Below are 55,575 nucleotides of genomic sequence, written 5' to 3'. Positions count from 1 at the left end.
GCCCGCGAAATAAACCCTGACGAGACCGATGTGAAGACAATTGGTATATATTCGAGTGAAGAGAAAGCCAAAGAAGCGATTGCGAGAATTTCCAAGCTTGTTGGATTTCGAGATCACATCGAAGGATTTACAGCAGACAAATATCAGATTGACGAGGATCATTGGGAGGAGGGGTTTCATACGGCATATACCCCGGCATAAAACCGACCGCAATGTAGGCTCCCTGTCCAGTGATTGTGGAAAACCGCTTTTGCGCCTGCAAGCGGACGGGCCACATTCCACCCCATTCGGCCATTCCTGTCCTACAGACCCTTGCCAGTGCTAGACTGCAGGCTGCGCGTTCGAACCACCTACCCGCATAATAAAATTTCCAACTCGCGCATTAAAATGTCGAAGCAAGAGGGAAATATGCGAAGTTAACCTCCGCAAATCCTGTTCAGGGCAACGGCGCCTCCACTCGGTCGCCATGGCTTTTGGGCGTCGATGTCACCAATATCTCCACCGGCGCGGGGCTCCGGTTCTGTGCCTGATGCGGCACACCCGGCGCGATCTCGATCCCCTGTCCGGCGGTCAGCCGATGCGTCTGCCCCGCCGTTTCCATCGTCAATTCCCCCGCCAGCACATAGAAGAATTGCCGCGCCTTCTGATGATAATGCCGCACTTCGGCCGCGCCCGGCTGGATGCGTTCTTCTATAACCGACAGGTCGTCGCGCTTCACCAGATGCCAGCCGTCATTCACGCCGCCCCAGACATAATGTTCGGCCCCCTCCTTCTGGACGGGGGAGGGCGAGGGCGCGCTCGCGGCAGCGGCGATCAGGAGCAGGGCGTTCATGCCCACTCCAACGAAGCGCTACCGCCGCCCCGCCATAGCGCTGGTATCGCCGCCGCCGCATCCCTATAGCTGGTTCATGGCATCGACCCCCAAAAGCAAAACACCCGCCCGCACCAAAGTCCGTCCCGCCGGTTTCCCGACCCGCGATCAGGTGGTGGAATTCATCACGACGTCGGACCAGCCCGCCGGCAAGCGCGAAATCGCCAAGGCGTTCGGCCTGAAAGGGCAGGAGAAGATCGCGCTCAAGGCGTTGTTGAAGGACATGGCGGACGAGGGGGTGATCGACCTTGGCCCGGCCCGCGCCTTCCACAAGATGGGCGGCGTGCCCAAGGTCACGGTGCTGCGCATCGTCGATGTGGACGACACGACCCTGATCGCAACGCCCGAACGGTGGGAAGCCGAAGGCCAGCCCGCGCCCCGCCTGCGCGTGGTGGAGCGTGGCAAGCGCGGTGCGCTGACCATCGGCGACCGTATCCTTGCCCGCACGGAAGAGGCCGGTCGCGGCTGGGTTGCGCATCCGATGAAGAAACTTGCCAAGGCCAGCGAGGAATTGCTGGGCGTGGTGGAGGTAATGGCCGACGGCAAGCTGTGGCTGCGTCCGGTCGACAAGCGCATCCGCAAGGATACGTTGATCAGCGACGTCGGCACCGCCAAGCCCGGCGATCTGGTGCTGGCCGAACCTCATGGCCGCCCGCCGCGCATCTCGGCCCGCGTCACCGACATTCTGGGCGACCCCTTCGCCCCGCGCAGCTTCAGCCTGATCGCCATCCACAAACATGGCATTCCCCATGTTTTCCCGGATCGCGTGGAGGAGGAGGCGACCAAGGCGTCGGCCCTGCCGCTGCATGAGGACAAGCGCGAGGATCTGCGCCATTTGCCGATCGTCGCGATCGACCCGTCCGACGCGCGCGACCATGACGACGCCGTCTGGGCGACGCCTGACGAGGATGAAGGCAATGCCGGCGGTTATAAGGCGATCGTCGCCATCGCCGACGTCAGCTACTATGTCCGGCCCGGCAGCGCGCTCGACAAGGAAGCCCGCAAGCGCGGCAACAGCGTCTATTTCCCCGATCAGGTCGTGCCGATGCTGCCGCACGAATTGTCGTCCGATATGTGTTCGCTGCGCGCGGGGCAGGACCGGGCGGCCATGGCCTGTCACCTCACCATCAATGCGAACGGCAAGGTCACGGCCTGGCGCTTCACGCGCGCGGTGATCCGGGTTGCTGCGGTGCTGGCCTATGAAGATGCGCAGGCGGCGATTGACGGCACGAAGGATAATGATCTCCTCGAACCTGCGCTCAAGCCCCTCTGGGCTTGCTGGGCGCTGCTGCGCAAGGCGCGCGACGCGCGCGATCCTTTGGCGCTGGACCTGCCAGAACGGCGCGTGGTGCTGGACGAATTTGGCAAGATCGTCAGCGTCGCCGTGCGCGAACGGCTGGACGCGCATATGCTGATCGAGGATTATATGATCGCGGCCAATGTCGCGGCGGCCAAGGCGCTGGAGGCGAAGAAGGCGCCTGTCATGTATCGTGTCCATGAAACGCCGGGTCGCGAAAAGCTCGTTGCGCTCAAGGAATATCTGGCGACCTTCGACATCGATTTCGCGTTGGGGCAGGTGATCCGGCCTGCTACCTTCAACGCCCTGATCCGCAAGGTCGGGGAGTCGGAGGAGAAGGAGCAGATCATGACCCAGATCCTGCGCAGCCAGACCCAGGCCTATTACAGTCCGCAGAATATGGGGCATTTCGGCCTTGCGCTGGGCAGCTACGCCCATTTTACCTCGCCCATCCGCCGCTATGCCGACCTTCTGGTCCACCGCGCGCTTGTGGGCGCCTATGGCCTGGATCTTCCGGCGCCCAAGGACAAGGTGATCCCGGACCGCTCCTCCCTCAGCCAGGAGGATTATGAGAATATGGGCCGGGTCGGCGAAATGATTTCCGGCCATGAACGCCGCGCGATGGAGGCGGAGCGGGAGACGGTCGACCGCTATGTCGCCGCGTTCCTGTCCGCCCATGTCGGCGAAGTGGTGAAGGCACGCATCACCGGGGTTCAGAATTTCGGTTTCTTCGCCACGGTCGATGGGCTGGGTGGCGACGGGCTGGTCCCGGTGTCGACTATGGGCGCCGAGCATTTCTACTATGACGAAGCGGGCAAGGCGTTGCAGGGCGTGGACAGCGGCGATCGCTACACGGTCGGCCAGCGGCTGGAGTTGCGACTGGCGGAGGCGGACCCGATCAACGGATCGCTCCGTTTCGAACTACCCGACAATCCCGCGCCGCGCGGCGGCCCGATGAAGCGCGACCGCACCCGGCCGGGTGTCGTGCATCGCGGTCGCCCGAAGAATATCCGCCACATCGGCGCGAAACGGGGCAAGCATAAACGCTGACAAGATCCTCCCCTGTAAGGGGAGGTAGCGCGCGCGAAGCGCGTGACGGTGGGGTAGCTCGCTATTGAGAGGGTGATACCCCTCCGTCTGGTCTTCGACCAGCCAGCTCCCCTTGAAGGGGAGGATTGTCAGGGCGCGGGCGCTTTAACTCAACCGGTCGATCGCGTCGCTATCCAGCCCGCCCGGAATGATCATCAGCGGGCAGGGCAGCTTGCCGGCATCCGCGCCGGCAAAGTGCGTCACCAGCTTGCCCGGATTGCCGCTGGCCGCCGCGCCCAGCACCAGCGCGGCCACATCGTCCATTTCCTCCAGCGTGCCGCGCACCACGGCGACGGCATCGCCCTGACGCACGGTGATGCTGGGGCGGATGCCGGATTCGTCTGTCAGCGTGCCGGCCGCGCTCGTCACCAGCGCTTCGGCCCGTTGCAGCGCCTCATCCTCCATCGTCGCCTGCACGCCGCCCCACTGGACGAACTCGGCCGGCGGGATCAGTGCCAGGATGCGGACGGCGCCGCCCGTCTTGGCGGCGCGGCGCGCGGCGAAACGCAGCGCGGTTTCGGCTTCGGGCGATTCGTCCACGACGACCAGATATGTCCGCACTTCTTATCGTCCCCGCATGATATTTATGGCGCGATGTTTCCGTAAAACATCTCAACGAACCATAGCGGTAAAATGAAAGCCATAAAAGAGGGTCTGCCACGGCGTCACTTGACCAAAGCGGCGAATGGGTGAAAACACGGCGCCAACGACCAAAGCCGTAAAGCCAAGAAGAGGCCCGAAAGCATGAGCAAGACGATCCAGATGCCCGCTTTGTCCCCGACGATGGAGGAAGGGACGCTGGCCAAATGGCTGGTCAAGGAAGGCGACACCGTGTCGTCGGGCGACCTGCTCGCCGAAATCGAAACCGACAAGGCGACGATGGAATTCGAAGCCGTCGATGAAGGCGTGATCGCCAAGATCCTGGTGTCGGAAGGCAGCGAAGGCGTGAAGGTCGGCACCGTGATCGCCATCATCGCCGAAGAGGGCGAAGATGTCGCGACCGCCGCAGCCGGTGGTGGCAAGGCTGACGCTGCAGCGCCCAAGGCCGATCCGGCACCTGAAAAGGCCGAAAGCCCAGCACCCAAGGCCGACCCCGTTCCTGCCAAGGCCGCCGCAGCGCCCAGCGTCGCGTCGGGCGACCGCGTGAAGGCCAGCCCGCTCGCTCGCCGCCTCGCCGAAGCCAAGGGCATCGACCTTGCCAGCGTCAACGGCACCGGCACCAACGGCCGCATCGTGAAGGCGGACATCGAAGGCGCCAAGGCCGGCGCACCCGCCGCCGCGCCGACGGCCGCCACGCCCGCCGCAGCCGCCGCCCCGGCCGCCGCAGCCCCCGCACCGGTTGCTGCCGCCGCGCAGGATTTCGGCATCCCGCACGAGGTCGTCAAGCTCAGCGGCATGCGCAAGACGATCGCGCGCCGCCTGACCGAATCCAAGCAGCAGGTGCCGCACATCTACCTGACCGTCGACATTCAGCTCGACAAGCTGCTGAAACTGCGCGGCGAGCTCAATGCCGGCCTTGAAAGCCGCAAGGTCAAGCTGTCGGTCAACGACCTGCTGATCAAGGCGCTGGGCGTCGCGCTGGAGCAGGTGCCCGAGTGCAACGTGCAGTTCGCCGGCGACCAGATGCTGCAATTCAAGCGCGCCGATATCAGCGTCGCCGTGTCGATCCCCGGCGGTCTGATCACCCCGATCGTCACCGACGCCGCCGGCAAGGGCGTCGCCTCCATCTCGACCGCGATGAAGGATCTGGCCAGCCGCGCCAAGGACGGCAAGCTGAAGCCGGAAGAATATCAGGGCGGCACCGCCTCGCTCTCCAACATGGGCATGTTCGGCATCAAGCAGTTCGAAGCCGTCATCAACCCGCCCCAGGCCATGATCATGGCGATTGGTGCGGGTGAGAAGCGTCCGTATATCGTCGATGATGCGGTCCAGATCGCGACCGTCATGTCGGCCACCGGCAGCTTCGACCATCGTGCCATCGACGGCGCGGATGGCGCCCGCCTGATGCAGGCGTTCAAGCAGCTGATCGAAAACCCGATCGGCCTGCTCGCCTGATGGCTTATGTCGACGAAACCCCGCCGGATATCAGTCCGGCGGTGCGGGTCATCGCCATGCCGACCGATACCAATCCCTATGGGGATATTTTCGGCGGCTGGTTGATGAGCGTCATGGACTCCGCGGCTGGCTCCGTCGCCGCCCGACACAGCCATGGCCGCGCCGTGACCATCGCGGTGGAAGGGATGACCTTCCTCCGCCCGGTCGTGGTCGGCGATGAGCTGTCGGTCTTTGCGACGCTCAAGTCGGTCGGTCGCACGTCGATGAAAATCTATGTCGAGGCATGGCGTCGCGCGCGTCATGACGACCGTTCCTACCGCGTCACCCACGCGACCTTCAGCTTCGTGGCGATCGGAGAGGATCGCCAGCCCCGTTCCGTTCCGCCCCTGCCGACTGAAACCGGCGCGGCGAAGTAAGATTAGAGAGACTGATCATGGCTGATACTTATGATGTCATCGTTCTGGGCTCCGGCCCCGGCGGCTATGTGGCTGCCATCCGCGCCGCCCAACTGGGTCTGAAGACCGCGATCGTCGAGCGCGAAAATCTGGGCGGCATCTGCCTCAACTGGGGTTGTATCCCGACCAAGGCGCTGCTGCGTTCCGCGGAAATCTTCCACTATATGAGCCACGCTGGCGACTATGGCCTGAAGGCTGAAAAGATCAGCGCCGACATCGAAGCCGTCGTGAAGCGTTCGCGCGGCGTCGCAAAGCAGCTTAATCAGGGCGTCACGCACCTGATGAAGAAGAACAAGATCACCGTCCATATGGGCGACGGCAAGCTGACCGGCAAAGGCAAGTTGACCGTTACCAAGGACGGCAAGACCGAAGAGCTGACGGCGAAGAACATCATCGTCGCGACCGGCGCCCGCGCCCGCGACCTGCCCTTTGAGAAGGCGGACGGCAAGCGCGTGTGGACCTATCGCCACGCCATGACCCCGTCGGAAATGCCCAGCAAGTTGCTGGTCATCGGTTCGGGTGCGATCGGCATCGAATTTGCCAGCTTCTATAATGACATGGGCGCTGATGTCACCGTCGTCGAAATGATGGACCGCGTCGTCCCCGTCGAGGATAAGGACGTGTCCGCCTTCCTTGAAAAAGCGCTCAAGAAGCAGGGCATGACCATCCTGACCGGCGCTGGCGTCGATAAGCTGGAAGTCGGCGCGAATGGCGTGAAGGCCGCGATCAAGGACAAGGACGGCAAAGTCGTCAACGGCGAATATAGCCATGTCATCGTCGCGATCGGCATCGTCCCCAACACCGAAAATATCGGTCTGGAAGAATTGGGCATCAAGACGGAACGGGGCCATATCGTCACCGATCCGACCTGCAAGACCAATGTGGACGGCATCTGGGCGATCGGTGACGTCACCGCGCCGCCATGGCTGGCGCACAAGGCGAGCCATGAAGGCGTGATCGTGGCCGAAGCGATTGCCGGCAAGCACCCGCATGCCATGGACGTCCGCAACATTCCGGGCTGCACCTATTGCCATCCGCAGATCGCCAGCGTGGGCCTCACCGAAGCCAAGGCGAAGGAAGCGGGCTATGACGTGAAGGTCGGCATGTTCCCCTTCATCGGCAATGGCAAGGCGATCGCGCTGGGCGAGGCCGAAGGCTTCACCAAGACGGTGTTCGACGCCAAGACCGGCGAGCTGCTGGGCGCGCATATGATCGGCGCGGAAGTCACGGAAATGATCCAGGGCTATACCATCGGAAAGACGCTGGAGACGACCGAGGCGGAACTGATGCACACCGTGTTCCCGCATCCGACCATTTCGGAATCGATGCATGAAAGCGTGCTCGCGGCTTATGGGCGTGCGATCCATATCTGACCGGCGGCCAGGAGCGATTTCAAGTCAGATGGAACATCTGACGGCTCGGAAATCGCGGCAAACGAGGATAATGAAAGGCGCGGGGGCTTTGGCTCTCGCGCTTTTTTGCGTTCTGGCGATCGCGCTGATGCAGCGGGCGGGGTGGCTGGACGAGCTGAATGTCGGGCTGATGGAGCGGGCAGGGGCCGCGCGGGACAGCGCCGTGGGGCAGCATGTCACGCCGTGGATGCGCAGCGCCTCTGCCATCGGTGGAACGGCGGGTCGCCTGATATTGCTAGCCCTGTCGCTGGGCACTTTATTCTGGGTCGGACGGCGAAAGGGCGCTTATTGGCTGGCCGTTATGATGGCCGGCGGTACGGCGCTGAACCTGATCCTCAAGCAGATTTTCGTCGCCCCGCGGCCCGACCTGCTGCCGCATCTGGACAATGTGCACAGCTACAGCTTCCCCAGCGGCCATGCGGCGGGCAACATGATGTTCTTCGGCGCGCTGGCGATGCTGGTTGCGCACCGGAGCGCTTATGTCGCGGCCGCAGCGATGATCGCACTCATCGGCATCAGCCGCGTCTGGCTCGGCGTCCATTGGCCGAGCGACGTCACCGCCGGCTGGATCGAAGGGCTGGGCTGGCTGGCCTTCTGCCGACTCTGGCTACCAGCGCGGCGAGGGTAGCAGGAGCGCGCGGCCGATGCTGCCATGTGGGGGCATGCCGTCGCTGGTGACGAAGCCGTGGATCCAGAAACTGTCGAACACGGTCGCCGCCGCGATGGTGGCCAGCAGGATCGCGGTGATGGCGAACAGCTTCTGCGCCCCGCGCACCGGCCCGGCGGGCGATAGGGCGATCAGCACCAGCGGCAGGATCGGCAGGAAATAGCGCCCCTGCGTCCCCTGAATATAGTCGGCGCCCAGCGGCGTCCCGGTCAGATACATGGCCGTTTCGATCAACAGTGCGATACCCGCCGCCACCGCCAGCCACCATAGCCTCTGACCCATGCCGAAACGCGCGCCGATCCCGTTGGCGACGCCGGCCCCCAGCATCAGCGCAGCCAGCTGATAGGCGACCAATGGCAACAGGATCGCATTCCAGCCAAACCGCCCGACGATCTGCAACGCATAGACCGGCGCCCGCTCGGTCACACTGCTGACAAGGATACGGATATAGTTGATCGGATCATGCAGCACGATCTTGAGCTGCTCGCCGAGCGGCGCGGTCATCATCGTCTCGCCGGTCCGGCGCGACTGGATATGATAGAGCGCCTGGCTGCCACCCGAATAATGCATCCAGCCGACGAAGGCGAACGCGCCCAGCGCCATCGCGCCCAGGATCAGGCCCGGCCGCAGATCGCGGCGATGCTGTTGCCAGCGCAGCCCGGCGGCCATCAGCGGCAGGTAAACGCCCTTGCACAGCGCCAGCAACGGCCCGGTCACCAGCAGGGCAGCCGATCGCGCGGGCGTGGCGGTCATGAAGCCGGTGCGCAACGTCAGCGCCAGCCCCAGAAAGCCCAACCCGTTGATTACGGCATCGGGCGACAGCGAACCGGTTTGATAGGCGAAGGTCGGCAACAGCGCGGTCGCCAGCAACGCATTGCGCCCGAAGGGCAGCAGGCGCAGCGCCGTGATTAGCAACAGCAGGCCGCTCAGCGCATTGACCAGCCGCCCGACATAGAAGGCGTTGATCCAGGGCAGGCCCATCGCCTTGCCCAGCATCAATCCCAAAGCGCCCGGCGCATAAAGGCTGGGCGCATAGCTGGCGACGTTGGGGAAATCGGCAAAGGCGGTCCCGCTACGCCCGGCGTCCGCCTGCGCACTGGCGGCGATCTGTGTGCGATCGAACCGGCGCAGGATAGGGGGCACATCGGTCGGGAAATCGACGGCGTGAATGTCCAGCGCCGCGCGGGGCAAGTCGATGCCGGTCGCCTCCCCCTGCTGACGGGTCAGAACATCGCCCTGCGCCAGCGCCAGCGCTTTCATATAATGCTGGTTTTCGTCCGGCGCCTGGAAGGGCGGGGTGATGACCGTAAAGAACAGGGTCGCGGCGCATAGCAGCGCCAGCAGCAATGTCTCGATCGGCGACCATGGCGCAGCGAAACTCATGTCCGCACTGCCACCGCTCTGAAATCTGCTACGCTCGTTTCGCATTGCCTACCATATTCGTCGAAGGACGATGACGCCTGATGTCCCTATGGCAGGCTATGAGCGCGCAGGCTTAACATTTCGTCGGTATCGAAAATTTGCCGACGGAAATTTCAGGTGGAGGCGTTTATTCCTCCACCTCTTCCAACGCGACCGGTGGATGCAGGCGCAGCCGCGTAACCCGGCGACCATCACTGGCGACGATCTCCAGCTTCCACCCGCTGGGACCATGATCGAGTATCTCGCCCGGCTCGGGCACGCGCCCGGCCAGTACGAAGGCCAGGCCGCCCAGCGTGTCGACATCTTCCTCGACTTCGCCCAGCTTTTCGTCGATTTCGTCCGCGACATCGTCCAGTTCCGCGCGGGCGTCGGCGTCCCACAGGCCGCCATCGAGCGGCACCAGCATCGCTTCGGGCGCGTCGTCATGCTCATCTTCGACGTCGCCGACGATTTCCTCGACCAGATCTTCGAAGGTCAAAAGCCCTTCCGTGCCCGAATATTCGTCCAGCACGATGGCCAGATGCGTCCGCTTGGCGCGCATTTCCGCGAGCAGGTCGAGCGCGCCCATGCTTTCAGGCACATAGAGCGGCTGACGGATCAGCGGTTCCAGCGTGTCGGGCACCGGCGATTTGCCGGCCAATATGGCGAAGGCATCGCGAATGTGAATCATGCCGACAATGGTATCGAGCGTCCCGCGATAGACCGGCACGCGGCTATGCCCGGCCTCGGCGAACAGGGCGGCGAGGTCGGCGAAACTCGCCTTCTCCTCGATCGCGATGATGTCCGCGCGGGGCACGGCGACGTCATCGACCGTATGTTCGGAAAAATGGAGCAGGTTGCGCACCATCTGCCGCTCGATCGCGGACAGGTCGCCCTTGGCCGGGGGGGCGCTATTTTCGTCCTGCTCGTCTTCATCATATTCGTCGAGCGCTTCTTCCAGTTCCTTGCGGAGACTGGTTTCTTCACCCTCGCCGAACAGGAGCGACTTGATGCCGCTCCATAAGCCGCCCTCGTTGCTACTGTCCCCTTCTTTCGAAGCGGTGCCGTCCTTCGGACTGCCGTCAGCCATAATTTCGATCAATCCCCTGTCAGTGCGTGTCGAAACGGACAACGCGATATCAAACGCCCTCTCGATCCCCATAGGGATCGGCAAGACCTATGCTCAGAAGCGCCGCAATCTCCAGCGCTTCCATCGCTTCGGCCTCATTGTCGTCCATATGGTCATATCCAAGCAAATGAAAAGTCCCGTGAACAATCAAATGCGTGGCATGATCAGCGACGGAAATGCCCTTTTCCGCCGCTTCGGCGACGCAAACGCCCTCCGCCAGTACGATATCGCCCAACAATACTTCGCCATCGTCGGTATTGGCGGTGGCCTGAAGCAAATCATCCTGCACCATCGGAAAGGACAGGACGTTGGTGGGCTTGTCCTTGTCGCGATAGGCGCGGTTGAGGCTATGGACCTCCTCATCGGACGTCAGCTTGACTGCCACCTCATACAGCGTCTGGTCGGCCGCGAAGGCCGCATAGGGGCTGTGCGCGATGGCGGTGGCCACGGCGCGCTGGGCCAGAAATTCCCAGTCGATACCGGGCCAGCCTTCTTCATGGAGGACGGCGACTTCAATCATGATATTTCTTTCCGTGGAATTCAGGCATCCGGCCCCTCATAAGCCTGCACGATCCGCCCGACGACCGGATGGCGCACGACGTCCGAGATGCCGAAGGGCACCATGGCGATGCCTTCGACCCCGTCCAGTCGCGCCACCGCATCGGCCAGACCCGATGTGCCCGGCTGCGGCAGATCGACCTGCTTGGGGTCGCCGCAAATGACCATGCGGCTGCCTTCGCCGAAACGGGTGAGGAACATCTTCATCTGGGCGATGGTGGTGTTCTGCGCTTCGTCCAGCACGATGAAGGCATTGGCCAGCGTCCGCCCGCGCATGAAGGCCAGCGGCGCGATCTCGATCTCGCCGCTGGCGATCCGCCGTTCGACCTGTTCGGCCGGGAGCGTGTCGTGCAGCGCATCGTAGATTGGGCGGAGATAGGGATCGACCTTCTCCTTCATGTCGCCGGGCAGGAAGCCCAGCTTCTCGCCCGCTTCGACGGCCGGGCGCGACAGGATAAGCCGGTCGACACTGCCGGTGATGAGCTGGCTGACCGCCTGCGCGACTGCCAGATAGGTCTTGCCGGTACCTGCCGGGCCAAGCGCGAAGATGATGTCGTTGCGGTTCAGCGCCTCCATATAGGTGACCTGGGTCGCACTGCGCGGCACGATCGTCTTCTTGCGCGTGCGGATCATCACCTTGGGCGGTTCGGCGACATCGCTGCGGATAATGCCGTCCAGCGTCGGTTCGGACGACATGGCGATCACCGCTTCCACCGCGCCGGCATCGATTTCCTGCCCCGCGACGATGCGGTTGTAGAGGCCGGTCATCACGTCGCGGGCGCGGGCGGCGGCATGGGCCTCACCCTCGATCTGCAACTTGTTGCCGCGCGCGGCGATATAGACGCCCAGCCGATTTTCGATCGCGACCAGATTCTGGTCATATTGGCCGAACAATGTGGTCAGCAGATGCGGCCGTTCGAAAACGACCTCCAGCCGTGCCCGTTCGGCAACATCTTCGCGATGGTGGTGGTTCGGTTTCTTGCCCATGGTCAGCCCCTTGTTCCGTCCGTCATGCTCGCCAGAGCGAGTATCCATCTTCCGCCGTTCGATCCTGGTGGACAGGGTCGGAGATGGGTTCCTGCAAGTGCGGGAACGACGGTGTTTTGGTTCAAGCGGCCTTCCTCCTGCTGATTTCGCCGGCCAGGCTGTTCGGGCCGGCGCTGATGATATCGACTTCAACCATGTCGCCGATGGTAAGATCCGGCGCGGTCACGACCACGGACTGGAGCCAGGGCGATTTGCCGATCAACTGACCGGGATAGCGGCCCTTGCGCTCCAGAAGAATGTCGGTCGTGCGCCCGACCGTGGCGGTGTTGAACTCTACCTGATGCCGATTGATGACGGCCTGAAGACGGGCGAGCCGATCGTCCATCACGGCCGCCGGGATCTGGTGATCCATATCGGCCGCCGGCGTGCCGGGGCGGGGGCTATATTTGAAGCTGTAGCATTGGGCGTAGCGCACCTGCTCCACGATCTTGAGCGTGTCCTCAAACTCCGCGTCCGTCTCGCCGGGGAAGCCGACGATGAAGTCGCCGGACAGGGCAATGTCCGGCCGCGCCGCCCGCACACGATCGATGATGCGCAGATAGCTTTCGACGCTATGGCTGCGGTTCATGGCTTTCAATATGCGGTCGTTGCCCGACTGCACCGGCAGATGCAGGAAGGGCATCAGCTTGGGTTCGTCGCCATGGGCGGCGAGCAGGCCGTCGCTCATGTCGTTGGGGTGGCTAGTGGTGTAGCGGATGCGCTTCAGATCGTTGATCTTGGCCAGTTCGCGGGCCAGGCCGTCCATGCCCTGCATCCGGCCCTTGTCATCCTCGCCGGTCCAGGCGTTCACATTCTGGCCCAGCAGCGTGATTTCGCGCACGCCGCCATCGACCAGCGCCTTGGCCTCGTCGATGATCGCGCTCCAACTGCGGCTGATTTCCGCGCCGCGCGTATAGGGCACCACGCAATAGGTGCAGAATTTGTCGCACCCTTCCATGATGGTCAGGAAAGCAGTGGGGCGCGCCTGCTTGGTGCGGGCAGGCAGGGCGCCGAATTTCGAGGCCAGCGGCATGTCGGTGTCGACCGCTTCTTCGCCGCGGCCCACCTTGTCGATCAGGTCGGGCAGGCGATGATAGGCCTGCGGGCCGACGACGATGTCGACAGTGCGGGCGCGGCGCTGGATCTCGCTGCCTTCCGCCTGGGCGACGCAGCCGGCGACGGCGATCATCGGGCGGCTGCCATCGTCGCGCACCATGCGCCCGATGTCGGAATAGACCTTGTCCACCGCCTTTTCGCGGATGTGGCAGGTGTTCAGGATGACCAGATCAGCGTCGGCGCCATCGGCCGCAGCGGTCATGCCGCGCGTGCCCAGCATCTCGGCCATGCGCTCGCCATCATAGACGTTCATCTGGCAGCCGAAGGATTTGACGTGGAAAGTCGCTGGAGTCTTTGGGGCGTCGGTACGATTCATCCTTGCCGCTATACAGGCGGAGGCGCGCAAGCGGAAGGGTGCTGATGCTTTGCCATGCTGGCAGCGATCCGTTCGCGCGCCATGGCGGCAATCACCTTGCGATCGGCGCAGTCCGCCGGGTCGAACGGCGCCAGAAAGCGCAGCGTAACGGTCATCGGTCCCTTGCGGCTCAAAATGCGTCTGGCGTTTGTCCCGGCGGCCTCATCCCCATACCAAGCGATGGCGGCGGTTTCGGGGCCATAATCGATATGCACCGGCTGGATCATCACCGCACGCGGCGGCGGTAGCAGTACGGCCAGAAGTGCCGGTTTGAACGGCAACAGCCCGCTGCCGTCACTGGTCGTGCCTTCGGGGAAGAGCGCCACCGGCTGATGGCCCAGCAGCGCCGCGCGTAACGCATCCAGTTGCCCCGACAGCGCGCCACGCCGTTCGCGCGCGACGAACAATGTATTGTTCTGAGCCGCTAGCCAGCCGATCACTGGCCAGCGCGCAACCCCGTCATGGGAAACGAAGGCGGAGCCGGTCGCGCCGCCCAAAGCCAATATGTCGATCCAGCTGATATGATTGGCGAGCAGGAACATGTCCCCGTCATGGGGGCGTCCCGCGATCCTGACCCGCGCGCCGACAGACCGGGCCGCGAGCGCCAGAAAGCGACGCGGCCAGGGGGAGGGGCGGCGCGCGATGCGCCATAGCAGATGGGGAAACAGGCAGATCAGCAGGCTGCCGGCCAGCGCCCCCAACCGCAACAGGCGACGGACGCTGGCCAAGGTCGGTCAGTTCTTGCGGTCGAGCGCGACGCCGTAGAGTTCCATGCGGTGATCGACCAGGCGGAAGCCCAGCTTCTCGGCGATCAGTTTCTGCAACTGTTCCAATTCCGGATCGACGAATTCGATGACGTTGCCCGTCTCGACATCGATCAGATGATCATGGTGCGATTCCGGTGCCGCTTCGTAACGGGCGCGGCCGTCGCCAAAGTCATGGCGATCCAGGATGCCGGCTTCTTCGAACAGGCGCACGGTGCGGTACACCGTCGCGATCGAGATGCCGGGGTCGATGGCGGCGGAACGCTTGTGCAGTTCCTCCACATCGGGATGATCGGTAGCGTCGCTCAGCACCTGCGCGATGACGCGGCGCTGTTCGGTGATGCGCAGCCCCTTTTCATGACACAGGGCTTCGACGTCGATTTTGCGGTTCATGCAGGCTCGCTTGATTGCTTTTTCGAAGGATGGGGAAGAGCCTAGCGGCTTTTCCCCAAACAGGAAAGGGGCGCGTCGGTGACGCGCCCCTTTGCACTAAATGGCTGCGCCCAAAGCGCCGATTACTTGGCGCGCGGCGTGCGGCGGCGCTTGGTGCCCAGGCCGATCTTCTTCGCCAGAGTGCGGCGCTGTTCGGCATAATTGGGGGCGACCATCGGATAGTCGGCCGGCAGGCTCCACTTCGCGCGATAATCTTCCGGCGTCATCTGATAATGGGTCATCAGGTGGCGCTTGAGCATCTTGAGCTTCTTGCCGTCTTCCAGACAGATGATGTAATCCGGCTTGATCGACGAGCGTACCGAAACGGCGGGCTCCAGCTTCACTTCCGGTGCCGGCGCGGGCTGGCTGAGGCCGGCGAGCGCGGCATGCACATTCTGGATCAGCGAAGATACGTCGGAGACGGCAACGCTGTTGTTGGAGACGTGGGCAGCGACGATGTCCGACGTCAAAGTAATGAGCAGCTCGCTCTGGGCCGATTCGGTTTCCATTTTACCGTTTCCTACTAGGCTATATTGTTATGCGACCCGCCCGAGGAAATTGTTTCATGAGCGGTATATGCCCGCTAGACCTTGCCGGAGACTTTCGCAAGGGGATATTGTATCAAGCCATCATATCAATGCGAAAGCTGAGCGCATCGTGAAGTTGACCATCATTACCGCGATAGTAACCGGGGCGGCGATGTACATATTCGAAACCGGTTTTCTCGTATAGTTTTACAGCCTTATTGGTAGAACGCACTTCCAGGTTCATCGAAGTGATCCCCCGGCGGCGTGCCGTGCGCAAACTGTCGCGCAACAGCGTTTCGCCCACGCCGCGTCCGCGCCATAGCGGATCGACGGCCAGCAGCAGCAATTCGCATTCGTCCAGCACCGAACGCACCAATGCAAAGCCCAGTGGCGCGGCATCGATCCGTGCGATCGTCAGCCATGTACCCGGCATGAGCATCACGCCCGACAATTGCGACAGCGTCCATGCCTCCCCATAGACCGGATCGAAGGCCTGGATCATGACGTCCATCGCATCGCCCAGCGCGTTGCGATCGCCTTCGTCATAGGTGTCGAGTTGTACGGCCGGGATCATGACGCCGCGCGTTCCGCCATGGTCTTGGCATCCGCGCCGCGCCCGTAAATCGGGCTGGGCGGCAACGGCGTCAGTCCAGCGATCAATCCATAATCGGCCGCATCGGGATAAAGGCTGATCGCGCTACCCTTGCCCCGCGCGGTTACCAGCGCTTCGGCGCCGGTGCCGTAGAAGTTCGCATCGTCGAGCGTCGCCGCCAATTCTGCAATGGGCGTGGAGGCGATGGCGCTGGTCGGTTGCAAACCGTCGGCGGTAAAATATTGCCAGAACAACTCGCCATGGCCACCGGTGATGGTCACGGCGATCGGACCGCCCGGATGGTTTTGCGCCGCCTTGGCCGCGATCAACGCCGGCGCACTATATCCACGCAGCGGTATCGACCAGGCGAGCGCCAGCGCACGCGCCGCCGCGATGCCGATCCGTACACCGGTAAAGCTGCCCGGTCCTACATCCACCGCGATCGCGTCCGCTCGCCCGCCATCGGGCAATGCTGCGATGGCCGGCAGCAGGGCTTCGGCATGGCCGCGCCCGACGACTTCATGGAAACGACCGATCGCCGCTCCATTTTCCAGCAGCGCGACGGACAGGGCCTGGGTGGCGGTGTCGATCACCAGAAGGCGCAAACGAAACTCCCCTTACGCATCCACTTCATGTGGATTCGTCCTGCAGTTAGTCGATCCGTCCGGATTTGCCAAATGCGCGGCAACCCGACGCGCGCGATCAGACCGCGCGCACCTCTGTCACTTCGGGCACATAATGTTTGAGCAGCTGCTCGATGCCGTTCTTCAAAGTCGCGCTGGAAGACGGGCAGCCCGAACAGGCGCCCTGCATTTGCAGATAGACGGTGCCCTTGTCGAAACCGCGATAGATGATGTCGCCACCGTCATTGGCCACGGCCGGGCGCACGCGCGTATCGATCAGTTCGCGAATCTGCTCGACGATCTCGGCATCCTCCGGATCGTCGGAAAAACCGGCGTCGTCGGCTGGCACGCTTATGCCGGCGGCCGATCCCGGCGTGAACAGCGGCATGTTGGCCGAAAAATGCTCGAGCAACGTGGCAAGGATATCGGGCTTCACATCGGACCATTCGGCACCTGGCGCGATCGTCACCGATACGAAATGGCTGCCGAAGAAAACGCCTGTGACGTCGCCCAGGCCGAACAGCGCATCCGCCAGCGGGGAGGCTTCCGCTTCTTCGGGCGTCGCGAAATCGCGCGTACCCGCGCCCATGACCTCACGGCCGGGCAGGAATTTGATGGTCGCCGGATTGGGCGTCAGTTCGGTCTCGATCAGCATGGCCCCCATGTGGCGATGGTCGGGGCCAAGATCAAGCGTTTCGGAACTTCGCTGCCGGCCGGCGATTGAAGGGGAAACAGCCAAGGAGTTTGGACGATGACCGACGCAACCGAAATCAAGGACCGTTTCTGGGCGGAACTGTCGACCAGCCCCTTCCTGATGGTGGGGCTGAGCAACAGCGCGGAACATAGCCTGCCGATGACCGCGCAACTCGACCCCAAGGCCAATCATTGCTTCTGGTTCTATACGTCGCGCGACAATCGCCTGGCGCCAGGCGGCCCCGCCATGGCGCAATTTGCGGCGAAGGATCATAACCTCTTCGCCTGCATAGAGGGCACCTTGACGCCGGAAGCCGATACGGCGGTGATCGACCGTTACTGGTCGAAGGAAGTGGAGGCCTGGTATCCGGGCGGCCGTAACGATCCCAATCTGCTGATGCTGCGCTTCGACCTTGGCACGGCGGAAATCTGGCGGTCGGACATGTCGCTGAAGGGCGTGTTCAAGATGCTTTTCGGCGGCGATGTGCGCGATGAGATGAAGGGCAAGCATGCCGAAGTGGCGCTCTGACGCCGAAAATTGATCGTAAGAAATGGGCGGCCGCGAGTAAATCCGCGGCCGCTTGCTATTTGCCTGCAAATTCGCCATATGCGTTGCAGCGCAGCAGATGGGTCTTTTCGGCCCCCTAGCGATTGGCAGCGTGATCGTCCGCAATCCCAAGTGACCACAAGGTCAGGCGAGGACCACGGACCGGCCAATGAGAGTCTGCGCCAAGCTTGAGGCTTCCCTTTTCACGCGGGTCGTTTCGTAACCCGCCTCGCGCCCTTCCTGCGTCCGCAGAGCAAGTTGGCGCATGGCCGACTTGTGAGTTTTCCAAATGCAATTCAACGAACTTGGTCTCGCCGAGCCCATCATGAAGGCGCTCGCCTCCAAAAATTACGTCACGCCGACCCCGATCCAGCAAAAGGCGATCCCCGTCCTGCTGGAAGGCCGCGATCTGTGCGGCATCGCCCAGACCGGCACCGGCAAGACGGCGGCCTTCGCGCTGCCCAGCCTCGACTATTTCGCCCGCAACGCGAAGCCGACCCCGATCAAGGGCTGCCGCATGCTGGTGCTGGCCCCGACCCGCGAACTCGCTGCGCAGATCGCGCAGAGCTTCCGCGACTATGGCCGCTTCCTGAAACTGTCGGTCGAAACCGTGTTCGGCGGCGTGCCGATCGGCAAGCAGATCCGCGCCCTGTCGGCCGGTGTCGACATCGTCGTCGCCACGCCGGGCCGCCTGCTCGACCTGATCGACCAGCGCGCCTTCACCATCAAGGACACGGAAATCTTCGTCCTCGACGAAGCAGACCAGATGATGGACATGGGTTTCATCCATCCGCTCAAGCGCGTCGCCAAGATGCTGCCGCAGGATCGCCAGAACCTGTTCTTCTCGGCCACCATGCCCAAGGAAATTGAGGCGCTTGCCGCCCAGTTCCTGAACGATCCGGTCAAGGTCAGCGTCGCCCCGCAATCCACCACGGCGGAACGCGTGCGTCAGCAGGCAACCTTCGTCAATCAGGCGGAAAAGCAGGCGCTGCTGCACATCGTCCTCAAGAATGAGGATATCGACCGGGCGCTCATCTTCACCCGCACCAAGCATGGCGCCGACCGCGTCGTGCGCTTCCTGGAAGGCGCGGGCATCGACGCCTTCGCCATCCATGGCAACAAGAGCCAGGGCCAGCGCACTACCGCGCTCCAGGCCTTCCGTCAGGGCAAGGTGAAGCTGCTGGTCGCCACCGATATCGCTGCGCGCGGCATCGACGTGTCGGGCGTCAGCCACGTCATCAACTTCGAAATCCCCAACGTGCCCGAACAATATGTCCACCGCATCGGCCGCACCGCGCGCGCCGGGGCGGAGGGCGTCGCGATCAGCTTCGTGGCGGATGATGAACGGCCTTACCTGAAGGCGATCGAGCGCGCGACGCGCGTGAAGCTGGAAATCGAGCCGCTGCCTGAGAATTTCATGGAAGCGGTCCGCAACCTGCCCAAGCCGGCAGCGCCCAAGAAGGGACCGAGCCAGACGCCGCAGCAGCAGGCCCGTCGCGCCGACGGCCAGCGTCGTTATCAGGACGGCCAGAAGCAGCAGCGCGGCGCGCCCGACCGCGCGCATCGCACCGATGCCGAGGGCGGCGAAAAGAAGCCCTTCCGCGGTCGCGGCCGTGGTCGCGGCGGTGTCGGCACGCACAAGGGCGCGGTCCAGCGCACCGGCGCACCGCGCTGATATAAGCAATAGAAAAAAGGGGAGGGGCTGCAATGCGGCCTCTCCCCTTTTTGCGTGATGGTCGGAAAACTGACCCGCCAGCCATAACCTGTTCGCCCTGAGCGTGTCGCAGGGCCGCCCTTTCTTCCGGTATCGCAAAAGGACCGGGCTTCGACGGGCTCAGCCCGAACGGTGAGGCATGGTGCAGTCCTGCAAACCCGAATATGACCGCTTTGTCAGTGGTCATTCAGGAAAATGCCGTTAGGCTCTCTTGCCTATGCGCTTTTCCCTCCGCCGTTCGGCCGCTTCGCTCTCCGTCCTCGCCTTGCTTCTGTCGGGATCGCCTCTGGCGGCCCGGACCGGCGATGCACCCGCCACCGCAAAACAGATCGCCCCTACCGGTCAGGCGCAGGTCCGGCCGTGGCTCTACGAAAATAGCGATGTGCCGATCGATCCGGCCTGGCGCTTCGGCACGCTGCCCAACGGGCTGCGCTATGCCGTCCGCCGCAACGGCGTGCCGCCGGGTCAGGTGTCGATGCGCCTGCGGGTCGATGCCGGTTCGCTGATGGAGCAGCCCGATGAACTGGGTTACGCCCATTTCATCGAGCATCTTTCCATGCGCGGCTCGCGCCATGTGCCCGACGGCGAATCCAAGCGTATCTGGCAGCGGCTCGGCGTTACCTTCGGCAGCGACAGCAATGCCGCGACCACGCCGACCGGCACCACCTATGCGCTCGACCTGCCGCAGGCGACGCCTGCCAGCCTTGCCGAAAGCATGAAGATCATCGCCGGCATGATGACCGACCCCAATATCGTGGACAGTGCCGTCGATGCCGAGCGCGCCGTGGTGCTGGCGGAAAAGCGGGAGAGCGACGGCCCGCAAATGCGCATGTCCGACGCCAGCCGCCTCCATTTCTTCGCGGGCCAGGCGTTGGCCGACCATGCGCCGATCGGCACGGTGGCGACGCTGACGGCCGCGACAGCCGCCAAGGTGGAGGCCTTCCATCAGCGCTGGTACCGTCCGGAAAATACGGTGATCGCGATTGCGGGCGATATCGACCCGGCGCAGGCCGAACAGTTGATCAAGGACCATTTCGGCAGCTGGACCGTGCCCGGCAAGGGCGCGCCCTTGCCCGATTTCGGCACGCCCAACCCCAAGCTGCCGGCGACCCGCGTGGTCGTGGAACCGGGCGTGCCGCTCGGCCTGACGCTCGCCTGGCTGCGCCCCTGGACGCCGCATGCGGACACGATCCTTTATAATCAGGACAAGCTGACCGACATGCTGGCGCTGCAGATCATCAGCCGCCGGCTGGAGCAGGCCGCGCGCGGCGGGGGCAGCTTCCTGCAGGCAGGCGTGGACCAGCAGGATGTCAGCCGCTCCGTCGACGGCACCTTCATGACCATCATCCCGACCGGCGAAAATTGGGAGAAGGCACTGGCCGACGTCCGCGCCGTGGTGGAGGATGCGAAGGCTGCGCCGCCCAGCCAGGCCGAAATCGACCGCGAATATGCTCAGATGAATACGGCGCTTTCGATCCAGGTCGAAAATGCGGACACCGAACCGGGCGCCAAGCAGGCGAGCGATCTCGTCAGTGCCGTGGATATTCGCGAAACCACGGTCAGCCCGGACGCGGCCGTCGACATCTTCCGCGCGGGCAAGCCGGCCATGACGCCCGAGAAAATTCTCGATTCCACCCGCCGCCTGTTCTCGGCAGGCGTGTTCCGCGCGCTGCTGGTGACGGGCAAGATCCAGCCCGGCCTCGACGCCAAGCTGGCCGCTGCCGTCGCTGCGCCGGTGAAGGCGGCGACCAACGCGCGCCTGGCCGATAAGGCGGTCACGATGGAAGACCTGCCCAAGCTTGGGCCGCCCGGTACCGTCGTATCGCGCACCCCGGTCGCGTTGCAGGGGATGGAAAGCATCACCTTCTCCAACGGCGTCAAGCTGACGCTTTTCGCCAATGATGCGGAAACCGAAAAGGTGCGGGTCAACGTTCGCTTCGGCCACGGCCAGCAGGCCTTCTCGCCCACGAAACCGGTGCCCAGCTGGGCCGCCGACTATGCGCTGGCGGCCAGCGGCATCGGCAAATTGGGCCAACGGGAACTGGACGACCTGACCAACGGTCGCCGCATGGGCATGGATTTCAACACAGACGACGATGCCTTCGAAATGCAGGTGGTGACGCGCCCGGCCGACTATAAGGATCAGTTGCGTCTGTTCGCGACGAAACTGGCGGTCCCCGGCTGGGATCCTGCGCCGCTCGCGCGGGTGAAGACCGGCGCGGCCGTTGCCTATGACGCGATGTCGCGATCGCCGGACGCGGTGCTGGGCCGCGATCTCAACTGGCTGCTCCATGACAAGGATGTGCGTTTCCGCACGCCCTCGCGCGCCGAAATCGACGGGCTGACGCCCCAGGCCTTCCGCGCCACATGGGAGCCGATCCTGGCCTCCGGCCCGATCGAAGTGCAGATTTTCGGTCAGGTGAAGGCGGAGGAGGCGATCCAGGCGGTCGCGGCTACCTTCGGCGCGCTTCCCGCTCGCCCCGACGTTCCGGTTCCGGCTGCCAACAAGGCGATGCGCTTCCCCGCCCATGTCGAAAATCCGGTCGTCCTGCGACACAAGGGCGACAAGGAACAGGCGGCCGCCGTCATGGCCTGGCCGACCGCCGGCGGCTTCGACCTGCAAAAGGAGGGGCGCCAGCTCGAAATCCTGACGCAGATCTTCAACGATCGCCTGTTCGACAAGCTGCGATCGACGGAAGGGGCTGCCTATTCGCCCAGCGTCCAGAATAACTGGCCCTTCTCCTACGATAGCGGCGGCTATATCCTCGTCACCAGCCAGGTTCGGCCCGACCGCATCGCCTATTTTTACAGCGTGGTGAAGGATACGGCCGCCGACCTAGCCAAGACGCCTGTGAGCGACGATGAATTGCAGCGGGCGGTGGCGCCGATGCGCCAGCTGCTGATGCGGGCCAGCACCGGCAATGCCTTCTGGATGAACCAGATGGAGGGGGCGACCCATGACCCCCGCTATGTCGACGCGATGAAGAACATGTCGCAGGATATGCTGAGCGTGACGCCGGCCCAGTTGCAGGCGCTTGCCGCCAAATATCTGGTGCCGGGCAAGAGCTGGTCGGCCGTGGTCCTGCCGGAGGGCGCGGCGGCGCGCTGAGCATCAGGCGGCGCCGCGCCCGCGCATCAGGCGGGCTGCGGCGCTTCCATCAATTGTTCGTAGAGGCGGACATATTTCAGATGCAGGTCGCGAATGGTAGGATCGCTCGACCGGGCGGCAAGTTGGCGGTTCCTTTCCATCCGTGCCTTGAAATAGGCACGGTTGAAGGATGTCTCTATCTGCATGAAATACCTCCCGAAAACTTACCCGGATTAAATCCGCGCGGGGAAGGTAAGTTGCGACGGGACAACAAGGGGTGCGATGGATGGACCCGGTGGCGCGACAGGGGGCGCGCGGCGTCATGCATCGGGCGCAACCTATGCTGCGCTCTTCAACGCCAAGGCTCTGCTCGATAATTTCGGTTATTGAACGCCGCGCAGTGCCGCGATGATCATCTGGGCGGTTCGCCTTGCTGCCACTTCGGCGGACAGGCGAGGGCGCGATATGCTGCGATGACCAAGGCCGAAAAGACAGGCGAGCAGCATTTCCTCCGCCGCGTCCAGCGCCTCGCCCGATAGCCTGTCATTGGCTGCGCAGGCAAATGAACGGATATAGACGCGAAAGCGCTGGCACATGGCGCCGATCGTATCGGCCACTTCGCCGTTGCGGAAACTTTCGGCCAATATGTCGAAGGACAGTGCTTCGTCCTTCTCGTCGATCGTCTGTATCAGCAATTGCTCGAAGGTCTGTTCGATGGTCAGTTCGCCGGAATCCAGCCTGACCTGAAGCGCGCCCATGTCTTTGCACCACTGGTCCGCATCATCGTGCACCAGCGCCTCGATGATATCTTCCTTGCTTTTGAACAGGCGATAGATTTGGCCGACCGACACCTGCGCTTCGCTGGCAAGCTCCGCCATAGATGTCTGGTGAAAGCCGTGGCTATCGAATAAGGTGCGCGCAGCCGCCAGAATACGAGCGTGACCGTTTTTTTCCTGCTGCACTGCAACCATAATTACCCTTTCGGCGTTTTTTGCCTCTTGAAATCGCATTGCCATGATCGTACCTGCCGGGCAAGCGGAATGAACGTTCATTCCTAATCTTCGATCCCTAAAAAAACGGATGTTAAGCGATGCAAAAGGGGACAATCATAGGATTGCTGGCGTGCGCGTCGGCTTTCGCACTCAGCGCCTGCGGCGAGCAGCAGCCTCCCGCGCCGCCGCCGCCTTCGGTCGGCGTGGTGACGCTCAAGACCGAGTCGGCGCCGCTGCTGAACGAGCTGCCGGGCCGCATCGTCGCGGTCGAAACGGCCGAGGTGCGGCCGCAGATCAGCGGCGTGATACGCCGTCGTCTCTTCCAGGAAGGCGGCTTCGTTCGCGCCGGCCAACTCCTCTACGAAATCGACGACGCGCCCTACCGCGCTGCGCTGGCACAGGCGCAGGGTTCGCTCGCCAACGCGCAGGCGGCGATCCGCTCGACGGCATTGCAGGCGCAGCGCTACAAGGATCTGGTCGGCATCAATGCGGTGTCGAAGCAGGAATATGACAATGCAGATGCGTCGGCTCAGCAGGCGCGCGCCAATGTTGCAGCGCAGCGTGGCGCGCTTCAGGCGGCGCAGGTGAACCAGAATTTCACCCGCATCCGCGCGCCCATTTCGGGCCGGATCAGCCGCTCGCTCTTCACGCCGGGCGCGCTCGTTCAGGCGGGTCAGGCCGACGCGCTGACCACCATCCAGCGCACCGACACCGTCTATGTCGACGTTTCGCAATCGGCGGCCCAGATTATCGACCTCAAGCAGGCGATGAAGAAGGGCGGCATCAGCGAAGCACAGGGTGCCCGCATCCAGTTGATCCTGCCCAACGGTAGCGCCTACCCGATCGAGGGTCGGCTCCAATTTTCCGAAGTCACCGTCGACCCGACATCGGGCGCGGTGACGCTGCGCGCGACCTTCCCCAATCCGGACGGCCTGTTGCTGCCCGGCATGTATGCGCGCGCCAAGCTGATCGAAGGCGAACGGACCCAGGCGATCCTGGCACCGCAGCAGGGTATCAGCCGCGACGCGCGTGGCCGTGCGACCGCCATGGTCGTGGGCAAGGACAATAAGGTCGAAATGCGCCAGGTCACGGTCGATCGCGCCGTCGGCGACAAGTGGATCGTCACCGACGGTCTGAAGGCCGGCGACAAGCTGATCGTCGAAGGGCTGGTCAATCTGCGCCCCGGCACCGTCGTAAAGCCCGGCGCCCCGCAGCAGGTCACCGCGCCTGAGGGCGGCGCAGCGGGGCAGGGCGCAGCCCCGGCCGACAAGCAGGGCGGGGCGCACTAAGCCATGGCCCGCTATTTTATCGACAGACCCATCTTCGCATGGGTCATCGCCATCGTCATCATGTTGGCCGGCCTGCTCGCGCTCCGGTCGCTCCCTGTCGCGCAGTTCCCGGAAATTGCGCCGCCTGCGGTGACGATCCAGACCCTCTATCCCGGTGCCAACGCCCAGACGCTGGAAAGCACGACGACGCAGATCATCGAGCAGCAGCTCAAGGGCATCGACAATCTGCGCTATTTCTCGTCCACCAGCGACGGGTCGGGCAATCTCGCCATCACTCTGACCTTCGAACAGGGCACGGATCCCGACATCGCGCAGGTTCAGGTCCAGAACAAGCTGTCGCAGGCCACGCCGCTGCTGCCGCAGGAAGTGCAGCAGCAGGGTCTGCGCGTCGGTAAATCGACGTCCAGCTTCCTGCTGATCATGGCCGTCTATTCCGATGACGGCATCCATGATCAGGAGGATGCGAGCGATTTCATCGCGTCGAACCTGCAAGATCCGCTGAGCCGTGTCACCGGCGTCGGCGATACCCAGCTGTTCGGTTCGCAATATGCGATGCGCATCTGGCTCGACCCTTATAAGATGGCCAATCTGGGCGTCAGCACCGGGGACGTCAAATCGGCGATCACGGCGCAGAATGCTCAGGTATCGGCCGGCCAGATCGGCGGTTCGCCCTCGATCAAGGGGCAGGCGCTCAACGCCACCGTCACGGCCCAGTCGCGCCTGCGCACGCCGGAAGAATTCCGCAATATTCGTGTGCGCAGCAACAGCGACGGTTCGGTCGTGCTGATGTCCGACGTCGCAAGGATCGAGCTGGGCGCCGAAATCTACGGTTTCGGTGTGAAGTTCAACGGTCATCCCGCTTCGGGCTTCGGCGTGAAGCTGGCGCCGGGTGCCAACGCGCTCGACACGGTGGAGGCGGTGAAGAGCCGCGTCGATGAACTGTCGAAGAATTTCCCCAACTGGGTGAAATATGACTTCCCCGTCGACAACTCGACCTTCGTCAAGCTGTCGGTGGAACAGGTCATCCATACCCTGTTCGAAGCCGTGCTGCTGGTCTTCGTCGTCATGTTCCTGTTCCTTCAGAACTGGCGCGCGACGTTGATCCCGACCATCGCTGTTCCGGTCGTGCTGCTCGGATCGCTCGCTATCCTCAGCGTGGCGGGCTTCACCATCAACACGCTGACGCTGTTCGGCATGGTGCTGGCGATCGGCCTGCTGGTCGACGACGCGATCGTCGTGGTGGAAAATGTGGAACGCCTCATCCAGGATGAGGGGCTTAGTCCGCGCGAAGCGGCGCGCAAGTCGATGGACGAAATCAGCGGTGCGCTGATCGGTATCGGCCTCGTCCTGTCGGCGGTGTTCCTGCCCATGGCCTTTTTCGGTGGGTCCACGGGCGTCATCTTCCGCCAATTCTCGATCACGATCGTTTCCTCGATGATCCTGTCGGTGCTGGTGGCGTTGATCCTGACGCCGGCCCTTTGCGCAACCATCCTGAAACCGGCGTCGCACGGTCATAGCTGGAGCGGGCCGATCGGCTCGGTCTTCGGTCGCTTCTTCGACTGGTTCAACCGCACGTTCGACAAGGGCGTGGTGCGCTATGGCCGCGGTGTCGAAAAGGTCGAACGTCGCTGGGGCCGGACCATCCTGGTCTATGGCCTGATCGTGGTCGGCATGGCATTCGTCTTCCTGCGCCTGCCCAGCGGCTTCCTGCCTGATGAAGATCAGGGCATGATCATCAATCAGGTGTCCTTGCCCGCCGGTGCCACGCAGGAGGAAACCGAACGCACCCTGGCCAAGATGCGCGACCATTATCTCATCGATGAAAAGGCCAATGTGTCCGCCGTCTTCACCGTTGCCGGCTTCGGCTTCGTGGGTCAGGGACAGAATGTCGGTATCGTCTTCGCCCGCATGAAGGACTGGGAGCATCGCAAGGGCGCGGACAATCATGTCCCGGCCATCGCGCTGCGCGCCAACATGGCGTTCCAGAAGATCACGTCGGGCATGGCCTTCGCCTTCGTGCCGCCGGCAGTGCAGGAACTGGGCAATGCGTCCGGTTTCGACTTCCAGCTGCTCGATCAGGCCAATCTGGGCCATGAAAAGCTGCTGGAGGCACGCAACCAGCTGCTCGGCATGGCCATGGCGGACAAGCGCCTGGCACAGGTCCGTCCCAACGGCCTGGAAGATACGCCCCAGCTCAAGCTGAACGTCGATCAGGCGGCGGCGGGCGCATTGGGCATCGCCCAGGCGGACGTCAACGACACGATCAGCACCAATTTGGGTGGTGCCTACATCAACGACTTCATCGACCGCGATCGCGTGAAACGGGTCTATGTGCAGGCGGATGCGCCGTTCCGCATGACGCCCGATGCGGTCAGCGCCTATCATGTCCGTGGCAGCACGGGCACCATGGCGCCGCTGTCCGCCTTCTCCACGACCCAGTGGGTGCAGGGGCCGGCCCGTCTGGAGCGGTTCAACGGCGTTCCCGCGATGAACATTCAGGGTGCACCTGCCCCCGGCGTGTCGAGCGGTACCGCGATGAAGGCGATGGAAGAACATGCGGCCAAGCTGCCAGCCGGTATCGGCTTCAGCTGGAACGGCATTTCCTACGAAGAACAGACATCGGGTGGCCAGTCCTCCTACGTCTATGCGCTCTCGATGCTGATCGTCTTCCTCTGCCTGGCCGCGCTGTATGAAAGCTGGTCCGTACCGATCGCGGTCATGCTGGTGGTGCCATTGGGTGTGCTGGGTGCGGTGATCGCCGCGACGCTGGCAGGCCTCAACAACGACATCTACCTTCAGGTCGGCCTGATCACGACGATCGGTGTGTCGGCGAAGAACGCGATCCTGATCGTGGAATTTGCCGAGGAAAAGATGCGCGAAGGCCTGTCGCCGGCCAAGGCGGCGCTGGAAGCGGGCAAGCTGCGTCTGCGGCCGATCCTGATGACCAGCTTCGCCTTCATCTTCGGCGTGCTGCCGCTGGCGGTATCGACCGGGGCGGGTGCAGGCGGTCAGAATGCGATCGGCTGGGCCGTTGTCGGCGGCATGTTGTCGGCGACGGTGCTGGCGATCTTCTTCGTCCCCGTCTTCTTCACCGTCGTGAAGCGGCTGTTCCGCGAACATAAGAACCATGAAGATGCGGCTAGCGAGACGGACACCCCGCACGCGCCGCAGGAGGCTTGAAGATGAAGCGCAACATGAAAGCGCTGGGCGCCGTCACCCTTTCGCTGGCGCTGGCCGCCTGCGACATGGCGCCCAAATATGTGCGGCCGGAACTCCCCGTTCCGGCCGGCACGCCCCAGGGTGACGCCTATGCCGCCAATGCCGGGGCAGGGGCGGCCATCGTCCCCGCCGATACGGCATGGCGCGATTTCTTCACCGACGCGCGCCTGGCCCGCGTCATCGAAACCGCGCTCGCCAATAATCGCGATCTGCGCATCGCGCTCGCCAACGTCGAACAGGCGCGGGCGCAATATAAGGTGCAGCGGGCAGACCTGCTCCCCACCGTGGCGGGCAGCGGCACGGCGACCTATTCGGAACAGCCCCTCGTACAGTTCGGTCAGAGCCAGCGGCTCAACACCGACGTCTATCAGGCGCAGCTGGGCATTTCCTCCTGGGAAATCGACCTGTTCGGCCGGGTGCGCAACCTGACCAAGGCCGCGCAGGAGCAATATTTCGCCAGTGTCGAAACCCGTAATGCGGCGCAGACGGCACTGATCGCGGAAACGGCCAATGCCTGGCTCACCATGGCGGCGGATCAGGAACGGCTGCGGATTGCGATCGACACCGAAAAGGCGTTCGGCAAGACGCTGGAACTGAACAAGGCCCGCTTCGACAGGGGCATCGCTTCGGAACTGGAAGTGCGTCAGGCGCAGACCAGCTATGATGGCGCCCGGTCGGACATCGCGGTCGCGACGACGCTGGTGGCGCAGGACCAGAATGCGCTCAACCTGCTCGCCGGGACGACCGTGTCGGCGGCCGATCTGCCCAATTCGCTGGAGCAGAAGGACGCGACGCTCGACAATCTGCCGGCGAACATCTCGTCCGACGTGCTGCTGCGTCGGCCCGACATCGCGTCGGCCGAACATAATCTGCTCGGCGCCAACGCCAATATCGGCGCGGCGCGCGCGGCCTTCTTCCCGACCATTTCGCTGACGGCGGCGCTCGGGACTGTCAGCCTTGGCCTGTCCGGCCTGTTCAAGTCGGGCAGCGACACCTGGTCGGTGGCCCCGGGCGCAACCCTGCCCATTTTCGACTTCGGCCGGAACAAGGGCAATCTGCGCTATGCCAGGGCGACCTATGACGCGATGCTCGCCACCTATGAAAAGAGCGTGCAGACCGGCTTCCGCGAAGTCGCCGACGCGCTCGCCCGTCGCGGCACGATGACGCAGCAGGTCGAAGCGCAGACGTCGCAGCGCGATAGTGCGCGGGTTGCCTATACCCTCTCGGAAGCTCGCTTCCGTGCCGGTGTGGACAGCTTCCTGACGACGCTCGATTCCCAGCGGTCGCTCTACAGCGCCGAACAGAGCCTGGTCGGTACGCGACTGACCCGTGCGACCAATATGGTCGAACTCTACCGGGCGATGGGTGGCGGCCTGAAATAAGCCGCTCGCCGACTTTGAAAGCAAGCCGGGGGAAGCCCTGGCCAATAATCTCCGCTATCGGCCATAGGGCAGGTAGCGGAGATTTTCATATGGCCCTTGTCCAAACCCTCTTTCCCTCGCCGGTCGGCGCGCTGACCCTGGTCGCCAGCGATGCGGGGCTGGTGGCGATCCTGTGGGAAGATGACGATCCCGCCCGCGTTCGCCTGACCGCGCGGGACGAGCGGCCGGATCACCCCATGCTGGCGCAGGCGGCGACGGAATTGACCGCCTATTTTGCCGGCGATTTGCAGATATTCACCGTGCCGCTCGATTTTCGAGGTACCGATTTTCAGAGGCAGGTCTGGGCGGCGCTCTGCACCATCCCCTTCGGCGAGACGCGCAGCTATGGCGCCATCGCCCGCGCGATCGGCCATCCCACCGCCAGCCGTGCCGTCGGCGCCGCCAATGGCCGCAACCCCATCTCGATCATCGCACCCTGCCACCGCGTCATCGGCACCAACGGCGCGCTCACCGGCTTTGCCGGCGGCGTGGAGGTGAAACGCTGGCTGCTCGATTTCGAGCAAAGCCGGATCGGTCTATTGTGAGGTTATGGTGCACCCAAGTGGATTCGAACCACTGGCCTTTGCCTTCGGAGGGCAACGCTCTATCCAGCTGAGCTATGGGTGCATGACGCTGGTCAGGAGGGGCGGGTAGCAAAGTCCTTGGCCCTGCGCCAGCGTCAAAATCACCTCAGCCCATCTTATTTCGCCGCCTTCTCCATCGGCTGGAACTTGCCGAGGCCACAACTGGCGCCCGGCTGCAATCCGGGACCATTGTTCCACAGCACGGTGATGATATCGACCGAGCAAAGCTGCGACAGGCTGGTCTTGTAAAGGAAGCGCTTCTCGAAGCCCAGGCTGGGGCAGCTGTTGGGCAGGCTGTTCCGATATACCTTGTTGCCGCTCATGATGAAATCGATCGTGCGATCGTCGCGCACATTGGTCGACCGGATCGACTGGATGTGGACACAGTCAATTGCCGCGCCACTGGTCGGCACATAGGGATCGGGCTTGTCCTTGGCGAACGCGGGCAGGGCGATGCCGGCCAGCGCGGCGCACAGGGCAAATTTGGCAAAATGGACGGACATGGCTTCTCTCCTCATATCACGCCGAATCGACGGCGCGATGTGGCGCGATCCGTCATCTCTAACGCGTTTGTCATGAATGGCGTGAGAATGGCGGAGAGCTTCAGGCCGCCTTGGCTGCGGCGACTTTCGGCGCGGGCGTCTTGGGCTTGAACCGACACAGGTCGCTGACGATACAGCGCCAGCATTCGGGCTTGCGCGCCTTGCACACATAGCGGCCATGCAGGATCAGCCAATGATGCGCGTCGCGGCGGAACGGGCCGGGCACCCGCTTCTCCAGCTTCTCCTCAACCGCCAGCACCGTCTTGCCCGGCGCCAGGCCGGTGCGGTTACCCACGCGGAAGATATGCGTGTCGACCGCGAACGTCTCCTGCCCGAAGGCGGTGTTGACGACCACATTGGCGGTCTTGCGGCCGACACCGGGCAGGGTGGTCAGCGTGTCGCGATCCTCCGGCACCTCGCCGCCATAATCACGCACCAAAATCTCCGACAGGCCGATCACATTCTTGGCCTTGGTATTGAACAGCCCGATCGTCTTGATGTGCTGCTTCAAACCCTCTTCGCCCAGATCGACCATCTGCTGCGGCGTGGTCACCTCGCGGAACAGCGCGCGTGTCGCCTTGTTCACCCCTACATCGGTCGCCTGTGCGGAGAGGGTGACGGCGACCAGCAACTGATAGGGATTGCCATATTCCAGCTCCGTCACCGGCGAGGGATTGGCCTCGGCCAGACGGCTGAAGAAATCGAAGATCTGCGCCTTGTTCATGGGTTACAGGCCCAGCACGCCCTTCATATCGTACCGCCCGGCCGGTTGCCCGACCAGCCAGCGCGCCGCCTTCACCGCGCCGCGGGCGAAGATGGTGCGGTTCTCGGCCCGATGGCCGATCTCGATCCGCTCGCCTTCGGTGGCGAAGATCACCTGATGGTCGCCCGCCACCGATCCGCCACGCAGAGCGACGAAGCCGATATCGCCGGGCGTACGTGCACCGGTAATGCCGTCGCGGCCGCGATCGCTATGCTCGGCCAGCGGGATATGCCGACCGCGCGCCGCCGCTTCGCCCAGCATCAGTGCGGTGCCAGACGGCGCATCGACCTTGTGCCGGTGGTGCATCTCGACAATCTCTATATCCCAATCGTCGCCCAGACCCGCAGCCGCCTTTTCCACCAGCGCCGCCAGCAGGTTGACGCCCAGCGACGTATTGCCGGTCTGAAGTACCGGAATATGCACGGCCGCCTCATCGATCAGGGCATGATGCACCGGTTCCAGCCCGGTCGTGCCGATCACGATCGGCTTCTTCGCCGCGATACAGGCATCCAGATGCGCGGACAGCGCCCCGGGCACGGAAAAGTCGATCAGCACCTCGCTCGCTTCCGCCAGCGCCAGCGTGTCGGCGGTCATGGCGATGCCCGGCGCGATCTCGCCCGCCGGATCGCGATCGGTGCCGCCTGCCAGCCCCAGGCCGCTATCGGCCGCGACCTGAGCGATCGCGCGTCCCATCCGGCCCGCTGCCCCGAAAATGCCGATCGTCGTCATGTCCCGCCTCATTCCCTATTCGTCAGGCCGTGGCCGATGCCAGAGCGGCGCGGCTTTGTCATCCCTGCGCCTTGGCGCGGCCGCGCTTGCGCTCTAATGCTCCTATCATGCGCAGCGACATCCACACCATCGTCATCCTGACCGGGGCGGGCATTTCCGCCGAATCCGGCCTCGCCACCTTTCGCGGGCCTGATGGCCTTTGGGAGGGGCACAGGGTGGAGGATGTCTGCACCCCGGAAGCGCTGGCGCGGGACGAGGCGCTGGTGCATCGCTTCTATGACGAGCGGCGCGCGAAATTGACGGAGGTGGCGCCCAATGCCGCGCATCAGGCGCTGGCCGCGCTCGACGCCGCCTGGCCCGGCGACCTGCTGATCGTGACGCAGAATGTAGACGACCTGCACGAACGGGCCGGAGCGAAGCGACTGATCCACATGCACGGCGAACTCAAATCCGCCCTTTGCGCGGCCTGCGGCAAGGCAGTGCCATGGGCCGACGCGCTGCCGCCCGGCAGCATCTGCGATGGCTGCGGCGAGCCGCGCCTGCGCCCCGACATCGTGTTCTTCGGCGAAATGCCCTATGAAATGGACCGGATCGACGACGCCGTGCGCGACGCGGATCTGTTCGTGTCGATCGGCACGTCGGGCGCCGTCTATCCCGCCGCCGGCTTCGTCCAGACCGCGCGCCATGTCGGCGCCCGCACGCTGGAACTCAATCTCGATCCGTCGGCCGGCAGCATCTATTTCGATGAGACGCGGCTCGGCCCGGCCAGCGAACTGGTGCCCGATCTGGTGCGCACGTTGCTGGCCTGATCCCGAAAGCCTCTCGCATTACCCGGCGCTTATAGTATAGCGCGGCCTTTCAACATCTCTGCGGAGCGACCAGTGATTACTGTCCAGCGGGTGGCCAAGGCCGCCGGCAAGCATCTGACCAAGACGGCGCTCACATTGCGCAAGGCTCTGGGCGCGCGCGCGACGCGCAGCTGCCCGGCATGCGGTGGCGCGGTGGTCGGCTTCTTCCGCTATGGCGACAATGGCGAATGGGGTTGCCCGCAATGCGGCGCCTCGCCGCGCGAGCGGTTGATGAACTGGCTGATCCAGCAGGAGACGCTGACCGTGCCGACCGCCGGCGCGATCCTGCACATGGCCCCCAACGAGGGCAGCTTGGTCAAGCGCTTTTCCGCCGCTGCCGATTATGTCCCGGCGGACCTCGATCCCGCGCGCTACACGGTGCCGCACATGCACCGCGTCGACCTGATGGAATTGGCGGACAGCGACCGCTACGACCTTTTCTACGCCAGCCATGTGATGGAACATGTGCCCGACGACATGGCCGTGCTGCGCAACATCCATCGCGCGCTCAAGCCGGGCGGCGAAGCCTGGCTGATCGTGCCATTATGGGACAAGTCGACCGAGGACGGCAGCTTCGACATCCCCCCGCGTGAGCGTGAGCGCCGCTTTGGCCAGTGGGACCATGTGCGCCAATATGGCCCCGATTTCGCCGATCGCATCCGCGCCGCCGGGTTCGATCTGGAAGAAATCGACGCCGCGTCGATCGACGTCGCGACCCGCCATTTCCATGGGCTGGACGATCGGCTGTTCCGCGCGCGCAAGCCGGACGGAGAGTCCGCACGGTGAGCCGCCTCGCGCGGCTGGAAGGTTCGGCCCGCTTCCTTGCGCTGGTGAAGCTCGCCAATGTGGGGCTGGTGCTGATCTGGGGCTTCGCCGTGACCTTCGTGTTCGTGCGCGTGCTGCCGATAGGCGAGTTTCAGGCGTTCCTGCTGCTGGTCGCGTTCGGCAATTTCACCATCTCGGCGGAATTTGGCCTGACCAGCATCATCTATGCCCGATTGCGGCGGCATTGGCTTGGTGGGGAAGAGGCGGCCCAAGACGGCGGCTTCCGGCTGGAGGAAATGGGCGTCCTGTTCCTGTTCCTCGGCCTGCTGGTCGTTGGGGCCACGGCGATCCTGATGATCGCGCTGGCGGGCGGCTGGCTTTCGACCGGCATGCCCTTGCTCTTCCTGCTCTTCTTCCTCTCCGCCTGCCTCAATCTGCCGGCCTTGCTGGCCAAGCGGGCATTGGCGGCGGTGGACGGCAATTTCCTGTGGGAAGGGCTGGACTGCGCTCGCCGCGTCGTGACGATCGGCCTGCTGCTTGCCATGCTGGCCGGCCTCGACCCGCGCCTGTCGGTCGCGCTGCAACTGATCGTCAGCATCTTCGTGATCGGCTATGCCATCGGTCACGTCCATCGGCGCCTTGGCATGACGCGGCGCCACTGGATCGCCTTTCGCGTCGGCGGCGGTCATGTCCGCGCCCATTATCTGCGCGATATCGGCGCCTCTGCGGCTTTCACCGTCTCCGACATCATCGCCTATAACGCGCCCTATTTCACGATCGCGCTCGCGACCAGCGATGCCCGGCCGATGCTGATCTTCGACTTCTTCTTCAAAATGTCGCGTGCCCTGTCGATGCTGGTCCGCGCCACGGTGGAGGCCGCCTTGCCGCGCATCACCCGCGCCTTCCATGCTGGCGACACGGCGCGCCTGCGTCAGTTGCTCGGCCGCGCGCTAATGGCGGCGTTGCTGTTCGCCGTGGCTTTGTCCGCACTGCTGCTGCTGGCGGGCGACCGGTTGTTCGCCATATTGTTCGACGGCCGCGCCGTGATCGACCGGGCGGATATCCTGCTCATCATCCTCGCGCTTGCGGCGCTGACCCTGCTCAGCGTCTCCGTCTATGTGCAGGCGGCGCTGGGTCGTTTCGGCGAATTACTGGCCCGCTCGCTGCCCTTCCTCGCCGGATCGCTGGCCAGCGCGCCGCTCGCTCTGCTGCTCTGGCCGGACCGGTTCGACCTGGCCTTCCTTGCGCTCTATGCCTTGACGCTGGCGGGCGTAGCCATGCTGCATCTTCTCTCCCTGCGCCGATTGGTGCGGGCATGAAGGTCGCCATGGTCGATCCCTCGCTCTTCACCGGGCGCTATGACGACAGCCTGTGCGCCGCGCTGGCGGGGGAGGGCGCGGACGTCAGCCTGCTCGGCCGCCCGATGCGCGATACCGACGCGATCGTGCCGCAGGGCTACAGCTATCGCTCGCATTATTTCCGCCACAGCGAAGCCTTGCGCACGCGATTGGGGGAAGGGCGCGCCTTCCGTCTCGCCAAGGCCGCGGAATATGGCCTGGCCTGCGCGCTGGGCGACATCGCACCGCTCACAAGGGGTGATATCGTCCATGTCCAATGGCTCCCGCTGGCGCCTGCCGACCGATTGCTGCTGAACCGGCTGAAAGGGCGCACGGCGCTGGTCCACACGGTTCATAATGCGGACGCCTATCATGCCGACGCCGGGCTTCAAGGACGTGGCTATCGTGCATTGCTCGATCTGTTCGATGCGCTGATCGTGCATGGCGACACCACCCGCGCGGCCTTGATGGGGCAGGGTATCGACCCCGCCCGCATCCATGTGACCCCGCACCCGCCGATGCGCCTCGCCACGGCAACGCCCGCCGACCTCGTCGCCATCCCCGCGCCAGCCGTCCCGCGCCTGCTCTTCTTCGGCACGATCCGCCCCTATAAGGGCGTCGATCTGCTCATCGAGGCCTGCCTCCAGCTCTGGCGCGCCGGCCACGCCTTCGAACTCGTTCTGGCTGGCAAGCCCTTCATGGACGTCGCGCCATTGACTGATGCCATCGCACAGGCCGGTTTCGCCGACCGGCTTGTCACCGATTTCGGCTTTCTGACCGAGGCCCGGCTCGACGCGCATATGGCCCACGCTGACATGATCGTCTTCCCTTATCGCCACATCGATTCGAGCGGCGCTTTCCTGTCCGCGCTGCATCATGGCAAGGCGATGGTCACGTCCGACGCCGGCATGTTCGGCCAGTTGCCGGACGGCGTCGCGGCCAAGGCGCGGGCGGGAAATGCACCCGCGCTGGCCCAAGCCCTCTTGCCGCTGATCGAAAGCGCGGCCATCAGGCACAGCCACGGGGCGCAGGCACGCGCCTATGGACAGGCAATGGGAAGTTGGAAGGATATGGCGGTGGCGACCATCGGCATTTATGAAACCGCACTGGCCGCGCGCGCATGAACCGCTATCTGCGCGAACTGGCCGACCGCAAGCTGGCCATGCGTCTGGCGCTGGCCGGGCGGGTTCATCAATATCCCGAAATTCAGGCGCTCAAGCGCTTCCTTTCGGCCTTCTCGGTCGACTGCCTGTTCGACGTCGGCGCCAATCGCGGCCAATATGCGACCATGCTGCGCAAGGATGCGGGCTATAAGGGCCTGATCCTCTCCTTCGAGCCGAACCCGGACGTGTTCGTCGAATTACAGAAAGCCGCCGCGTCCGATCGCAAATGGCATGTGTTCAACATGGCCCTGTCCGATTTCGACGGCACCGCCAGCTTCAACATCATGGCCGCCGACCAGTTCAGCTCGCTGAAAAAACCTTCGGGTGAACAGGACGCCATCTTCGCCGATCGCAACAAGGTGACGAAGACGGTGGAGATGCAGTGCCGCCGCCTCGACACGCTGCTGCCCGAACTGGTGGCGCAGCACGGCTTTGTGCGCCCTTTCCTCAAGATGGATACGCAGGGGCACGACCTGTCGGTGTGCGAAGGCGCGGGCGCGGTCCTGACCGATATGCTCGGCATCCAGACGGAACTGGGCGTTCGCCCCATCTACGAAGGCGGGACCGGTTATCGCGCGATGATCGACTGGCTGGGCGATCGTGGCTTCGTCCCCTCCGCCTTCTTCGCCAATAACAAGGGGCATTTCCCCCTGCTGGTCGAAATGGACGGCATCTTCGTCAACCGGACGGTGGTCGGGGCTTGACCATGGGCGACACAGCCGGGTTCGTCAGCGCGCGCCGCCTGTTTCTGGCGGGAGCGATCGGCCTGGCCCTATGGCTTGGCGCGACCTTCCTTTGGCATGTCACCTATCGGCAGGGCGTCAGCCTGGCCGTCATCCTGCTGCTCGATCAGGATTTTCCCGCGCTGCTGGGATCGCTGTTGCTGCTCGCGCTCGCCGCGCCCTGGGCGGAAGGGAAGGGGTTTGCGCTCCCCCGGCCGACCGCGCGCATCGTCGTGCCGCTCATCGTCCTGCTGGGCATGGCGGCATGGGCCGGCCATTATGCGCTGTTTCAGGATTATGCGATCAGCCGGGACGAGGAAGTCGCCCGCTTCGCCGCCGCCTATATGCGCGAAGGCCTGTTCGCCCGGCCGATCCCGATGGAATGGGAACCCTATCGCCGCGCGATCATGCCGGAATTTTTCTCGCCCTTCGGCGCGGCGGATTATTGGACGGCGGCCTATCTGCCGGTGAACAGCGCGATCCAGGCGCTGTTCTGGCAATTGGGCGATCCCAATCTTGCCGGGCCCGCGCTGTTGATGGCGGGCCTGTTCGCGCTGTGGCGGGTGGCGCTTCACCTGATGCCCGATCGCCCCGATGCGGTCTGGGTCACGGTATTGCTAGGCGCGTCGTCCAGCCAGTTGTGGGTCACGGCCATGACGCCCTATGCCATGACCGGCCATTTCGCGCTCAACATGGTGTGGCTGGCGCTCGTCCTGCGTGGTGGCATGGTCGGTCATTTGAGCGCCGGGGTGGTGGCGCTCATCGCCGCCGGCCTGCACCAATGGCATTTCCCGCCGATCTTCATCGCGCCATTCATCCTGTGGATGCTGCTGGCGCGGCGTTGGACGGTCGCGGCCTTCCATGTGCTGACATTGGTGGCGATCGTCATCATCTGGGCGAAGGTCTGGCCGACATTTTTGATGCATGCGCTGGGCGCCCCGATCGACATCCGTCCCTCGGCCGGGGTCGCCGACAAGGTCGGCAGCCTGTTCGAACGTCTGGGCGATCGCTGGCAGCCGCTGGTCAATATCACCCGCTATGTCGCCTGGAACAATATATTGATGGTGCCGCTCGCCATGCTCGGCATCGCCGCCATGCGCTGGCGCGCGATGATCCGGGGGCAGGAAATCGCGCTGCCGCTGGCGATGGGCTGTATTGCCGGATGCCTGCTGGCACTGGCGCAGGGCTATGGCTGGGGCTTCCGCTACGCCCATGGGTTTATCGGCCCCTTCTGTCTGCTCGCCGGCCTTGGCTGGGCGCGCTTCCGGCCGCAGGGGGCAATGCGACCGCTGCTGATCGGCATGGCCATCACCATTTTGGCGAGCGGCTATCTGGTCTGGCGCACCCATGCCTTCGTCGCGCCCTATGCCGCCAGCCATCGCCTGATCGATTCGAGCGAGGCGGACGTCGTGCTGGTCGATCCGCGCGGCGGGCTTTACGTGACCGACCTGGTGCGGGGGCGCAACGGCGTGCCGGGCAAGCCGATGGTCATGAACCTTGGCATGCTATCGCTCGATCAGGTGGATGACCTCTGCAAATCCTATGTGGTGGAACTGTTCGACCGCGCCGAATTTCGTCCGCTTGGCGTGCCCCTTGCGCGCTGGAACCTCGGTCGGATGGACGCCCTGCGCGCCCATATGAAGGAAGAGGGGTGCGATCGCCCGGTTCAGCCGCCGTTGCCCGAAAGCTTCCAGGATGCGTTCAACGCCGCCGACAACGCCATGTAATCGGCCGCCGCCATCCCCATAGGCTTTCAGGGGCGCCGCACTCCGTCATCGCGCTCTAATTTACCGCCAGCGCCTTGGCCACTTCGTCGCGATAGAGCAGCATCACCGACCCGTCCTCGCCATGAACGGCGCGGATCGGCAGGCTCAGTTGCAGGACGGATAGAAATTCCTGGCTGCCACCGATCGGGAAGCGCCCGCCGATGCGCAGGGCCGACACGCGGGAATCGCCGATCAGGATGGGCGCCGCGCGATAGCGGTTGAACTCGCCCGCGGCCTGCTCGACCGTCTCGCCATCCAGTTCGACCATCTGCGCCCGCCATGCGATCCGCTGATCCACCAGCTTGGGGCCAAGGCGGGTGAGCGAAACGGTGCGCGGCTGGATCACCGCGCCGCCACCTGCCGCCACGGCATGGGGTTTGCCCTTGCTGCAATAGACGATGACCTTGCCCTTGGTCACGGTCAGTTCGACGATCGATGGCCGCATCCGCACGTTGAACGCCGTGTCCGACGAACGAATCACGGCGGATCGCGCCTCGACATCGAAGGGGCGCGCTTCATCGGCGCTGACATCGAAGGAGGCTTCGCCCTTGAACAGGCGCACCTTGCGGCCATGGGCGGTGAAACGCACTTCGGCTTCGCTGTCGCTGTTGAGGTGCAGGACCGTTCCGTCGTCCAGCTTCACGTCGCGCAATTCGCCGATGGCGGTCTGGTAACGATCCACCCCGTTGAACGTGCGGATGGTGACGATCGCGGCGATGATGAAGAACAGGATCGCGATGGCGGCGGCGATCATGATGTTGCGCGACAGGCGGCGCTGCTGTTCTTCGCTGACGATCTCCGCCATGGGCGGCAAAGTGATATCGGCAGCGGCACTTTTCAGCCGCTCGGCAGCGTCCCACGCGGCCTCGGCGCGGGCAAAGGCGATGGCATGGCGCGGGTCGCTTTCGACCCAGTCGCAAATCTCCGCTTCGTCCTGCGGACTGGGATCGCTGTTAAGCCGGGCTAGCAGGCGCGCGGCTTGCGCCTCGATCGAGTCCCTGTCTGCGCTGTTCGAACCTGGTCCCGACGCCTGCACGCTCGAAGTCCGTTTCCTCACGTTCTGCCCAGGCCCGCATAACTATCGCGATGGCTTTGGCCAGATGTTTTTCAACAGTAGAAACGGATAGAGACATTTCCTCCGCTATTTCCAACATCGATTTTTCATGGATGCGCCGCAAAATGAATACGCGGCGACATTGGGTCGGCAACGACTCGACGATGGCTTCCACCTGTCGCAGTGCCTCGCGGGCATGAAGCTGGGCCTCGATATTATTTTCGCCGCCCAGCAATTCCAGATCAGCGATGGTTTCGAAACTGACCACCTTGTTGCGGCGGGCGGTGTCGATGACGAGGTTGCGGGCGATGGTGAACAGATAGGCGCGGCCTGTCGTCACATTCTCCCAATTTTCCGTGGCATAGGCGCGGGCCAATACTTCCGCGACCATATCCTCCAACTCATGGGTCGACGGCAATATTCTGCGGAGGCGGCCACGAAGGGCGGCTTCCTGTGGCAGGATAACCGTCTTGAACCAGTCCAGTTTAGCGCGAACCCTATGCACGTTGACCCCCTTATTTTGTCAGCCGCGCCTCTCCAGCATTTCATTTTCTGTCTTCTTGATGACATATTTCAATCATGGATGCAGGGGCCTGTCCAGCCACGGAACAGTCATTTTCCGGCAAAAGACCAAAATGGTTCCCTCGATCGTAAATTAATTGTGGATATGTTGCGGCAAGCGCACACTTGTGTCGCGGCAATCCTTTGCCGTGCGTCCGCCCTCGTCAGTCGGGCGGCGGCGGCAGTTCGGCAGGCGCGCTGTCGGGCTGGTCGTAATCCGGGCCGACCGGGCTGATTTCGTCCGGCTGGGTCATCGGCGTCTCGTCCGGCGTGATGGGCACGGGCAGTTCGTCGGGCGATTGCGGCTCGATCCGGTCGGGCGGGGGAAGGCCGTCGGGATTATGATCCGGGCGGGTGGCCATGTCTGTCTCTCCTGTGTAACGCAATGAACCTACGTTCGGGCAGCAGGGCGGTTCCGCAAGGCTTTCCACTATAGCTTGCCTCTTACCGCGCTTTTCTCTATGCCGCGCCGACCGGCGACCGATGCGGGCGTGGCGAAACTGGTAGACGCGCCAGATTTAGGTTCTGGTATCGTATGATGTGGGGGTTCGAGTCCCTTCGCCCGCACCAGACGCCGCCTGCGGCGACGCCACCGAAATTCAGCTGAAGAAAGCGTTTGAGAGAAGAGATGCAGACTGTCGAGACGTTGAACGAGGGCCTGAAGCGCGCCTACACCGTAACCATCACGTCGAAGGACATCGACGCCCGTGTCGATAAGGAAGTGCAGGCAATCGCACCGCAAGTGCGCATGCCCGGCTTCCGCGCCGGCAAGGTGCCTGCCAACCTTGTAAAGAAGATGCATGGTGAATCGCTTCAGCGCGACGCCCTGAATAACAGCATCCAGGAAAGCATCCAGAAGCTGATCGCCGACCAGAAGCTGCGTCCCGCGATGCAGCCGTCGGTCGAACTGGACGAAGGCTTCGAATTCGGCAAGGACGCCGAAATCAAGGTCGCTCTGGAAGTGCTGCCCGAAATCGCGGCGCCCAGCGTCGATGGTCTGAAGCTGGAACGCCTGACCGTCGAAGTTGCCGACGCACAGGTCGATGAAGCCGCCGGCCGCATCGCCAGCCAGCAGGGCGCACTCGAAGAACATGCCGCCAGCCACAAGGCGAAGGACGGCGACACGCTGAAGATCGATTTCGTCGGCAAGGTCGACGGTGAAGCGTTCGAAGGCGGTTCGGCCGAAGGCGTGAACCTCAAGATCGGCGCCGGCCAGTTCATCCCCGGCTTCGAAGAGCAGCTGACCGGCGTAAAGAAGGGCGAAGAAAAGACGATCACCGTCACCTTCCCCGAAGATTATGGCGCCGAACATCTCGCCGGCAAGGAAGCGACGTTCGACATCACCGTCCAGTCGATCCTGAACGCCGACAAGCCCAAGGTGGACGAAGAGTTCGCCAAGTCGCTGGGTCTGGAAGGTCTGGACAAGCTCAAGGAACTGCTCAAGGGGCAGATCGAGCAGGAACATAATGGCCTGACCCGCACCTATATGAAGCGCAAGCTGCTTGATCAGCTCGCCGCTTCACACGACTTCGACGTGCCGCCCAGCATGGTGGAAGCCGAATTCGCCCAGATCTGGCAGCAGCTTCAGCATGAAGCGACCCATGAGGAAGATCCGGCCGCCGCGATCGCCGAAATGGAAGCGGAGAAGGACGATTATCGCGCCATCGCCGTGCGTCGCGTTCGTCTCGGCCTGCTCCTGTCGGAAATCGGCCAGGCCAATGGCGTCGTCGTCAACGACCAGGAAATGAACCGCCTGATCATGCAGGCGGCGCAGCAGTACGGCCCGCAGGACCGCGAGCGCTTCGTCCAGTATGTCCGTCAGGATCCGATGGCCGCCGCCCAGCTGCGCGCCCCGCTTTATGAGGACAAGGTCGTCGACTTCCTGTTCGAAAAGGCGGAAGTCACCGACCGCGCCGTGACCAAGGAAGAGCTGGAAGCCGCGATCGAAGCCGAAGATGGCGATCTGAAGCCCCACGTCCATGGCCCTGACTGCGGTCATGACCATCATGACGAAAAGCCCAAGGCCAAGAAGGCTGCGCCCAAGAAGAAGGCCGAAGCCGAGGACGCACCTGCCGAAGCCGCTGCTGAAGAAGCGCCGGTGAAGAAGGCCGCGCCCAAGAAGGCCGCCGCCAAGAAGGACGAAGCGGTCGCCGAGGAAGACGCCGCCGCCGAAGAGAAGCCCAAGAAGAAGGCTGCTCCCAAGAAGGCTGCCGCCAAGGCCGAATAAGCCCGCCTTTGCGATCATGAATAGCGCCCGGCTTCCCCGCGAAGCCCGGGCGCTTTTCATTTCGCCCACGCTTTCCTTTCCGGGAATGGCATGGCAGACGAAATCTTAATCATGATGCGCCATGTCGAACCCAGCTAGATGGGGACATGGGAAGGCGATGAAGGAATATCCCGCGGTGAACAGTCAACCGGCCGTTGCGGCCCCGCGCGTCGCGGTGATCCTGCCCTGCTACAACGAAGCCGGCGCGATCGTGCAGACGGTGGAGGATTTTCGCCGCGCGCTGCCCGCCGCCGACATCTATGTGTTCGACAATAATAGCACGGACGGCAGCCGCGAACTGGCGGCCGGGGCAGGGGCCATCGTCCGCCGCGTGGGCCAGCAGGGTAAGGGCCATGTCGTGCGCCGCATGTTCGCCGACGTCGACGCCGATATCTACATCATGGCCGATGGCGACGCGACCTATGAGGCCGCCGCCGCCCCCCGCATGGTCGCCGCCATGCTGGAGGGTAATCTGGACATGGTCGTGGGCGCCCGCAAGTCGGAGGTGGAGGAGGCCTATCGTCGCGGCCACCGCTTCGGCAATTGGGCGCTGACCAGCCTGCTCAAGCAATTGTTCGGCCGCAGCTTCACCGATATCCTCTCGGGCTATCGCGTCTTTTCCCGCCGCTTCGTCAAAAGCTTCCCGGTCCTGTCGGCCGGCTTCGAGATCGAGACGGAAATCAGCGTTCATGCGCTGGAACTCGCCATGCCCGTGTCGGAAGTGATGACCGCCTATGGCGCCCGTCCCGAAGGATCGGTCAGCAAGCTCAGCACCTATCGCGACGGATTTCGCATCCTGCGCACGATTATCACCCTGTACCGCATCGAACGGCCGATCCTGTTCTTTGGCATCATTGCGGCGCTGCTGGCGGCGCTGGCCCTCGGCCTTGCTGCGCCGCTGATCGTTACCTATCTCCACACCGGCCTGGTCCCGCGCTTCCCCACCGCGATCCTGGTCACCGGCGTGATGATCCTGGCGACGCTGTCGGCCATGTGCGGGCTTATCCTCGACACGGTCGTGCGCGGCCGTCGCGAAGTCCGCCGTCTTGCCTATCTCGCCTTCCGCGCGCCATCCGACTACGGCCGCCGCGACTGATCCTCACTCATGCCCTGAAGGTGGTGACGCCTTCCCCCTTGAACCATCCGCCTTTTGTGCCGATGTAGGGACCGGGCAAAAGCACCAGACTGAAAGAGCACAATGACCGATATCATGACCGATCCCATGGCCGCCCTGGTCCCCATCGTCATCGAACAGTCGAACCGCGGCGAACGCAGCTTCGACATTTTCTCGCGGCTGCTGCGTGAACGCATCATTTTCGTCACCGGCCAGGTCGAAGATCATATGGCGTCGTTGATCGTCGCCCAGCTCCTGTTCCTCGAATCGGAAAATCCGAAGAAGGACATCTGGATGTACATCAACTCGCCCGGCGGCGTGGTGACGGCCGGCATGGCGATCCACGACACGATGAAATATATCCGCCCGCAGGTCGGCACCGTCTGCATCGGTCAGGCCGCCTCCATGGGCAGCTTCCTGCTGGCCGCCGGTGAGCCGGGCAAGCGCATCGCGCTGTCCAACGCCCGCATCATGGTGCATCAGCCGTCCGGCGGCGCCCAGGGCATGGCGTCGGATATCGAGATCCAGGCCAAGGAAATCCTGCGCATTCGTCGCCGTCTGAACGACCTCTATGTCCAGTATACCGGCCAGACGTTGGAAGCGGTCGAAAAGGCGATGGACCGCGACACCTTCCTCGAAGCGGACGAAGCCAAGGCGTTCGGTCTGGTCGACGAAGTGTTCGATCGCCGCCCGGTCGCGGTCGATCCTAACGACGCCTAAAGACAATCTTTACCGCGACGCGTCACTTTCACCCCTTGTGGAACCGGCGCGCCGCGGTCTAGAATGGCCTTTGGACCAGAAAATCCCTCGCCGAACGCGGTTCTGTTGACTGTAAACCGGGGGGGAAGAGAGAATGGCGAATGACTAAGCTTACCGGTTCGGATTCGAAAAGCACACTATACTGCTCCTTCTGCGGGAAGTCGCAGCATGAGGTGCGCAAGCTGATCGCAGGACCGACCGTGTTCATCTGCGACGAATGCGTGGAACTGTGCAACGACATCATCCGCGAGGAGACCAAGGGCGGTCTTGTCGGCAAGAAGGATGGCGGCGTGCCTACCCCGCAGGAAATCTGCGATGTGCTCGACGATTATGTGATCGGTCAGAACCGCGCCAAGCGCGTGCTGTCGGTCGCCGTCCACAATCATTACAAGCGCCTGAACCACGGCTCCAAGCCGGGCGAGGTGGAACTGGCCAAATCGAACATCCTGCTCGTCGGCCCGACCGGTTGCGGCAAGACCTTACTGGCGCAGACGCTGGCCAAGACGTTCGACGTGCCCTTCACTATGGCGGATGCCACCACGCTGACCGAAGCCGGCTATGTCGGTGAGGACGTGGAAAACATCATCCTCAAGCTGCTCCAGGCGTCCGACTATAATGTCGAAAAGGCGCAGCGCGGCATCGTCTATATCGACGAAATCGACAAGATCAGCCGCAAGGCCGAAAATCCCTCCATCACCCGCGACGTGTCGGGCGAAGGCGTGCAGCAGGCGCTGCTCAAGCTGATGGAAGGCACCACCGCTTCCGTTCCGCCGCAGGGTGGCCGCAAGCATCCGCAGCAGGAATTCCTGCAGGTCGATACGACCAACATCCTGTTCATCTGCGGCGGCGCTTTTGCGGGCCTGGAAAAGATCATCGGCGATCGTCTGGAAGCCAAGTCGATCGGCTTTGGCGCCCATGTCGCTGCGCCGGAGGAGCGCCGGACCGGCGAACTGCTGCGTCAGAGCGAACCGGAAGATCTGCTCAAATTCGGCCTGATCCCCGAATTTGTCGGCCGTCTGCCCGTCATAGCCACGCTGGAAGATCTGGACGTGACCGCTCTGGTCAAGATCCTGGTCGAGCCGAAGAACGCGCTGGTGAAGCAATATGGCAAGCTGTTCGACATGGAGAATGTCGAACTCAGCTTCACCGACGACGCGCTGACCGCGATCGCGAAGAAGGCGATCGAGCGCAAGACCGGTGCGCGCGGGCTGCGTTCCATCCTGGAAGCGATCCTGCTGGACACGATGTTCGACCTGCCATCCATGCAGGGCGTCGGCGAAGTGGTGGTCGACAAGGATGTCGTCGCCGGGACCAAGGAACCGATTCGGGTTTTCAGCGAAAAGGAAAAGCGGGCCGAAGACGCGGCCTGATTTAACTCCTTTTTACCCGTATGAAATATGGGCCGGCGAGCGATCGCCGGCCCTTTTTCATTTTGGTTGCGTGCGCTGCACAAAAATTCCTGCCGCGTTGCAAAATTGCACCAGTGTCAAACTAGTCGGTTTGGCTGAGAAAATGTCATTAAACTTCAATAAATTACCATCAAAGCCGGGGCCTGCCAAAGCCTGAGCGGGTGTGGCGGGGGAGGAATGTGACAGTCCTGCGGGTGCATTGTAACATAAATGCAATCGACGCATCACAGGGCCGTCGCCAGCAGCCGCCAAGAGCGGCGCCGGCTTGAAAGAGCAGACAGTTTAGGGGCGTGGCTCGCGCCACTCTTGAAAAGGGACAAGGGTCAAATGAAGAAATTTCTGATGGGCAGCGCCGCGATCATCGCCGTCGCCAGCCCCTCCATCGCATTCGCGCAGTCGACCGGTTCGCAGGACTTCGACGAAATCGTCGTTACCGGCGCCAAGGAAGATCAGGCCGTCGGCGGCATCAAGATCCCTGACTCGCCCAAGGCGAAGGTCGTCCTGACGCAGGAAATCATCGAACGTCAGCGTCCCGGCCAGTCGGTCAACGAAATCATCAACCTGGTTCCGGGCGTCAGCTTCACCAACAACGATCCCTGGGGTTCGTCGGGCGGCAGCTTCACCATCCGTGGATTCAGCTCGGACCGTATCGCCCAGATCCTGGACGGTATCCCGCTGAACGACTCGGGTAACTATGCCGTCTACACCAACCAGCAGATCGATCCCGAACTGGTCGAAAGCATCAACGTCAACCTGGGCGCCACCGATGTCGACAGCCCGACGGCCGCTGCGGTCGGCGGTACCGTCAACATCAACTCGCTGACGCCGCGCGACGAATTCGGCGCGATGGCCAGCGTCAGCTACGGCAACATCGCTGCCAAGGGTGCCGGCGACCGTCCGATGCACCGCGTGTTCGGCAAGATCGAAACCGGCGACTTCACCGGTCACGGCACCAAGGCCTGGTTCTCGGCCTCGCGCGCTTACAACGAAGCCGCCTTCGCCAATTACGGTAAGGTCGACAAGGCCCAGTATAACGGCAAAATCTATCAGGAAATCGGCAGCAACGGCGACTTCGTCTCGCTGGCCGCCCACTATAACGTCAATCGCAACAACTTCGGCGGTTCGCCGGGTACGGCTGCGGCGTTCAACGGCGACAAGAGCGCCCGCTTCTATAATGTCGGTGGCCTGGGCGCGCCCTGCAACACCAACATCGTTGCACGCCCCGGTGCGATCGACCTGCCCAACACGTGCGGTACGCAGTTCGAACGCCGTTACAATCCGTCGAACACCGGCCTTCAGCGTCTCAGCACCCGCCTGACCCTGACCGATAAGCTGATCTTCTCGGCGGATCTTGCCTACAGCACGACCAAGGCCAATGGCGGTGGCACGACCTCTGCCTATGAAGGCTTCTACTATCAGGGCACCACGCCGCTGACCGGCTATTTCGGCGGAAGCGCCTATTTCGGTCGTGACCTGAACGGCGACGGCACGCTCGGCGTGGACACCAACCGCAACGGCCGTATCGACGCAGCCGAATCCGATCGCGTCACGGTGGTCAACCCCAGCCAGACCAACACCCGTCGCTATGTTGCGATCGCCAACCTCTCCTATGAGCTTGACGACAACAACCGCGTTCGTCTGTCGTACAGCTTCGACCGTGCCCGCCATCGCCAGACCGGTGAAGCTGGCTTCCTCGATTATAATGGCGAACCGCTGGATGTCTTCCCCGTCAACGACGGTCTGACCGACGCCGCCGGCAACATCCTTCAGAAGCGTGATCGTAAGTCCTACGCGACGCTGAACCAGGTGGCCGGTGAATATCGTGGTCAGTTCCTCGATAATCGCCTGATCGTGAACCTCGGTGTGCGCGCGCCCTTCTTCAAGCGCGAACTGAACCAGAATTGCTTCACAACCGCGCTCAACGGCAACGTGAACTGCGTGGCCGGTGGCAATGTCGCGGCTTACATTGCGGCCAACCCCTATCTCGTCAACGCCAACGGCACGCCCTCGGGCGCCGCTCTGCCGCAGTCGCGCAACTATAAGTATGACAAGCTGCTGCCCAACGTCGGCGCCATCTTCAAGCTGACGCCCGAATTGAGCGTCGCGGGTAGCTATGCGGCGAATATTTCGGTGCCGGGTACCGACACGCTCTACAACTCGCTCTATCTGCCTGCTTCCAGCAGCGCTTCCAAGCCGGTTGCCGAAACCTCGGACAGCTTCGACTTGGCTCTGCGTTACCAGAACAACCTGGTGCAGGCGGCTGTTACCGGCTGGTATGCAAAGTATAAGAACCGTATCGCGTCGGCCTACAGCGATGTCTGCGATTGCAGCATCGACACTAATCTGGGTGGCGTGAAGAAGTATGGCGTCGATGCCAACGTTTCGGTTCGTCCGATGGAAGGCCTGCTGGTCTATGCCTTCGGTTCGTACATCAACTCCGAAATCGGCGCTGACGTCCAGACCGGTACGAACACCTTTGCCGCCACCAAGGGCAATCGCGAACGCAGCGCTCCTGCCTATCTGTGGGGCGGTCGCGTTCAGGGTTCGCTCGGCCCGGTCGATCTGGGTGCCCAGATCAAGCGTACCGGTTCGCGCTGGCTGAACGACATCAACACCTACAAGGTTCAGGGTTACACCGTGGTCGACCTCGACCTGCGCTACAACCTGGCGAGCCTGGGTCTGGAAAAGTCCTTCTTCCAGCTCAACGTGTCGAACCTGTTCGACAAGTTCTACATCGGTTCGTTCAGCGGTGGCCTGACCACCGCGACCAGCGCCAACGTCAACTATGGCGCCCCGCGCGCCATCAGCGGTGCGTTCGTGGTCGCCTTCTGATCGACGCCGATACCGAAAAACAGAAAAGGGCGGGGAGCAATCCCGGCCCTTTTTCTATGCCTGCCACCCGCTGTCCTATTCGCGCGATGCTGACTATTATGGGCAGCGCCGCTTTCCGATAGGATCAGGCCGGCGTAACATCATGTCGAAATCTGCGGGAAATGTGCGAAGTTAAGCGGCGCCTCAGCGCAGGCAGCTGTCCAGCCCGTCCCGCTGCACCACCCCGATCCGCGCCGCGATCGTATTGCCGTAGCGGCGCGTAAAGCCGCTCGGCGCGACCGCCGCCCGCTTCTTGGGGAGCGGCAGGACGGCGGCGATGCGCCCGGCTTCGGCGCGGTTCATCTTGCCCGCGCCATGATGGAAATAACGGATCGACCCGGCCTCCACGCCATAGGTGCCGATTCCCGTCTCCGCGACGTTCAGATAGACTTCCATGATCCGCTTCTTGCCCCAGATCGCCTCGATCAGGACCGTGAACCAGGCTTCCAGCCCCTTGCGCACGAAGCCGCCGCCCTGCCACAGGAAGACATTCTTCGCCGTCTGCTGACTGATGGTCGATCCGCCGCGAATGCGCCCGCCGCTGGCATTATGGATCGCCGCCTTGGCGATGGCGTCCACGTCGAAGCCATGATGGGTGCAGAACTTCCCGTCCTCTCCGGCGATCGCCGCCCGCGCCATGTCCGGATCGATATCGTCCAGGCTGGTCCAATCCTTGGTGATCCCATTGGGGTCGAACAGCATCGTCAGCGTTACCGGCGGGGGCACGAAGCGATAGATCGCCACCATGAACAGCGACAGGGCGATGAAACCAAGCAGGATCTTGACCGGGATCATGATCCAGCGGAAGCGGCGGCGGGGCGATGCGGAGGATGCTTTCATGCCTCCGTTGGTAGCGCGCCCGCCTTATCCGTTTCAAGCCGCCGCGAGCGTCCCCCGCCGCTGATCGCGATTGATCAGCAGCACCAGTCCCGCCCCGATCAGGCAGAGGATCCCCGCGCCGATGAAAGCGGGCATATAGCTCGCCCAGACCGTCCGCGCCAAACCGCCGCCCAGCGCTGCGCTGGCCGCGCCCAGCTGATGCCCGGCGAAAATCCAGCCGAAGACGATATTCGTTCGCTCCGGTCCGAAACGCTGTGCCGTCAGCTTCACCGTGGGCGGTACCGTCGCGATCCAGTCGAGGCCGTAGAAGACCGCGAAGAGCGACAGGCTGTAGAGCGAAAAGTCGCTGAACGGGAGATAGAGGAGGGAAAGGCCGCGCAGGCCATAATAGACGAACAACAGCCAGCGATTGTCGAACCGGTCGCTCAGCCAGCCCGATCCCAGCGTGCCGAAAAAGTCGAAGAAGCCCATCATCGCCAGCATCGACGCTGCGCCCACCGCCGCCAGTCCATAATCGCCGCACATCGCGATGAAATGGGTCTGGATCAGGCCATTGGTGCTCGCCCCGCAGACGAAGAAGGAAAAGAAGAGGATCCAGAAGGTTGGCACCCGCGCCGCATCGCGTAACACATGAATCGGCATGACCAGCAGCGCGCCCAGGCTGGCGGGCTGGGGCGGTACCGCCTGCACGTCGCTTTCGCCATAGGGCGCCAGGCCCATGTCCGACGGCCGATCTCGCATCAGCAGGACCACGGCCACGCCAGCCACCACGATCGCCCCGCACACCAGCAGCAATGCCGCCCGCCAGCCATGCGCCGCCGTCAACCCCGCCAGCAGCGGCAGGAATGCCAACTGCCCGGTCGCCGTGCTGGCCGACAGCAAGCCCATCACCAGCCCGCGCCGCTGCCCGAACCAGCGCGTCGCCACCGTCGCGCCCAGCACCATCGCCGTCATGCCGGTGCCAAGGCCGATCACCACGCCCCACAGCAGCACCAGTTGCCATAGCTGCGTCATGCCGAGCGACAGCAGCAGGCCACCGATCACGATCGACAGCGAAATCAGCATCATCCGCCGCACCCCGAACCGGTTCATGAAGGCCGCAGCAAATGGCCCCATGCCGCCGAACAACAGGAAGCGGATGGCCAGCGCCCCGCTGATATCCGCGGCGCTCCAGCCGAATTCCTTCTGCAAGGGGATGATGAACACGCCCGGCGCCCCGACCGCGCCCGCGACCACCAACATGGTGAGGAACGTCGCACCCACCACGGCCCAGCCATAATGGATATTCCGTGCGGACAGGCGGCGTGCAATGGCGGTCGAGAACATCAACGTCCCCCTTCAGGCGATAATCGGACTGGCGTTAAATGATGAACATCATATATAAGGTCAAGAGGCCATTTGAGGAGCGCCGGATATGAAGGTCAGCCGCGATCAGGCTGCACGCAATCGGGAGAAGGTGGTCGATGCCGCATCCCGCCTGTTTCGTGCGCGCGGCGTGGATGGCGTCGGCATAGGGGAGGTTATGCGCGAATGCGGCCTCACCCATGGCGGCTTCTACAACCAGTTCGGGTCGAAGGACGCGCTGGTGGCGGAAGCCTGCGCCGCCTCGCTCGCCAATAGCGCCACGCGCTGGCGAACCGTAGCCGCAGAAGCGGGGGAGGGTGACGCGCCCGCCGCCATCGCCGCCAATTATCTCAGCGCCCGCAACCGCGACGCGCCCGAAACCGGCTGCGCCCTGATCGCGCTGGGGCCGGATGCCGCCCGGCGGGGCGGCGACCTGGCCGGCGCCTTCCGGCAGGGTTTCGAGGAACTCACCACCATATTGCAGCAGAGCGGACCGGAGTTGGATCGTCAGGACGCGCTGGCCCGTATGGCGCAAATGGTCGGCGCGATGGTGTTGGCGCGCGGTGTCGCCGATCCGGCCCTTTCCGACGAAATATTGGCGGCCGTCCGCCATAGGCTGGACGTGCCGGCATGAGCGATTGGCGCCCGATGCGTGTGGCGGACATTCCATCCGTCGCGGCTATTTCCGATGCGGTCCATGGTGACTATACCGAACAGGCGGCGGTCTATGCCAACCGCCTGCAACTTCATCCGCGCGGTTGCTGGCTGCTGGAGCGGGATGGCAAGGCGATAGGCTATCTGATCAGCCATCCCTGGGAAGGCACGCAACCGCCTGCATTGAACCAACTGATAGAAAAGCTGCCGGAGCCGGCCGATCATTATTATCTGCATGATCTCGCCCTGCTGCCCGATGCACGCGGTACCGGTGCGGCGCAGGTGGCGATCGTGATCGTGCAGGATCAGGCTGAGAAGATCGGCGCAAGGCGGATTGCGCTCACGGCCGTCAATGGCGCGGACGCCTTCTGGGGCCGTAACGGCTTCACTGCCATGGCCGCAGGCGGCACCTATGGTGGCGACAGTCTGGCGATGGAACGGTTTCTCTGATCGGCGCTTCGATCAGAGCCAGCTACGCCCGTCCGGCCCTGCGCAACCATGGGGCGGCATCTGGCCGACAAAGCGTGTCTGCATCTTATGGCAGCCCCAGTTACGCAGCGGCGCAGGCATATAGCCATTGAGCGCAATGCCGACTTCATCATAGGGGCTGTCGCCCAGCGCGACATAGGCGTACCAGCGACCGCCGAACATCATGGCGATGCCGACCGAAAGAACGATGATAAGCCTCAGAATTTTCTGCATTTCTGTTCCAGGTTGAAAGGGAAGGGCAGATGCCACTGCCGCTGCGATCGCCATGGATCAAGCCCGTTAACCACTTCCCGTCCACCGACGGCCGACAACAAAAAAGCCCCGGATCGCTCCGGGGCTTCTTCTGTCATTCTGTCCGACCGATCAGGCCAGCGCGAAGCGGGCCATCTTGCCCAACTTGTCGCCGGCAATGCGCATCATCGCCTTTTGCAGCTTCTCGAAAGCGCGAACCTCGATCTGGCGCACGCGCTCGCGCGATACACCATAGACCTGGCTCAGCTCTTCCAGCGTCTTGGGCTCTTCCGCCAGGCGACGTTCGGCCAGGATGTGCTTTTCCCGATCATTGAGATCGGTCATCGCTTCGACCAGCATCTGGTGACGCTGCGTCTTTTCCTGTTCCTCGGCAACGCGCTCGTCCTGCAACGGGTCGGTGTCCTGCAACCAATCCTGCCACTGGCCTTCGCCATCTTCGCGCATCGGCACGTTGAGCGAGGTATCGCCACCCATCGCCATACGGCGGTTCATGGAAACGACGTCATCTTCCGACACGCCCAGATCGGTCGCGATCTTGGTCACGTCTTCAGGGCGCAGGTCGCCATCCTCGAACGCTTCGATATTGTTCTTCATCCGGCGAAGGTTGAAGAACAGCTTCTTCTGCGATGCGGTGGTGCCCATCTTGACCAGCGACCAGCTGCGCAGGATGAATTCCTGGATCGAGGCGCGGATCCACCACATGGCGTAGGTCGCCAGGCGGAAGCCGCGTTCGGCCTCGAACTTCTTCACGCCCTGCATCAGGCCGATATTGCCTTCGGAAATCAGCTCGCTGACCGGCAGGCCATAGCCGCGATAGCCCATCGCGATCTTCGCCACCAGGCGCAGGTGCGACGTGACCAGTTGCGCGGCCGCATCCGGATCCTGATGCTCCTCATAACGCTTGGCGAGCATATATTCCTGCTCGGGCGTCAACAGGGGGAACTTCCGGATCTCGGAGAGATATCGGTTGAGGCTGGCTTCACCGCCCAGCGCCGGAACTGCGGGGACATTGCTCTTGGCCATGTCGTTACCTTTCCCTTTCATGCACGGCGGGACCCAGAAGAGGCGTCCTGCACCGTCGCAAACTTGTCAGAACCTATACGTGGAGCTGGCTTAACAGTTCCTGCATATCGCTAGGCAGTACACTTTGAAACAAAAGCCGTTCGCTCGTTACCGGATGTATGAACCCCAGGCTTTTGGCGTGCAATGCCTGCCTTTTGAAACCCAGCGTTTCCAGTATTGATTTGAAACCTTTTCTTTCTCTACCGTAAACCGGATCACCGATCAAGGGGTGCCCGATATGGTGCATATGCACGCGAACCTGGTGCGTACGGCCGGTTTCCAGCCGACATTCGACCATCGCCGCACCCTGCAAACGCTCCACCATGCGATAATGGGTCACGGCATGTTTGCCCCGACCTTCCCGATGAACCGCCATCTTCTTTCGATCAGCGTCGGATCGGCCCACCCAGGCATCCACCGTGCCGAAAGCGGGAACCGGCACGCCATAGACGATCGCGGCATAGAGCCGGTCGATACTATGATCCTTGAACTGCCGGGCCAGTCCCTCATGCGCCTTGTCGGATTTGGCGACAACCAGCAGGCCGGACGTATCCTTGTCGATGCGATGGACGATGCCCGGCCTGGCGACCCCACCGATGCCGGAGAGTTGCCCCTCGCAATGATGCAGCAGCGCATTGACCAGCGTACCGTCCAGATTGCCGGCCGCCGGATGCACGACCAGCCCGGCGGGCTTGTCCACCACGATCAGATCGGCATCCTCATGCACGATGGTCAGCGGAATATCCTGCGCCACCGTATCGAGCGGGACAGGGGCGGGCAGCGTGACGGTATAAGTCTGGCCAAGGGCGACCTTCATGGATGCGTTGATCTTGGAAACTTGCGCGCAGGACACCTGGCCCTCGCCGATCAGGCCCTTGATCCGCTCGCGCGACAGGTCGGGCAACAGGTCCGCCAGTGCACGATCAAGCCGCAGCCCGTTCTGCGCCTCGCTGATAATTGCGTCTAAGATGGAAACCCCCGGAACCATTGGCTACGGATGTAGGAATGATTGTAGGAATTTCAAGATCGCTGTTGGAACAAATCGTGGCCCTGGCCTCGGCAGACCGGCACGAGGTGTGCGGCCTGCTGCTCGGCGCCGCCGATCGGATAGAGGCGATCATCCCGGCCGCCAATGTCGCTGCCGATCCGGCCCGTCATTTCGAACTGGACCCGGCAGCCTTGATCGCGGCCCATCGTGCGGCCCGCTCGGGTGGTCCTGCGATCATCGGCCACTATCATTCCCATCCATCGGGCGTTGCCGCCCCTTCCGTAACCGACGCGGCCTGCGCAACGGCGGATGGAAGTTTATGGCTCATCGTCGGGGGTAGGGAGGCCACTTTATGGCGTGCCGGGCCGGGTACGGCGGTTAACGTCCATTTTACCCAAATCCGTCTCGACAGTCGGTGACCGAAAGGCGGCAGGCCGGGCTTGCATCGCCGCGCCGTGCAGCGCATTAGCCGCATAAGCGCTTCCCTTCCTTCTAATCCGGCGACCCTGATCCGCATGACCCATCCGACCGACAGTATCGAATTTGCCAGCCTGCTTTGCTCGCGTCTGTGCCATGATTTGCTCAGCCCGGTCGGTGCGCTCAATAATGGGCTGGAGCTGATGGCGGACGAAACCGATCCGGAAATGCGCCAGCGTTGCCTGGACCTGCTGGCCGACAGCGCCAAGACGTCGGCGAACAAACTCAAATTCTTCCGTCTTGCGTTCGGCTCTGCCGGCGGTTTCGGCGATGCCGTTCCGCCGCATGAGGCGAAGGTCGCGATCGAGGGCATGTTCGCCACCGCCGGCCGGGTGAAGGTCGGCTGGCTGGTCGAAGAACAGATGCTCGATAAGCTGGCGGCCAAGATCCTGCTCAATCTGGCATTGATCGCGGGCGACGCCTTGGTGCGGGGCGGACAGTTGGATATCGGCGCCGAAAAGCGGCCGGGCCTGACCGAAATCGTCGTGCGCGGCGAAGGGCCCAAGGTCGTGCTCGACCCGGACCTGCGCGGCGCACTGGCCGGTACCTTGCCGATCGAGGGTTTGGCATCCCGCACTGCTGCCGCCTGGATGATCCGTCAGATGGTGATCGAAAGCGGCGGCGAGATCGCCCTGTCTCCCCCCGGTGAGCCTGTGCTGCTCTTCGGCGCCTCGATCCCCGATCGCCGCCCGTAAAAGCCCGAAACGACTGTCCAACTCGCTGTCTCGTTCGCGCGGGCTTTAACAGGTTGCGGAAAAAGGCTCTTTCCTTGAGCCGCTTGAGGTGATTCAGACGCCTTCAACTGAGGTTGAAGGATTTGAGATGCGGGGCGGCGATTACCGGAGCGAAGGGTTGTTTTCCTACGTGAGCTGCGAAGCTCGGGT

General features: G+C 63.3%; 54 protein-coding genes and 2 tRNA genes (1 of these 56 only partly in view). 29 read left to right on the top strand and 27 right to left on the bottom strand.

Annotated elements, in window-relative coordinates; genetic code table 11:
- Nucleotides 1-201: the 3' portion of a DUF7336 domain-containing protein gene (locus tag F4U95_RS16720; RefSeq protein ID WP_120249972.1), read on the top strand. Its footprint begins 24 nt before the window's first position; only the last 201 of its 225 coding nucleotides appear in the window; its start codon lies off the left edge, out of view; the stop codon is at nucleotides 199-201.
- 235 nt (nucleotides 202-436) lie between these two features.
- On the opposite strand, the gene F4U95_RS16715 is transcribed toward F4U95_RS16720, so the two are convergent.
- Nucleotides 437-832, bottom strand: a complete 396-nt coding sequence (locus F4U95_RS16715) for a cupin domain-containing protein (protein ID WP_150426485.1) — start codon at nucleotides 830-832, stop codon at nucleotides 437-439.
- Between the two features lie 76 nt (nucleotides 833-908).
- Here F4U95_RS16715 and rnr point away from each other — a divergent pair, with 76 nt between their 5' ends.
- Complete coding sequence (gene rnr / locus F4U95_RS16710) at nucleotides 909-3,218, top strand: ribonuclease R (protein WP_150426547.1); 2,310 nt, start codon at nucleotides 909-911, stop codon at nucleotides 3,216-3,218.
- A gap of 144 nt (nucleotides 3,219-3,362) precedes the next feature.
- Here rnr and F4U95_RS16705 read toward each other — a convergent pair whose 3' ends face one another.
- Nucleotides 3,363-3,818, bottom strand: coding sequence for a universal stress protein (locus F4U95_RS16705; RefSeq protein ID WP_120249974.1), 456 nt, complete (start codon nucleotides 3,816-3,818; stop codon nucleotides 3,363-3,365).
- Between the two features lie 183 nt (nucleotides 3,819-4,001).
- On the opposite strand from F4U95_RS16705, the gene F4U95_RS16700 reads away from it, so the two are divergent.
- From F4U95_RS16700 to F4U95_RS16685, 4 genes are read left to right on the top strand one after another with little or no spacing between them, the layout of a single operon-like run.
- Complete coding sequence (locus tag F4U95_RS16700; protein WP_150426484.1) at nucleotides 4,002-5,312, top strand: pyruvate dehydrogenase complex dihydrolipoamide acetyltransferase; 1,311 nt, start codon at nucleotides 4,002-4,004, stop codon at nucleotides 5,310-5,312.
- Nucleotides 5,312-5,728, top strand: a complete 417-nt coding sequence (locus tag F4U95_RS16695; protein WP_120249976.1) for an acyl-CoA thioesterase — start codon at nucleotides 5,312-5,314, stop codon at nucleotides 5,726-5,728. Before F4U95_RS16700 ends, F4U95_RS16695 begins: the two co-directional genes overlap by 1 nt.
- 17 nt (nucleotides 5,729-5,745) lie before the next feature.
- Entirely contained in the window at nucleotides 5,746-7,140 is a 1,395-nt protein-coding gene (gene lpdA, locus F4U95_RS16690; protein WP_150426483.1) for a dihydrolipoyl dehydrogenase, read from the top strand.
- The gene (locus F4U95_RS16685) at nucleotides 7,118-7,807 is read left to right on the top strand and encodes a phosphatase PAP2 family protein (protein ID WP_425505076.1); all 690 of its coding nucleotides are present in this window, start codon (nucleotides 7,118-7,120) and stop codon (nucleotides 7,805-7,807) included. Before lpdA ends, F4U95_RS16685 begins: the two co-directional genes overlap by 23 nt.
- Here F4U95_RS16685 and F4U95_RS16680 read toward each other — a convergent pair.
- From F4U95_RS16680 to F4U95_RS16630, 11 genes are all read right to left on the bottom strand, one after another.
- Nucleotides 7,787-9,229, bottom strand: a complete 1,443-nt coding sequence (locus F4U95_RS16680; protein ID WP_246171630.1) for a DUF2142 domain-containing protein — start codon at nucleotides 9,227-9,229, stop codon at nucleotides 7,787-7,789. The genes F4U95_RS16685 and F4U95_RS16680 overlap by 21 nt on opposite strands.
- A 166-nt stretch (nucleotides 9,230-9,395) precedes the next feature.
- Nucleotides 9,396-10,337, bottom strand: coding sequence for a hemolysin family protein (locus tag F4U95_RS16675; protein ID WP_120249980.1), 942 nt, complete (start codon nucleotides 10,335-10,337; stop codon nucleotides 9,396-9,398).
- A gap of 49 nt (nucleotides 10,338-10,386) precedes the next feature.
- On the bottom strand, nucleotides 10,387-10,896 hold the full coding sequence (gene ybeY / locus F4U95_RS16670; protein WP_150426480.1) for an rRNA maturation RNase YbeY: 510 nt from the start codon (nucleotides 10,894-10,896) through the stop codon (nucleotides 10,387-10,389).
- A 20-nt stretch (nucleotides 10,897-10,916) separates the two neighbouring features.
- Complete coding sequence (locus F4U95_RS16665) at nucleotides 10,917-11,921, bottom strand: PhoH family protein (RefSeq protein ID WP_120252042.1); 1,005 nt, start codon at nucleotides 11,919-11,921, stop codon at nucleotides 10,917-10,919.
- 121 nt (nucleotides 11,922-12,042) lie between these two features.
- The gene (gene miaB / locus F4U95_RS16660) at nucleotides 12,043-13,392 is read right to left on the bottom strand and encodes a tRNA (N6-isopentenyl adenosine(37)-C2)-methylthiotransferase MiaB (RefSeq protein WP_150426479.1); all 1,350 of its coding nucleotides are present in this window, start codon (nucleotides 13,390-13,392) and stop codon (nucleotides 12,043-12,045) included.
- Nucleotides 13,393-13,400: 8 nt separating this feature from the next.
- On the bottom strand, nucleotides 13,401-14,159 hold the full coding sequence (locus F4U95_RS16655) for a lysophospholipid acyltransferase family protein (RefSeq protein WP_150426478.1): 759 nt from the start codon (nucleotides 14,157-14,159) through the stop codon (nucleotides 13,401-13,403).
- A 6-nt stretch (nucleotides 14,160-14,165) separates the two neighbouring features.
- The gene (locus F4U95_RS16650) at nucleotides 14,166-14,588 is read right to left on the bottom strand and encodes a Fur family transcriptional regulator (protein ID WP_120249984.1); all 423 of its coding nucleotides are present in this window, start codon (nucleotides 14,586-14,588) and stop codon (nucleotides 14,166-14,168) included.
- Between the two features lie 122 nt (nucleotides 14,589-14,710).
- Entirely contained in the window at nucleotides 14,711-15,136 is a 426-nt protein-coding gene (locus F4U95_RS16645) for a Ros/MucR family transcriptional regulator (RefSeq protein ID WP_120249985.1), read from the bottom strand.
- A 112-nt stretch (nucleotides 15,137-15,248) separates the two neighbouring features.
- Entirely contained in the window at nucleotides 15,249-15,728 is a 480-nt protein-coding gene (locus F4U95_RS16640) for a GNAT family N-acetyltransferase (protein WP_120249986.1), read from the bottom strand.
- Nucleotides 15,725-16,351, bottom strand: coding sequence for a tRNA (adenosine(37)-N6)-threonylcarbamoyltransferase complex dimerization subunit type 1 TsaB (gene tsaB / locus F4U95_RS16635; protein WP_150426477.1), 627 nt, complete (start codon nucleotides 16,349-16,351; stop codon nucleotides 15,725-15,727). Before tsaB ends, F4U95_RS16640 begins: the two co-directional genes overlap by 4 nt.
- Before the next feature lie 97 nt (nucleotides 16,352-16,448).
- A complete protein-coding gene (locus tag F4U95_RS16630; protein ID WP_120249988.1) occupies nucleotides 16,449-17,024 on the bottom strand; it encodes a NifU family protein in 576 nt (191 codons plus the stop codon).
- Nucleotides 17,025-17,120: 96 nt separating this feature from the next.
- Between F4U95_RS16630 and F4U95_RS16625 the strand changes: the two genes are divergently transcribed.
- From F4U95_RS16625 to F4U95_RS16615, 3 genes are all read left to right on the top strand, one after another.
- Nucleotides 17,121-17,591: a pyridoxamine 5'-phosphate oxidase family protein gene (locus tag F4U95_RS16625; protein WP_150426476.1), complete on the top strand. Its 471-nt coding sequence runs from the start codon at nucleotides 17,121-17,123 to the stop codon at nucleotides 17,589-17,591.
- 307 nt (nucleotides 17,592-17,898) lie between these two features.
- A complete protein-coding gene (locus F4U95_RS16620) occupies nucleotides 17,899-19,284 on the top strand; it encodes a DEAD/DEAH box helicase (protein WP_150426475.1) in 1,386 nt (461 codons plus the stop codon).
- 256 nt (nucleotides 19,285-19,540) lie between these two features.
- Nucleotides 19,541-22,432 (top strand): M16 family metallopeptidase, encoded by a 2,892-nt coding sequence (locus F4U95_RS16615; RefSeq protein WP_150426474.1) that lies wholly within the window; start codon nucleotides 19,541-19,543, stop codon nucleotides 22,430-22,432.
- A gap of 26 nt (nucleotides 22,433-22,458) precedes the next feature.
- Here F4U95_RS16615 and F4U95_RS24815 read toward each other — a convergent pair whose 3' ends face one another.
- Together F4U95_RS24815 and F4U95_RS16610 are read right to left on the bottom strand one after the other, a co-directional pair.
- Nucleotides 22,459-22,617, bottom strand: a complete 159-nt coding sequence (locus F4U95_RS24815) for a hypothetical protein (protein WP_170267500.1) — start codon at nucleotides 22,615-22,617, stop codon at nucleotides 22,459-22,461.
- A gap of 177 nt (nucleotides 22,618-22,794) precedes the next feature.
- Nucleotides 22,795-23,382 carry a TetR/AcrR family transcriptional regulator gene (locus F4U95_RS16610; protein WP_150426546.1) on the bottom strand — a complete coding sequence of 196 codons (588 nt, stop codon included), beginning with the start codon at nucleotides 23,380-23,382 and terminating at the stop codon, nucleotides 22,795-22,797.
- 119 nt (nucleotides 23,383-23,501) lie between these two features.
- Here F4U95_RS16610 and F4U95_RS16605 point away from each other — a divergent pair, with 119 nt between their 5' ends.
- The 4 genes from F4U95_RS16605 (at nucleotide 23,502) to F4U95_RS16590 (ending at nucleotide 29,877) form a co-directional block, all read left to right on the top strand.
- Entirely contained in the window at nucleotides 23,502-24,692 is a 1,191-nt protein-coding gene (locus tag F4U95_RS16605; protein ID WP_150426473.1) for an efflux RND transporter periplasmic adaptor subunit, read from the top strand.
- A gap of 3 nt (nucleotides 24,693-24,695) precedes the next feature.
- A complete protein-coding gene (locus F4U95_RS16600) occupies nucleotides 24,696-27,872 on the top strand; it encodes an efflux RND transporter permease subunit (protein WP_150426472.1) in 3,177 nt (1,058 codons plus the stop codon).
- 2 nt (nucleotides 27,873-27,874) lie between these two features.
- The gene (locus F4U95_RS16595) at nucleotides 27,875-29,293 is read left to right on the top strand and encodes an efflux transporter outer membrane subunit (protein ID WP_150426471.1); all 1,419 of its coding nucleotides are present in this window, start codon (nucleotides 27,875-27,877) and stop codon (nucleotides 29,291-29,293) included.
- Nucleotides 29,294-29,382: 89 nt separating this feature from the next.
- Nucleotides 29,383-29,877, top strand: a complete 495-nt coding sequence (locus tag F4U95_RS16590) for a methylated-DNA--[protein]-cysteine S-methyltransferase (protein ID WP_150426470.1) — start codon at nucleotides 29,383-29,385, stop codon at nucleotides 29,875-29,877.
- Between the two features lie 5 nt (nucleotides 29,878-29,882).
- Here the strand turns inward: F4U95_RS16590 and F4U95_RS16585 are convergent.
- The 4 genes from F4U95_RS16585 to dapB all read right to left on the bottom strand — a co-directional run bounded on the left by F4U95_RS16585 (nucleotide 29,883) and on the right by dapB (nucleotide 31,950).
- Nucleotides 29,883-29,959 (bottom strand) — tRNA-Arg (locus F4U95_RS16585).
- 73 nt (nucleotides 29,960-30,032) lie between these two features.
- Nucleotides 30,033-30,419 carry a hypothetical protein gene (locus tag F4U95_RS16580; protein WP_150426469.1) on the bottom strand — a complete coding sequence of 129 codons (387 nt, stop codon included), beginning with the start codon at nucleotides 30,417-30,419 and terminating at the stop codon, nucleotides 30,033-30,035.
- 100 nt (nucleotides 30,420-30,519) lie between these two features.
- The gene (gene nth, locus F4U95_RS16575) at nucleotides 30,520-31,182 is read right to left on the bottom strand and encodes an endonuclease III (RefSeq protein WP_150426468.1); all 663 of its coding nucleotides are present in this window, start codon (nucleotides 31,180-31,182) and stop codon (nucleotides 30,520-30,522) included.
- Nucleotides 31,183-31,185: 3 nt separating this feature from the next.
- Nucleotides 31,186-31,950: a 4-hydroxy-tetrahydrodipicolinate reductase gene (dapB, locus tag F4U95_RS16570; protein ID WP_120252043.1), complete on the bottom strand. Its 765-nt coding sequence runs from the start codon at nucleotides 31,948-31,950 to the stop codon at nucleotides 31,186-31,188.
- Between the two features lie 107 nt (nucleotides 31,951-32,057).
- On the opposite strand from dapB, the gene F4U95_RS16565 reads away from it, so the two are divergent.
- The 6 genes from F4U95_RS16565 to F4U95_RS16540 all read left to right on the top strand — a co-directional run bounded on the left by F4U95_RS16565 (nucleotide 32,058) and on the right by F4U95_RS16540 (nucleotide 38,512).
- Nucleotides 32,058-32,759: an NAD-dependent deacylase gene (locus F4U95_RS16565; protein ID WP_150426467.1), complete on the top strand. Its 702-nt coding sequence runs from the start codon at nucleotides 32,058-32,060 to the stop codon at nucleotides 32,757-32,759.
- 72 nt (nucleotides 32,760-32,831) lie between these two features.
- Nucleotides 32,832-33,584, top strand: coding sequence for a class I SAM-dependent methyltransferase (locus F4U95_RS16560; RefSeq protein ID WP_150426466.1), 753 nt, complete (start codon nucleotides 32,832-32,834; stop codon nucleotides 33,582-33,584).
- Nucleotides 33,581-34,882, top strand: coding sequence for a hypothetical protein (locus F4U95_RS16555; RefSeq protein WP_211364003.1), 1,302 nt, complete (start codon nucleotides 33,581-33,583; stop codon nucleotides 34,880-34,882). The genes F4U95_RS16560 and F4U95_RS16555 overlap by 4 nt, the downstream gene beginning before the upstream one ends.
- On the top strand, nucleotides 34,879-36,024 hold the full coding sequence (locus tag F4U95_RS16550) for a glycosyltransferase family 4 protein (RefSeq protein WP_150426465.1): 1,146 nt from the start codon (nucleotides 34,879-34,881) through the stop codon (nucleotides 36,022-36,024). Before F4U95_RS16555 ends, F4U95_RS16550 begins: the two co-directional genes overlap by 4 nt.
- Nucleotides 36,021-36,767 (top strand): FkbM family methyltransferase, encoded by a 747-nt coding sequence (locus tag F4U95_RS16545; RefSeq protein WP_150426464.1) that lies wholly within the window; start codon nucleotides 36,021-36,023, stop codon nucleotides 36,765-36,767. Before F4U95_RS16550 ends, F4U95_RS16545 begins: the two co-directional genes overlap by 4 nt.
- A 2-nt stretch (nucleotides 36,768-36,769) precedes the next feature.
- Nucleotides 36,770-38,512: an MFS transporter gene (locus F4U95_RS16540; RefSeq protein WP_150426463.1), complete on the top strand. Its 1,743-nt coding sequence runs from the start codon at nucleotides 36,770-36,772 to the stop codon at nucleotides 38,510-38,512.
- 55 nt (nucleotides 38,513-38,567) lie between these two features.
- On the opposite strand, the gene F4U95_RS16535 is transcribed toward F4U95_RS16540, so the two are convergent.
- The 3 genes from F4U95_RS16535 to F4U95_RS16525 all read right to left on the bottom strand — a co-directional run bounded on the left by F4U95_RS16535 (nucleotide 38,568) and on the right by F4U95_RS16525 (nucleotide 40,528).
- Nucleotides 38,568-39,587: a FecR family protein gene (locus F4U95_RS16535; protein WP_150426462.1), complete on the bottom strand. Its 1,020-nt coding sequence runs from the start codon at nucleotides 39,585-39,587 to the stop codon at nucleotides 38,568-38,570.
- Complete coding sequence (locus F4U95_RS16530) at nucleotides 39,505-40,110, bottom strand: sigma-70 family RNA polymerase sigma factor (protein WP_150411864.1); 606 nt, start codon at nucleotides 40,108-40,110, stop codon at nucleotides 39,505-39,507. The genes F4U95_RS16535 and F4U95_RS16530 overlap by 83 nt, the downstream gene beginning before the upstream one ends.
- Before the next feature lie 220 nt (nucleotides 40,111-40,330).
- Nucleotides 40,331-40,528, bottom strand: a complete 198-nt coding sequence (locus F4U95_RS16525; RefSeq protein WP_150426461.1) for a hypothetical protein — start codon at nucleotides 40,526-40,528, stop codon at nucleotides 40,331-40,333.
- 123 nt (nucleotides 40,529-40,651) lie between these two features.
- Between F4U95_RS16525 and F4U95_RS16520 the strand changes: the two genes are divergently transcribed.
- The 6 genes from F4U95_RS16520 to F4U95_RS16495 all read left to right on the top strand — a co-directional run bounded on the left by F4U95_RS16520 (nucleotide 40,652) and on the right by F4U95_RS16495 (nucleotide 48,546).
- Nucleotides 40,652-40,736 (top strand) — tRNA-Leu (locus F4U95_RS16520).
- A gap of 58 nt (nucleotides 40,737-40,794) precedes the next feature.
- Nucleotides 40,795-42,393 carry a trigger factor gene (tig, locus tag F4U95_RS16515; protein WP_150426460.1) on the top strand — a complete coding sequence of 533 codons (1,599 nt, stop codon included), beginning with the start codon at nucleotides 40,795-40,797 and terminating at the stop codon, nucleotides 42,391-42,393.
- A gap of 157 nt (nucleotides 42,394-42,550) precedes the next feature.
- Nucleotides 42,551-43,528, top strand: coding sequence for a glycosyltransferase family 2 protein (locus F4U95_RS16510; protein WP_150426459.1), 978 nt, complete (start codon nucleotides 42,551-42,553; stop codon nucleotides 43,526-43,528).
- A 102-nt stretch (nucleotides 43,529-43,630) separates the two neighbouring features.
- Nucleotides 43,631-44,266, top strand: a complete 636-nt coding sequence (gene clpP, locus F4U95_RS16505) for an ATP-dependent Clp endopeptidase proteolytic subunit ClpP (protein ID WP_120250008.1) — start codon at nucleotides 43,631-43,633, stop codon at nucleotides 44,264-44,266.
- Between the two features lie 140 nt (nucleotides 44,267-44,406).
- A complete protein-coding gene (gene clpX / locus F4U95_RS16500; protein ID WP_150426458.1) occupies nucleotides 44,407-45,675 on the top strand; it encodes an ATP-dependent Clp protease ATP-binding subunit ClpX in 1,269 nt (422 codons plus the stop codon).
- 366 nt (nucleotides 45,676-46,041) lie between these two features.
- On the top strand, nucleotides 46,042-48,546 hold the full coding sequence (locus tag F4U95_RS16495) for a TonB-dependent receptor (RefSeq protein ID WP_150426457.1): 2,505 nt from the start codon (nucleotides 46,042-46,044) through the stop codon (nucleotides 48,544-48,546).
- 183 nt (nucleotides 48,547-48,729) lie between these two features.
- Here the strand turns inward: F4U95_RS16495 and mtgA are convergent, their stop codons facing one another.
- Together mtgA and F4U95_RS16485 are read right to left on the bottom strand one after the other, a co-directional pair.
- Entirely contained in the window at nucleotides 48,730-49,425 is a 696-nt protein-coding gene (gene mtgA / locus F4U95_RS16490) for a monofunctional biosynthetic peptidoglycan transglycosylase (protein WP_120250011.1), read from the bottom strand.
- 33 nt (nucleotides 49,426-49,458) lie between these two features.
- On the bottom strand, nucleotides 49,459-50,751 hold the full coding sequence (locus tag F4U95_RS16485; RefSeq protein WP_150426456.1) for an MFS transporter: 1,293 nt from the start codon (nucleotides 50,749-50,751) through the stop codon (nucleotides 49,459-49,461).
- A gap of 88 nt (nucleotides 50,752-50,839) precedes the next feature.
- Between F4U95_RS16485 and F4U95_RS16480 the strand changes: the two genes are divergently transcribed.
- The gene (locus tag F4U95_RS16480) at nucleotides 50,840-51,403 is read left to right on the top strand and encodes a TetR/AcrR family transcriptional regulator (RefSeq protein WP_150426455.1); all 564 of its coding nucleotides are present in this window, start codon (nucleotides 50,840-50,842) and stop codon (nucleotides 51,401-51,403) included.
- On the top strand, nucleotides 51,400-51,873 hold the full coding sequence (locus tag F4U95_RS16475) for a GNAT family N-acetyltransferase (RefSeq protein ID WP_150426454.1): 474 nt from the start codon (nucleotides 51,400-51,402) through the stop codon (nucleotides 51,871-51,873). Before F4U95_RS16480 ends, F4U95_RS16475 begins: the two co-directional genes overlap by 4 nt.
- Before the next feature lie 12 nt (nucleotides 51,874-51,885).
- On the opposite strand, the gene F4U95_RS16470 is transcribed toward F4U95_RS16475, so the two are convergent.
- The 3 genes from F4U95_RS16470 to F4U95_RS16460 all read right to left on the bottom strand — a co-directional run bounded on the left by F4U95_RS16470 (nucleotide 51,886) and on the right by F4U95_RS16460 (nucleotide 54,214).
- Nucleotides 51,886-52,125, bottom strand: a complete 240-nt coding sequence (locus F4U95_RS16470) for a hypothetical protein (protein WP_150426453.1) — start codon at nucleotides 52,123-52,125, stop codon at nucleotides 51,886-51,888.
- Between the two features lie 150 nt (nucleotides 52,126-52,275).
- Nucleotides 52,276-53,187: an RNA polymerase sigma factor RpoH gene (gene rpoH, locus F4U95_RS16465; RefSeq protein WP_120250016.1), complete on the bottom strand. Its 912-nt coding sequence runs from the start codon at nucleotides 53,185-53,187 to the stop codon at nucleotides 52,276-52,278.
- A 73-nt stretch (nucleotides 53,188-53,260) separates the two neighbouring features.
- Nucleotides 53,261-54,214 (bottom strand): RluA family pseudouridine synthase, encoded by a 954-nt coding sequence (locus F4U95_RS16460; protein WP_150426452.1) that lies wholly within the window; start codon nucleotides 54,212-54,214, stop codon nucleotides 53,261-53,263.
- Between the two features lie 17 nt (nucleotides 54,215-54,231).
- On the opposite strand from F4U95_RS16460, the gene F4U95_RS16455 reads away from it, so the two are divergent.
- Both F4U95_RS16455 and F4U95_RS16450 read left to right on the top strand, forming a co-directional pair.
- Nucleotides 54,232-54,633 carry a M67 family metallopeptidase gene (locus tag F4U95_RS16455; RefSeq protein WP_150426451.1) on the top strand — a complete coding sequence of 134 codons (402 nt, stop codon included), beginning with the start codon at nucleotides 54,232-54,234 and terminating at the stop codon, nucleotides 54,631-54,633.
- Between the two features lie 96 nt (nucleotides 54,634-54,729).
- Nucleotides 54,730-55,386 (top strand): histidine phosphotransferase family protein, encoded by a 657-nt coding sequence (locus tag F4U95_RS16450; protein WP_120250019.1) that lies wholly within the window; start codon nucleotides 54,730-54,732, stop codon nucleotides 55,384-55,386.
- The last annotated feature ends 189 nt before the right edge of the window (nucleotides 55,387-55,575 follow it).

The sequence above is a fragment of the Sphingobium limneticum genome (assembly GCF_008710165.1).
Lineage (GTDB): Bacteria > Pseudomonadota > Alphaproteobacteria > Sphingomonadales > Sphingomonadaceae > Sphingobium > Sphingobium limneticum.
This window is presented reverse-complemented; position numbering and strand designations above follow the sequence as displayed.

Excerpts from the sequence above, each read along its gene's own strand:
- miaB (WP_150426479.1), bottom strand. The coding sequence starts at position 13,392 with ATGAATCGTACCGACGCCCCAAAGACTCCAGCGACTTTCCACGTCAAA.
- F4U95_RS16600 (WP_150426472.1), top strand. The coding sequence starts at position 24,696 with ATGGCCCGCTATTTTATCGACAGACCCATCTTCGCATGGGTCATCGCC.
- F4U95_RS16625 (WP_150426476.1), top strand. The coding sequence starts at position 17,121 with ATGACCGACGCAACCGAAATCAAGGACCGTTTCTGGGCGGAACTGTCG.
- F4U95_RS16675 (WP_120249980.1), bottom strand. The coding sequence starts at position 10,337 with ATGGCTGACGGCAGTCCGAAGGACGGCACCGCTTCGAAAGAAGGGGAC.
- F4U95_RS16525 (WP_150426461.1), bottom strand. The coding sequence starts at position 40,528 with ATGGCCACCCGCCCGGATCATAATCCCGACGGCCTTCCCCCGCCCGAC.
- F4U95_RS16610 (WP_150426546.1), bottom strand. The coding sequence starts at position 23,382 with ATGGTTGCAGTGCAGCAGGAAAAAAACGGTCACGCTCGTATTCTGGCG.
- F4U95_RS16540 (WP_150426463.1), top strand. The coding sequence starts at position 36,770 with ATGGGCGACACAGCCGGGTTCGTCAGCGCGCGCCGCCTGTTTCTGGCG.
- F4U95_RS16460 (WP_150426452.1), bottom strand. The coding sequence starts at position 54,214 with ATGGTTCCGGGGGTTTCCATCTTAGACGCAATTATCAGCGAGGCGCAG.
- clpX (WP_150426458.1), top strand. The coding sequence starts at position 44,407 with ATGACTAAGCTTACCGGTTCGGATTCGAAAAGCACACTATACTGCTCC.
- F4U95_RS16450 (WP_120250019.1), top strand. The coding sequence starts at position 54,730 with ATGACCCATCCGACCGACAGTATCGAATTTGCCAGCCTGCTTTGCTCG.
- F4U95_RS16565 (WP_150426467.1), top strand. The coding sequence starts at position 32,058 with ATGCGCAGCGACATCCACACCATCGTCATCCTGACCGGGGCGGGCATT.
- F4U95_RS16510 (WP_150426459.1), top strand. The coding sequence starts at position 42,551 with ATGAAGGAATATCCCGCGGTGAACAGTCAACCGGCCGTTGCGGCCCCG.
- mtgA (WP_120250011.1), bottom strand. The coding sequence starts at position 49,425 with ATGAAAGCATCCTCCGCATCGCCCCGCCGCCGCTTCCGCTGGATCATG.
- F4U95_RS16640 (WP_120249986.1), bottom strand. The coding sequence starts at position 15,728 with ATGATCCCGGCCGTACAACTCGACACCTATGACGAAGGCGATCGCAAC.
- F4U95_RS16475 (WP_150426454.1), top strand. The coding sequence starts at position 51,400 with ATGAGCGATTGGCGCCCGATGCGTGTGGCGGACATTCCATCCGTCGCG.
- F4U95_RS16700 (WP_150426484.1), top strand. The coding sequence starts at position 4,002 with ATGAGCAAGACGATCCAGATGCCCGCTTTGTCCCCGACGATGGAGGAA.
- nth (WP_150426468.1), bottom strand. The coding sequence starts at position 31,182 with ATGAACAAGGCGCAGATCTTCGATTTCTTCAGCCGTCTGGCCGAGGCC.
- F4U95_RS16470 (WP_150426453.1), bottom strand. The coding sequence starts at position 52,125 with ATGCAGAAAATTCTGAGGCTTATCATCGTTCTTTCGGTCGGCATCGCC.
- lpdA (WP_150426483.1), top strand. The coding sequence starts at position 5,746 with ATGGCTGATACTTATGATGTCATCGTTCTGGGCTCCGGCCCCGGCGGC.
- clpP (WP_120250008.1), top strand. The coding sequence starts at position 43,631 with ATGACCGATATCATGACCGATCCCATGGCCGCCCTGGTCCCCATCGTC.
- tig (WP_150426460.1), top strand. The coding sequence starts at position 40,795 with ATGCAGACTGTCGAGACGTTGAACGAGGGCCTGAAGCGCGCCTACACC.
- F4U95_RS16580 (WP_150426469.1), bottom strand. The coding sequence starts at position 30,419 with ATGTCCGTCCATTTTGCCAAATTTGCCCTGTGCGCCGCGCTGGCCGGC.
- F4U95_RS16630 (WP_120249988.1), bottom strand. The coding sequence starts at position 17,024 with ATGCTGATCGAGACCGAACTGACGCCCAATCCGGCGACCATCAAATTC.
- F4U95_RS16590 (WP_150426470.1), top strand. The coding sequence starts at position 29,383 with ATGGCCCTTGTCCAAACCCTCTTTCCCTCGCCGGTCGGCGCGCTGACC.
- F4U95_RS16615 (WP_150426474.1), top strand. The coding sequence starts at position 19,541 with ATGCGCTTTTCCCTCCGCCGTTCGGCCGCTTCGCTCTCCGTCCTCGCC.
- F4U95_RS16605 (WP_150426473.1), top strand. The coding sequence starts at position 23,502 with ATGCAAAAGGGGACAATCATAGGATTGCTGGCGTGCGCGTCGGCTTTC.
- F4U95_RS16595 (WP_150426471.1), top strand. The coding sequence starts at position 27,875 with ATGAAGCGCAACATGAAAGCGCTGGGCGCCGTCACCCTTTCGCTGGCG.
- F4U95_RS16665 (WP_120252042.1), bottom strand. The coding sequence starts at position 11,921 with ATGGGCAAGAAACCGAACCACCACCATCGCGAAGATGTTGCCGAACGG.
- F4U95_RS16620 (WP_150426475.1), top strand. The coding sequence starts at position 17,899 with ATGCAATTCAACGAACTTGGTCTCGCCGAGCCCATCATGAAGGCGCTC.
- F4U95_RS16685 (WP_425505076.1), top strand. The coding sequence starts at position 7,118 with ATGGGCGTGCGATCCATATCTGACCGGCGGCCAGGAGCGATTTCAAGT.
- F4U95_RS16485 (WP_150426456.1), bottom strand. The coding sequence starts at position 50,751 with ATGTTCTCGACCGCCATTGCACGCCGCCTGTCCGCACGGAATATCCAT.
- ybeY (WP_150426480.1), bottom strand. The coding sequence starts at position 10,896 with ATGATTGAAGTCGCCGTCCTCCATGAAGAAGGCTGGCCCGGTATCGAC.
- F4U95_RS16715 (WP_150426485.1), bottom strand. The coding sequence starts at position 832 with ATGAACGCCCTGCTCCTGATCGCCGCTGCCGCGAGCGCGCCCTCGCCC.
- F4U95_RS16550 (WP_150426465.1), top strand. The coding sequence starts at position 34,879 with ATGAAGGTCGCCATGGTCGATCCCTCGCTCTTCACCGGGCGCTATGAC.
- rnr (WP_150426547.1), top strand. The coding sequence starts at position 909 with ATGGCATCGACCCCCAAAAGCAAAACACCCGCCCGCACCAAAGTCCGT.
- F4U95_RS16680 (WP_246171630.1), bottom strand. The coding sequence starts at position 9,229 with ATGAGTTTCGCTGCGCCATGGTCGCCGATCGAGACATTGCTGCTGGCG.
- dapB (WP_120252043.1), bottom strand. The coding sequence starts at position 31,950 with ATGACGACGATCGGCATTTTCGGGGCAGCGGGCCGGATGGGACGCGCG.
- F4U95_RS16455 (WP_150426451.1), top strand. The coding sequence starts at position 54,232 with ATGATTGTAGGAATTTCAAGATCGCTGTTGGAACAAATCGTGGCCCTG.
- F4U95_RS16645 (WP_120249985.1), bottom strand. The coding sequence starts at position 15,136 with ATGGAAACCGAATCGGCCCAGAGCGAGCTGCTCATTACTTTGACGTCG.
- F4U95_RS16545 (WP_150426464.1), top strand. The coding sequence starts at position 36,021 with ATGAACCGCTATCTGCGCGAACTGGCCGACCGCAAGCTGGCCATGCGT.
- F4U95_RS16650 (WP_120249984.1), bottom strand. The coding sequence starts at position 14,588 with ATGAACCGCAAAATCGACGTCGAAGCCCTGTGTCATGAAAAGGGGCTG.
- F4U95_RS16495 (WP_150426457.1), top strand. The coding sequence starts at position 46,042 with ATGAAGAAATTTCTGATGGGCAGCGCCGCGATCATCGCCGTCGCCAGC.
- F4U95_RS16480 (WP_150426455.1), top strand. The coding sequence starts at position 50,840 with ATGAAGGTCAGCCGCGATCAGGCTGCACGCAATCGGGAGAAGGTGGTC.
- rpoH (WP_120250016.1), bottom strand. The coding sequence starts at position 53,187 with ATGGCCAAGAGCAATGTCCCCGCAGTTCCGGCGCTGGGCGGTGAAGCC.
- F4U95_RS16695 (WP_120249976.1), top strand. The coding sequence starts at position 5,312 with ATGGCTTATGTCGACGAAACCCCGCCGGATATCAGTCCGGCGGTGCGG.
- F4U95_RS24815 (WP_170267500.1), bottom strand. The coding sequence starts at position 22,617 with ATGCAGATAGAGACATCCTTCAACCGTGCCTATTTCAAGGCACGGATG.